At 58.3% G+C, this 54,884-nt stretch carries 60 protein-coding genes and 1 tRNA gene (2 of these 61 cut by a window edge); 39 read left to right on the top strand and 22 right to left on the bottom strand.

The window, feature by feature from the left end:
• From SLH49_RS08540 to SLH49_RS08530, 3 genes are all read right to left on the bottom strand, one after another.
• Positions 1-421, bottom strand: the 5' portion of a protein-coding gene (locus tag SLH49_RS08540) for an OmpA family protein (RefSeq protein ID WP_320268746.1). Its footprint begins 353 nt before the window's first position; only the first 421 of its 774 coding nucleotides appear in the window; the start codon lies at positions 419-421; its stop codon lies off the left edge, out of view.
• A gap of 518 nt (positions 422-939) precedes the next feature.
• Entirely contained in the window at positions 940-1,485 is a 546-nt protein-coding gene (locus SLH49_RS08535; RefSeq protein ID WP_320268745.1) for a hypothetical protein, read from the bottom strand.
• Positions 1,486-1,812: 327 nt separating this feature from the next.
• The gene (locus SLH49_RS08530; RefSeq protein WP_320268744.1) at positions 1,813-2,856 is read right to left on the bottom strand and encodes an aldo/keto reductase; all 1,044 of its coding nucleotides are present in this window, start codon (positions 2,854-2,856) and stop codon (positions 1,813-1,815) included.
• Positions 2,857-2,985: 129 nt separating this feature from the next.
• Here SLH49_RS08530 and SLH49_RS08525 point away from each other — a divergent pair, with 129 nt between their 5' ends.
• Positions 2,986-4,209 (top strand): MFS transporter, encoded by a 1,224-nt coding sequence (locus SLH49_RS08525; RefSeq protein WP_320268743.1) that lies wholly within the window; start codon positions 2,986-2,988, stop codon positions 4,207-4,209.
• Between the two features lie 57 nt (positions 4,210-4,266).
• On the opposite strand, the gene SLH49_RS08520 is transcribed toward SLH49_RS08525, so the two are convergent.
• Positions 4,267-4,959: an aspartate/glutamate racemase family protein gene (locus SLH49_RS08520; RefSeq protein WP_320268742.1), complete on the bottom strand. Its 693-nt coding sequence runs from the start codon at positions 4,957-4,959 to the stop codon at positions 4,267-4,269.
• 13 nt (positions 4,960-4,972) lie between these two features.
• Positions 4,973-5,440 carry a hypothetical protein gene (locus SLH49_RS08515; protein WP_320268741.1) on the bottom strand — a complete coding sequence of 156 codons (468 nt, stop codon included), beginning with the start codon at positions 5,438-5,440 and terminating at the stop codon, positions 4,973-4,975.
• A gap of 114 nt (positions 5,441-5,554) precedes the next feature.
• Between SLH49_RS08515 and metG the strand changes: the two genes are divergently transcribed.
• The 5 genes from metG to SLH49_RS08490 all read left to right on the top strand — a co-directional run bounded on the left by metG (position 5,555) and on the right by SLH49_RS08490 (position 10,026).
• Positions 5,555-7,267, top strand: coding sequence for a methionine--tRNA ligase (gene metG, locus SLH49_RS08510; RefSeq protein ID WP_320268740.1), 1,713 nt, complete (start codon positions 5,555-5,557; stop codon positions 7,265-7,267).
• 79 nt (positions 7,268-7,346) lie between these two features.
• Positions 7,347-7,508, top strand: coding sequence for a hypothetical protein (locus tag SLH49_RS08505; RefSeq protein ID WP_320268739.1), 162 nt, complete (start codon positions 7,347-7,349; stop codon positions 7,506-7,508).
• Positions 7,505-8,017, top strand: a complete 513-nt coding sequence (locus SLH49_RS08500) for a sigma-70 family RNA polymerase sigma factor (protein ID WP_320268738.1) — start codon at positions 7,505-7,507, stop codon at positions 8,015-8,017. The genes SLH49_RS08505 and SLH49_RS08500 overlap by 4 nt, the downstream gene beginning before the upstream one ends.
• A gap of 135 nt (positions 8,018-8,152) precedes the next feature.
• On the top strand, positions 8,153-9,352 hold the full coding sequence (locus tag SLH49_RS08495) for a DUF4240 domain-containing protein (RefSeq protein ID WP_320268737.1): 1,200 nt from the start codon (positions 8,153-8,155) through the stop codon (positions 9,350-9,352).
• Positions 9,353-9,417: 65 nt separating this feature from the next.
• The gene (locus SLH49_RS08490) at positions 9,418-10,026 is read left to right on the top strand and encodes a YdeI/OmpD-associated family protein (RefSeq protein ID WP_320268736.1); all 609 of its coding nucleotides are present in this window, start codon (positions 9,418-9,420) and stop codon (positions 10,024-10,026) included.
• Between the two features lie 13 nt (positions 10,027-10,039).
• On the opposite strand, the gene SLH49_RS08485 is transcribed toward SLH49_RS08490, so the two are convergent.
• From SLH49_RS08485 to SLH49_RS08475, 3 genes are all read right to left on the bottom strand, one after another.
• On the bottom strand, positions 10,040-11,176 hold the full coding sequence (locus SLH49_RS08485; RefSeq protein WP_320268735.1) for a TRAP transporter substrate-binding protein: 1,137 nt from the start codon (positions 11,174-11,176) through the stop codon (positions 10,040-10,042).
• Positions 11,177-11,184: 8 nt separating this feature from the next.
• Positions 11,185-12,219 (bottom strand): hypothetical protein, encoded by a 1,035-nt coding sequence (locus SLH49_RS08480; RefSeq protein WP_320268734.1) that lies wholly within the window; start codon positions 12,217-12,219, stop codon positions 11,185-11,187.
• 88 nt (positions 12,220-12,307) lie between these two features.
• The gene (locus SLH49_RS08475; RefSeq protein WP_320268733.1) at positions 12,308-13,864 is read right to left on the bottom strand and encodes a phosphate ABC transporter substrate-binding/OmpA family protein; all 1,557 of its coding nucleotides are present in this window, start codon (positions 13,862-13,864) and stop codon (positions 12,308-12,310) included.
• A 300-nt stretch (positions 13,865-14,164) separates the two neighbouring features.
• Between SLH49_RS08475 and SLH49_RS08470 the strand changes: the two genes are divergently transcribed.
• The gene (locus tag SLH49_RS08470) at positions 14,165-14,884 is read left to right on the top strand and encodes an acylneuraminate cytidylyltransferase family protein (RefSeq protein ID WP_320268732.1); all 720 of its coding nucleotides are present in this window, start codon (positions 14,165-14,167) and stop codon (positions 14,882-14,884) included.
• Between the two features lie 20 nt (positions 14,885-14,904).
• Here SLH49_RS08470 and SLH49_RS08465 read toward each other — a convergent pair whose 3' ends face one another.
• Positions 14,905-15,612: a fused DSP-PTPase phosphatase/NAD kinase-like protein gene (locus tag SLH49_RS08465; RefSeq protein WP_320268731.1), complete on the bottom strand. Its 708-nt coding sequence runs from the start codon at positions 15,610-15,612 to the stop codon at positions 14,905-14,907.
• Between the two features lie 130 nt (positions 15,613-15,742).
• On the opposite strand from SLH49_RS08465, the gene SLH49_RS08460 reads away from it, so the two are divergent.
• From SLH49_RS08460 to SLH49_RS08450, 3 genes are read left to right on the top strand one after another with little or no spacing between them, the layout of a single operon-like run.
• Positions 15,743-16,774: an N-acetylneuraminate synthase family protein gene (locus tag SLH49_RS08460; protein ID WP_320268730.1), complete on the top strand. Its 1,032-nt coding sequence runs from the start codon at positions 15,743-15,745 to the stop codon at positions 16,772-16,774.
• The gene (locus SLH49_RS08455) at positions 16,767-17,564 is read left to right on the top strand and encodes a glycosyltransferase family 25 protein (protein ID WP_320268729.1); all 798 of its coding nucleotides are present in this window, start codon (positions 16,767-16,769) and stop codon (positions 17,562-17,564) included. The genes SLH49_RS08460 and SLH49_RS08455 overlap by 8 nt, the downstream gene beginning before the upstream one ends.
• The gene (locus SLH49_RS08450) at positions 17,510-18,673 is read left to right on the top strand and encodes a hypothetical protein (RefSeq protein WP_320268728.1); all 1,164 of its coding nucleotides are present in this window, start codon (positions 17,510-17,512) and stop codon (positions 18,671-18,673) included. The genes SLH49_RS08455 and SLH49_RS08450 overlap by 55 nt, the downstream gene beginning before the upstream one ends.
• Here SLH49_RS08450 and SLH49_RS08445 read toward each other — a convergent pair.
• Together SLH49_RS08445 and SLH49_RS08440 are read right to left on the bottom strand one after the other, a co-directional pair.
• Complete coding sequence (locus tag SLH49_RS08445) at positions 18,663-19,841, bottom strand: glycosyltransferase (RefSeq protein WP_320268727.1); 1,179 nt, start codon at positions 19,839-19,841, stop codon at positions 18,663-18,665. The two genes, SLH49_RS08450 and SLH49_RS08445, sit on opposite strands and share 11 nt — an antisense overlap.
• Positions 19,838-20,491, bottom strand: coding sequence for an FkbM family methyltransferase (locus SLH49_RS08440; protein WP_320268726.1), 654 nt, complete (start codon positions 20,489-20,491; stop codon positions 19,838-19,840). Before SLH49_RS08440 ends, SLH49_RS08445 begins: the two co-directional genes overlap by 4 nt.
• Positions 20,492-20,640: 149 nt before the next feature.
• On the opposite strand from SLH49_RS08440, the gene SLH49_RS08435 reads away from it, so the two are divergent.
• Together SLH49_RS08435 and SLH49_RS08430 are read left to right on the top strand one after the other, a co-directional pair.
• The gene (locus SLH49_RS08435) at positions 20,641-21,876 is read left to right on the top strand and encodes a putative DNA modification/repair radical SAM protein (protein WP_320268725.1); all 1,236 of its coding nucleotides are present in this window, start codon (positions 20,641-20,643) and stop codon (positions 21,874-21,876) included.
• 2 nt (positions 21,877-21,878) lie between these two features.
• The gene (locus SLH49_RS08430) at positions 21,879-22,709 is read left to right on the top strand and encodes a TIGR03915 family putative DNA repair protein (protein ID WP_320268724.1); all 831 of its coding nucleotides are present in this window, start codon (positions 21,879-21,881) and stop codon (positions 22,707-22,709) included.
• Here the strand turns inward: SLH49_RS08430 and SLH49_RS08425 are convergent.
• On the bottom strand, positions 22,706-23,074 hold the full coding sequence (locus SLH49_RS08425) for a hypothetical protein (RefSeq protein ID WP_320268723.1): 369 nt from the start codon (positions 23,072-23,074) through the stop codon (positions 22,706-22,708). The two genes, SLH49_RS08430 and SLH49_RS08425, sit on opposite strands and share 4 nt — an antisense overlap.
• A gap of 230 nt (positions 23,075-23,304) precedes the next feature.
• Here SLH49_RS08425 and SLH49_RS08420 point away from each other — a divergent pair, with 230 nt between their 5' ends.
• The gene (locus SLH49_RS08420) at positions 23,305-23,598 is read left to right on the top strand and encodes a hypothetical protein (RefSeq protein WP_320268722.1); all 294 of its coding nucleotides are present in this window, start codon (positions 23,305-23,307) and stop codon (positions 23,596-23,598) included.
• Between the two features lie 18 nt (positions 23,599-23,616).
• Here SLH49_RS08420 and ychF read toward each other — a convergent pair whose 3' ends face one another.
• The gene (gene ychF / locus SLH49_RS08415; RefSeq protein WP_320268721.1) at positions 23,617-24,714 is read right to left on the bottom strand and encodes a redox-regulated ATPase YchF; all 1,098 of its coding nucleotides are present in this window, start codon (positions 24,712-24,714) and stop codon (positions 23,617-23,619) included.
• A 135-nt stretch (positions 24,715-24,849) separates the two neighbouring features.
• On the opposite strand from ychF, the gene trpA reads away from it, so the two are divergent.
• Positions 24,850-25,641, top strand: coding sequence for a tryptophan synthase subunit alpha (trpA, locus tag SLH49_RS08410; RefSeq protein ID WP_320268720.1), 792 nt, complete (start codon positions 24,850-24,852; stop codon positions 25,639-25,641).
• Between the two features lie 79 nt (positions 25,642-25,720).
• Positions 25,721-26,887 (top strand): alpha-hydroxy acid oxidase, encoded by a 1,167-nt coding sequence (locus SLH49_RS08405; RefSeq protein ID WP_320268719.1) that lies wholly within the window; start codon positions 25,721-25,723, stop codon positions 26,885-26,887.
• Between the two features lie 8 nt (positions 26,888-26,895).
• Here SLH49_RS08405 and SLH49_RS08400 read toward each other — a convergent pair whose 3' ends face one another.
• Complete coding sequence (locus SLH49_RS08400; protein ID WP_320268718.1) at positions 26,896-28,059, bottom strand: MFS transporter; 1,164 nt, start codon at positions 28,057-28,059, stop codon at positions 26,896-26,898.
• Between the two features lie 258 nt (positions 28,060-28,317).
• On the opposite strand from SLH49_RS08400, the gene SLH49_RS08395 reads away from it, so the two are divergent.
• A complete protein-coding gene (locus SLH49_RS08395; protein WP_320268717.1) occupies positions 28,318-30,168 on the top strand; it encodes an OmpA family protein in 1,851 nt (616 codons plus the stop codon).
• Between the two features lie 10 nt (positions 30,169-30,178).
• A complete protein-coding gene (locus SLH49_RS08390; protein ID WP_320237475.1) occupies positions 30,179-30,445 on the top strand; it encodes a hypothetical protein in 267 nt (88 codons plus the stop codon).
• Positions 30,446-30,583: 138 nt separating this feature from the next.
• Here SLH49_RS08390 and SLH49_RS08385 read toward each other — a convergent pair whose 3' ends face one another.
• The gene (locus SLH49_RS08385; RefSeq protein WP_320268716.1) at positions 30,584-31,120 is read right to left on the bottom strand and encodes a peroxiredoxin-like family protein; all 537 of its coding nucleotides are present in this window, start codon (positions 31,118-31,120) and stop codon (positions 30,584-30,586) included.
• Between the two features lie 87 nt (positions 31,121-31,207).
• Between SLH49_RS08385 and SLH49_RS08380 the strand changes: the two genes are divergently transcribed.
• The 7 genes from SLH49_RS08380 to SLH49_RS08350 all read left to right on the top strand — a co-directional run bounded on the left by SLH49_RS08380 (position 31,208) and on the right by SLH49_RS08350 (position 36,859).
• Complete coding sequence (locus SLH49_RS08380) at positions 31,208-31,999, top strand: AraC family transcriptional regulator (RefSeq protein WP_320268715.1); 792 nt, start codon at positions 31,208-31,210, stop codon at positions 31,997-31,999.
• A 146-nt stretch (positions 32,000-32,145) separates the two neighbouring features.
• The gene (locus tag SLH49_RS08375; RefSeq protein ID WP_320268714.1) at positions 32,146-32,805 is read left to right on the top strand and encodes a 50S ribosomal protein L25/general stress protein Ctc; all 660 of its coding nucleotides are present in this window, start codon (positions 32,146-32,148) and stop codon (positions 32,803-32,805) included.
• Positions 32,806-32,948: 143 nt separating this feature from the next.
• Positions 32,949-33,437, top strand: a complete 489-nt coding sequence (locus tag SLH49_RS08370; protein ID WP_320268713.1) for a hypothetical protein — start codon at positions 32,949-32,951, stop codon at positions 33,435-33,437.
• A gap of 43 nt (positions 33,438-33,480) precedes the next feature.
• Entirely contained in the window at positions 33,481-34,155 is a 675-nt protein-coding gene (gene pth, locus SLH49_RS08365) for an aminoacyl-tRNA hydrolase (protein ID WP_320269775.1), read from the top strand.
• Between the two features lie 11 nt (positions 34,156-34,166).
• Positions 34,167-35,195 carry a DUF2332 domain-containing protein gene (locus tag SLH49_RS08360; RefSeq protein WP_320269774.1) on the top strand — a complete coding sequence of 343 codons (1,029 nt, stop codon included), beginning with the start codon at positions 34,167-34,169 and terminating at the stop codon, positions 35,193-35,195.
• Between the two features lie 115 nt (positions 35,196-35,310).
• Positions 35,311-36,474 carry a serine hydrolase gene (locus SLH49_RS08355; RefSeq protein WP_320268712.1) on the top strand — a complete coding sequence of 388 codons (1,164 nt, stop codon included), beginning with the start codon at positions 35,311-35,313 and terminating at the stop codon, positions 36,472-36,474.
• Between the two features lies 1 nt (position 36,475).
• Complete coding sequence (locus SLH49_RS08350) at positions 36,476-36,859, top strand: DUF2237 domain-containing protein (RefSeq protein WP_320268711.1); 384 nt, start codon at positions 36,476-36,478, stop codon at positions 36,857-36,859.
• Between the two features lie 12 nt (positions 36,860-36,871).
• On the opposite strand, the gene SLH49_RS08345 is transcribed toward SLH49_RS08350, so the two are convergent.
• Positions 36,872-37,300 carry a DUF4399 domain-containing protein gene (locus tag SLH49_RS08345; protein ID WP_320268710.1) on the bottom strand — a complete coding sequence of 143 codons (429 nt, stop codon included), beginning with the start codon at positions 37,298-37,300 and terminating at the stop codon, positions 36,872-36,874.
• Positions 37,301-37,633: 333 nt separating this feature from the next.
• Here SLH49_RS08345 and ihfB point away from each other — a divergent pair, with 333 nt between their 5' ends.
• From ihfB to SLH49_RS08290, 11 genes are all read left to right on the top strand, one after another.
• On the top strand, positions 37,634-37,915 hold the full coding sequence (ihfB, locus tag SLH49_RS08340) for an integration host factor subunit beta (RefSeq protein WP_320237465.1): 282 nt from the start codon (positions 37,634-37,636) through the stop codon (positions 37,913-37,915).
• A gap of 42 nt (positions 37,916-37,957) precedes the next feature.
• The gene (locus SLH49_RS08335) at positions 37,958-38,314 is read left to right on the top strand and encodes a LapA family protein (protein WP_320268709.1); all 357 of its coding nucleotides are present in this window, start codon (positions 37,958-37,960) and stop codon (positions 38,312-38,314) included.
• Positions 38,314-38,961, top strand: coding sequence for a phosphoribosylanthranilate isomerase (locus SLH49_RS08330; RefSeq protein WP_320268708.1), 648 nt, complete (start codon positions 38,314-38,316; stop codon positions 38,959-38,961). Before SLH49_RS08335 ends, SLH49_RS08330 begins: the two co-directional genes overlap by 1 nt.
• Positions 38,962-38,996: 35 nt before the next feature.
• Positions 38,997-39,230 (top strand): N-(5'-phosphoribosyl)anthranilate isomerase, encoded by a 234-nt coding sequence (locus tag SLH49_RS08325; RefSeq protein WP_320268707.1) that lies wholly within the window; start codon positions 38,997-38,999, stop codon positions 39,228-39,230.
• A 145-nt stretch (positions 39,231-39,375) separates the two neighbouring features.
• Positions 39,376-40,602, top strand: a complete 1,227-nt coding sequence (trpB, locus tag SLH49_RS08320; RefSeq protein WP_320268706.1) for a tryptophan synthase subunit beta — start codon at positions 39,376-39,378, stop codon at positions 40,600-40,602.
• A gap of 159 nt (positions 40,603-40,761) precedes the next feature.
• Positions 40,762-41,235: a PepSY domain-containing protein gene (locus SLH49_RS08315; RefSeq protein ID WP_320268705.1), complete on the top strand. Its 474-nt coding sequence runs from the start codon at positions 40,762-40,764 to the stop codon at positions 41,233-41,235.
• A 21-nt stretch (positions 41,236-41,256) separates the two neighbouring features.
• Positions 41,257-41,727 carry a hypothetical protein gene (locus SLH49_RS08310; protein WP_320268704.1) on the top strand — a complete coding sequence of 157 codons (471 nt, stop codon included), beginning with the start codon at positions 41,257-41,259 and terminating at the stop codon, positions 41,725-41,727.
• A gap of 52 nt (positions 41,728-41,779) precedes the next feature.
• Positions 41,780-42,247, top strand: coding sequence for a helix-turn-helix transcriptional regulator (locus SLH49_RS08305; protein WP_320268703.1), 468 nt, complete (start codon positions 41,780-41,782; stop codon positions 42,245-42,247).
• Positions 42,248-42,561: 314 nt separating this feature from the next.
• Positions 42,562-42,633: transfer RNA gene (locus SLH49_RS08300), tRNA-Gln, on the top strand.
• A 122-nt stretch (positions 42,634-42,755) separates the two neighbouring features.
• Positions 42,756-43,025 carry a hypothetical protein gene (locus SLH49_RS08295; RefSeq protein ID WP_320268702.1) on the top strand — a complete coding sequence of 90 codons (270 nt, stop codon included), beginning with the start codon at positions 42,756-42,758 and terminating at the stop codon, positions 43,023-43,025.
• Positions 43,026-43,034: 9 nt separating this feature from the next.
• Positions 43,035-44,171: a slipin family protein gene (locus SLH49_RS08290; protein WP_320268701.1), complete on the top strand. Its 1,137-nt coding sequence runs from the start codon at positions 43,035-43,037 to the stop codon at positions 44,169-44,171.
• 46 nt (positions 44,172-44,217) lie between these two features.
• On the opposite strand, the gene SLH49_RS08285 is transcribed toward SLH49_RS08290, so the two are convergent.
• Both SLH49_RS08285 and SLH49_RS08280 read right to left on the bottom strand, forming a co-directional pair.
• Positions 44,218-45,015, bottom strand: coding sequence for a nucleotidyltransferase domain-containing protein (locus SLH49_RS08285; RefSeq protein WP_320268700.1), 798 nt, complete (start codon positions 45,013-45,015; stop codon positions 44,218-44,220).
• A 26-nt stretch (positions 45,016-45,041) separates the two neighbouring features.
• The gene (locus SLH49_RS08280) at positions 45,042-45,785 is read right to left on the bottom strand and encodes a leishmanolysin-related zinc metalloendopeptidase (RefSeq protein ID WP_320268699.1); all 744 of its coding nucleotides are present in this window, start codon (positions 45,783-45,785) and stop codon (positions 45,042-45,044) included.
• 236 nt (positions 45,786-46,021) lie between these two features.
• Between SLH49_RS08280 and SLH49_RS08275 the strand changes: the two genes are divergently transcribed.
• A complete protein-coding gene (locus tag SLH49_RS08275) occupies positions 46,022-47,236 on the top strand; it encodes a serine hydrolase domain-containing protein (protein WP_320268698.1) in 1,215 nt (404 codons plus the stop codon).
• Positions 47,237-47,324: 88 nt separating this feature from the next.
• On the top strand, positions 47,325-47,825 hold the full coding sequence (locus SLH49_RS08270) for a hypothetical protein (protein WP_320268697.1): 501 nt from the start codon (positions 47,325-47,327) through the stop codon (positions 47,823-47,825).
• Positions 47,826-47,913: 88 nt separating this feature from the next.
• Here SLH49_RS08270 and rpsA read toward each other — a convergent pair whose 3' ends face one another.
• Entirely contained in the window at positions 47,914-49,587 is a 1,674-nt protein-coding gene (gene rpsA, locus SLH49_RS08265; protein ID WP_320268696.1) for a 30S ribosomal protein S1, read from the bottom strand.
• A gap of 384 nt (positions 49,588-49,971) precedes the next feature.
• On the opposite strand from rpsA, the gene SLH49_RS08260 reads away from it, so the two are divergent.
• Complete coding sequence (locus tag SLH49_RS08260; protein WP_320268695.1) at positions 49,972-51,423, top strand: hypothetical protein; 1,452 nt, start codon at positions 49,972-49,974, stop codon at positions 51,421-51,423.
• Positions 51,424-51,683: 260 nt separating this feature from the next.
• On the opposite strand, the gene SLH49_RS08255 is transcribed toward SLH49_RS08260, so the two are convergent.
• From SLH49_RS08255 to cmk, 3 genes are all read right to left on the bottom strand, one after another.
• Positions 51,684-52,310, bottom strand: coding sequence for a chloramphenicol acetyltransferase (locus SLH49_RS08255; protein ID WP_320268694.1), 627 nt, complete (start codon positions 52,308-52,310; stop codon positions 51,684-51,686).
• Between the two features lie 12 nt (positions 52,311-52,322).
• Positions 52,323-52,841, bottom strand: coding sequence for a hypothetical protein (locus SLH49_RS08250; RefSeq protein ID WP_320268693.1), 519 nt, complete (start codon positions 52,839-52,841; stop codon positions 52,323-52,325).
• A gap of 81 nt (positions 52,842-52,922) precedes the next feature.
• Entirely contained in the window at positions 52,923-53,528 is a 606-nt protein-coding gene (gene cmk / locus SLH49_RS08245; protein WP_320268692.1) for a (d)CMP kinase, read from the bottom strand.
• A 66-nt stretch (positions 53,529-53,594) separates the two neighbouring features.
• Here cmk and bchE point away from each other — a divergent pair, with 66 nt between their 5' ends.
• Positions 53,595-54,884, top strand: the 5' portion of a protein-coding gene (bchE, locus tag SLH49_RS08240) for a magnesium-protoporphyrin IX monomethyl ester anaerobic oxidative cyclase (RefSeq protein WP_320268691.1). Its footprint extends 204 nt past the window's final position; the window shows 1,290 of its 1,494 coding nt (coding positions 1-1,290); it begins with the start codon at positions 53,595-53,597; its stop codon lies off the right edge, out of view.

Here is a 54,884-nt window from a genome sequence, read left to right as displayed (position 1 = left end):
TCATCGCATCCGCCTCGCCATCTTCGCCCTTGCGCACCGCCAGCGCGTCATGGGTTTCGGCCAGCGCGACGAGATCAACAGCAGGTGGAGCCACATCGAGCACGGGTGCGACAGTCTCTGGTGCCTGCGCGGCGACATCGATTGCGGGCGGTGTGATGTCATTCACCGCGGCTGCGGCCACCTCTTCAATGGCCTGAGTGGCGGGCAGCGTCAGCTCTTCTTGAGGCACTGCGATCTCGACCTCCGGCATGGCGGGAAAGATCGCAACGGGCTCAGTTGACGGCGTCGCGCCGGTCGCTTCGAGGATCGCCGTCTCGCGCTGCAGGGCTTCGGCGGCGTCGGTGGCGTCAAAAGGCAGCGCTGTTGCCGCGCCAGCCAGCGCGATGAGTGAAAGTGCGGTGAATGTGCGGGCGTTGTTCATGGGTCAGTTCCTGTGGATCAATGGAGCGGTGGTGATATCCAATTGATTAGGACAAATCCGCCTAGGGTAGAAATGAAGCCCTCTCATATCGCCGTTAGCGTCTGTTTCAGCGGCGAGCCCGCGCCAAATAAGGCAAGATCAGGGCATAATTTTCGCCAAAACCACGCCCAGCCCAGCCAATGAAATTCCTTTCGGCCGATTGACCCGAAATTGGAAACATCCAGCCAGTCGCCTTTGTGCGGTGCGGCACAGGCAGGTCGGTAATCCCGCACCCATTTCGGTTATTTGGCGCGCTACGCTCGGGAAAATCACACTGCTCTCTCGTAACCTGTGAGAATTGTTTCAATGCTGAAGCCAGGACAGATTTTGGTGAAGAGGTATCGCAGTGCTAGCCGCTTTTTGGGACACGCATGGGGAAGTAAGTCACAATTCCCCAGAGTTACATTGGTTTTATGCCAAACTGCGCGTGTCTGCTTCGAAAGCCATCACGTCTGCCCAGACCTCCATTGTGGGTTGCTTCAGCGTAAGGCCTCACATGCTTCGTCACGATGCAGCGTAAGGGTCAACGACCAACCCTGCGGGCGCGTGTTTACTTCGCCCACTGCGCGATGGTCTTTCAGATCCACGGGATCCCTCAGACACAACTCCAGCAATAAGCCCGCGCGCGAACCGGATTGACCAAGGGTCTGTGTCTTAATGAGCTGCAACCTGTTCGGATGTTCCACGCGCCACTTTTCAAACGCGGCCAGCGAAGTTGAAGGATCATCGACTTCACCGCCAACCGAACACACCAAACGGCCCAAGGGGAGCGATAGTGTAACGTCGGTTGCTTCACTACGCCAGAACACCCCGGGCATGTTTGCGATCAGTTCCTTTGTGATCACCGGAGATATGCCATCGACTTGTGGGACCATACCAAGATCGCGTGGTGAGATTTCCTGGATCAAGACCGAGGGGCAGATATCGACAAACGCTTGCGCGACGTCGGACACATCCGCGCGCGCGGCCACCGACAATAGTATCGAAGACGCCAGTGCCGCCAGAATGCTACGACAGATACTCATGGCTCATAGCCCTCACGATAATGTCTGACGTCGCTGGTGAAACGGGGCTGCCACTTGCTCTTGATCTATACACGAGAAGGACGCCTGCCATTGCGGCCAGAGGTTTTCAATCTTTTCGAAGTCTCTGGACGATGTGAGAAAGCGGCCTTTGGCAGGACTGCAGCGAAAGAACCCGGCACCTGAAACACCTCTGCACCATCCATGTCATATACCAAGCAGGGTCCGATGGGTCGACAGCGATGCGGTGACGTGCTGACGCAGGCAATGATCGTCGCCTGACACGGTCGGGCCATCCCTCGAAGCCGACCGCAAAACGAACGTGACCATTCAATAGGGCATCGGATGAGCCTGATGAAGCGCGTCAATGGCGCTCACGACCTCTTCCGGGAGCACCACATCTTTACCTGCGAGTATCTGGGTCAGTTGGGCAGAGGTTGTCGCGCCAAAGATCGCCGAGACCGGGAAGGGCCGCGTGCGCTGCCAAGCCAAGGCCATGTGCACCGGGTCGAGCCCGTGGGCGGCGGCGAGGTCAAGATAGGCTTGGGTGGCGTCAAAGACCCGTGGGGACCGCCGGCCACCTAGGTCATCATTGATGGACATTCGGCTGCCTTCGGGCACCTGGCCGTTCTGGTACTTGCCGGTCAACATCCCGCAAGCAAGGGGAGAGAACGACAGGAGCGTCACGTCCTCATTCACGGCCATCTCGGCCATATCGGTATCATATAGACGGCAGAGCAGCGAGTATTCGTTCTGCACCGAGGCCATGCGCGGCAGGCCCGCCGCCGCGGCCTGATCGATCCATTTGGTCATGCCCCAGGCGCTTTCGTTCGACATGCCAATCGCGCGGATCTTGCCTGCCTTGACCGCCTCGCCCAGCGCCTCTAGCACATCCATCATATGGTCCATCGTCTGCTGGCGGTTCTGGCCCGAAGGATCGTAATGCCAGTTCTGGCGGAACATGTAAGAGCCCCGGATTGGCCAGTGCATCTGGTAAAGGTCAATCACATCCGTCTGCAACCGCTTTAGCGACGTATCGACCGCCTCGCGGATCACGCCCCCATCATAGCCGCGCCCCTCGCGGACCCAGCCGGGGTTGTTGCCCGAAACCTTGGTGGCGATCACGATCTCATCTCGCCGCCCGGTCTTGGCAATCCAGTTGCCAATCACCTGTTCGGACAGGCCCACCGTCTCGGCCCGGATCGGGTTGACCGGGTACATCTCCGCCGTATCGAGGAAGTTGATCCCGGCATCGACGGCCATATCGATCTGATGATGCGCATCATCTTCGGGCGTCTGGTTGCCGAAGGTCATGGTGCCGAGGCACCACTCGCTAACCATGATATCGCTGCGACCGAGGGGGAGTTTTTGCATGTCGTTGCCTTTTATTCCGCTGTCTCGCGGGACCCTAATGTGCCCACGGTCGAGGGCAAGGGTGCAAAGGCGACATCGCTTGTCGATTGGCATCTAGCGACTCGGTGAAAAGGGGCGCATAGGCGGATCATGCGCGTTGTTTTGTCCTTTGCGGCCCTCTTTCTCTCGGTTGCCCTGCTGCAATTGTCATCGGGTGGCGTGGGGCCGCTGGATGCGCTTACGGGGCTTGATGCGGGTTTTACGCAGGCCGAGGTGGGTATTCTGGGCTCGGCCCATTTTCTGGGGTTCTTCATCGGCTGCTGGTGGGCGCCGCGCCTGATGGGCAGCGTGGGCCATAGCCGCGCCTTCGCCACCTGTACCGCGATGGGCGCAATTGGGCTGGCCGCACATGTGCTGGTCATCGATCCGTGGTTCTGGGCGCTTTTCCGCATCGGGTCGGGCATTTGCGTGGCAGGATGCTACACGGTGATCGAGGCCTGGCTGCAGGCCAAGGTCACCAATAAGACGCGCGGGCGGGCCATGGCGAGCTACCGCATTGCAGATACAAGCGCGTCCTTTGTGGCTCAGTTTATGATCGGGGCGCTGGCTAGTCTTGAGACCTATATCGCCTACAATATCCTGACGATCCTGTGCTGTGCATCGCTCTTGCCGCTGACACTGACGCGCGTGCCGCAACCGGCGACCCCCAAGGCCACGCGGTTGCGACCCAAGCTGGCCTGGACCTGCTCTCCCCTAGGGGTTGCGGCCGTGGTCGTGGCGGCGCTTTCCAGCGCATCGTTCCGCATGGTCGGGCCGATCTATGGACAAGAGGTCGGCCTGAGCGCCGGTCAGATCGGCACATTCCTGGCGGCCTTCGTGGCAGGGGGTGCCTTGGCGCAGTATCCTGTGGGCTGGCTTGCCGACAAGTTTGATCGGCGTTGGGTGATGATCTGGCTGTCAGTGGCGGCTATCGCCTCTTGCGGGGTGACGATCTGGTCGTCTGGGCAAGGCACCGGGCTAATTATGCTTGCCTCCGGACTCTTTGGCCTGACCACGTTCCCGATTTACTCAGTCGCAACCGCCCACGCCCATGACTTCGCCACGTCAGAGCAGCGGGTGGAGTTATCCGCCGCACTGATGTTCTTCTTTGCCCTAGGTGCCATCGCGGCACCACTCACCACATCCACCCTGATCGCTGCTTTCGGGCCAGCCGCGCTCTTCTACTTTGTTTCGGCGGGCCATGTCGTACTGGTTGCCTTCGGACTGGCACGCATGCGCAAGCGCGATGCACCGCAGGAACGGACACGCTACGTCTATGCCCCCCGCACCACGTTTGGGATTGGGCGTTTGCTGGGCCGCAGCCGCGAGCGATAAAACCCTTGCAGATTGGGACAGGCCCTACATTTCGGGTGACGGCAACGCCCCACCAGATTACGCTGCCATGGCCTGATCAAGCGCCGCAGCACAATGGATGCGCGTTGTGTCAAAAACGGGAATGGACACATTGCCTTCGTTGAGCAACAGCCCAACCTCGGTACAGCCGAGGATCAGGCTGTCGGCCCCCGCATCGGCCAGCCGCGCAGCAATCGCGATATAGGCGGCCTCACTCTCTTTCGTGGTGATATCCTTGCATAGCTCTTCATAGATAATGCGGTGGGTCTCGGCCCGGTCGACGTCATTGGGCAGAACCGGTGTGAGACCGGCCTGTTTCAGCCGATCGGTATAGAAATCCTGTTCCATCGTGAAGGCGGTGGCCATCAGGCCGGGGCGCCGCAATCCGGCGGCGGAAATCGCGCTGGCGGTCGCGTCGGCGATATGCAGAAGCGGGATCTCGATGCCCGCCATCATCTGATCAGCGAGTTTGTGCATCGTGTTGGTGGCCAGGATGATGAAATCAGCGCCACCCTGTGCGAGGTTCTTCGCCTCCTGATTAAGAATCTCTCCCGCCGCCTCCCAATCGCCGCGCATCTGCAGCACTTCGATCTCGGCAAAATCGAGCGAGCGGATCAGCAATTGCGGCGAATGCAGCCCGCCCAGCCGCGCGCGGGTCAGGCGGCAGAGTTCGGCATAGTAAAGCTGCGTCGACGCGGCGGACATGCCACCGAGTACACCGATGGTTTTCATCTGGCCGCCGTCGCTAGAACTTATAGATCACCGCGACCCGCGATGTTGTCACGGCAGCAGTGAACGTGTTGTCCATGAAATCGCGGATCAGCTCGCCGCGGATGGCGAGTGTGTCGCTGATGTCGCGCGCCGCCCCAAGCCCGAAGTTGTAGCCGCCTGCATTGTCATCATCGAAGTAGTATTCGGTGATCCCGCCGCTCACATGCAGGGCGTAGTCACGCCAGTCATAGCTGATGAGGCCACGCACCCGTGCGGTGTCATAGTCATTATCACCCGCGATCCGCGCGCCAAATTCGGCCTCGCCGCTGATCGCAAAAGGACCCGCATCCATCTCAAGCCCTGCGATGAGGGATGTGACCACCTGATCGTCACCCGAATGGGGGAAGTGATAGTCAAGGCCACCACCGACATAGAAATCCTGGGCATTTGCAGCAGTTGCAAGGCTCGCGCTCAACAAGGCGGGGATCAGCCGTTTCATCATCACTCTCCTGATTGGGTGGCTTGCTGCGGTATTTAGGCTCGCGGGCATCAAAACACCAGTGGTCACCGCCGCCCTGCCCCGTTAGATAGGCGGAAATCGTTCAGGACAGCACATATGGCCCGCCATCTGATCACCTCTGCCATTCCCTATATCAACGGGATCAAACATCTTGGAAACCTCATCGGCAGTCAGTTGCCCGCCGATCTTTATGCGCGGTATCTGCGGCAGCGCGGGCATGAGGTGTTGTTTCTCTGCGCCACCGACGAGCATGGTACTCCAGCAGAACTGGCAGCGGCCAAGGCGGGCAAGCCGGTGGCCGAATACTGTGCCGAGATGCATGGCATTCAGTCCGAGATCGCCGATGGGTTCCGGTTGTCTTTCGATCATTTCGGGCGGTCCTCATCGCCCCAAAACCACAATCTGACGCAAGCCTTTGCCGGGCGGCTGGCGGAGCTTGGGCTGATCAAGGAAGTGACCGAGGAACAGGTCTATTCGGTGGCGGACGGACGCTTTCTGCCCGACCGCTACATTGAGGGCACTTGCCCCAATTGCGGGTTCGACAGCGCGCGTGGGGACCAGTGTGACAATTGCGGCAAGCTTTTGGACCCGACCGATCTGATCAATCCGCATTCGACCATTTCGGGCGCGACAGATCTGGAAGTGCGCGAGACCAAGCATCTTTACCTCCGTCAATCCGAACTAAAGGAAACCCTCGCCAAATGGATCGACGGCAAGACAGACTGGCCAATCCTCACCACCTCCATAGCCAGAAAATGGCTGAACGACGGCGACGGTTTGCAGGACCGCGGCATCACCCGTGATCTGGATTGGGGGATCCCGGTCAAGAAGGGCGAAGAAGACTGGCCGGGCATGGAAGACAAGGTGTTCTATGTCTGGTTCGATGCGCCTATCGAATACATCGCCTGTGCGCAGGAATGGCAGGATGCGGGCAAGGGTGACGATTGGGAGCGCTGGTGGCGCACCGATAAGGGGGCTGATGACGTCACCTATACACAGTTTATGGGCAAGGATAACGTGCCCTTCCACACGCTCAGCTTCCCGGCGACCATTCTGGGGTCGCAGGAGCCGTGGAAGCTGGTCGATTACATCAAGTCGTTCAACTACCTCAACTACGATGGCGGCCAGTTCAGCACGTCGCGCGGGCGGGGCGTCTTCATGGATCAAGCGCTTGAGATTCTGCCCGCAGACTATTGGCGTTGGTGGCTTTTATCGCATGCGCCTGAGTCGTCAGATGCGGAATTTACCTGGGAAAACTTCCAGACGGATGTGAACAAGGACCTCGCCGATGTGCTTGGCAACTTTGTAAGCCGGATCACTAAGTTTTGCCGCTCGAAGTTCGGTGAGGCCGTGCCAGCGGGTGGCGCCCATGGCCCGGCTGAAGAGCAGCTGATCGCCGATCTGACCAAACGCATCCGCGCTTATGAAGGTCTCATGGATGCGATTGAGGTGCGCAAGGCGGCGGCAGAGCTGCGGGCCATCTGGGTGTTGGGTAACGAATATCTGCAGGCCAGCGCGCCCTGGACGACCTTCAAGACCGACCCGGACACGGCGGCGATGCAGGTGCGGCTGGGGTTGAACCTGATCCGCATCTACGCAGTCCTGTCAGCGCCGTTTATCCCTGATGCCTCGGCCGCAATGCTGGCTGCGATGCAGACGGAGGATGATCGCTGGCCCACCGACGTGGCGGCGGCACTCGCAGCATTGCCTGCGGCGCATGCCTTTAACGTCCCAGACAACCAGTTCGATAAGATCACCGATGAGCAACGATCCGCTTGGTCAGAGCGCTTTGCCGGGACGCGTGATTAACCGATTAACGCTTCATTAAGGATGCTGACGTCATATCGGGCGCAAGTGGGGTAAACAAAAAACCCGACAGGAGACCCAGATGGCCAGAAGGCACGATACAGGCACCCGCACGGATGACGCGACCGACGACGATATCCGGCGCTACTATCAGGCAATTGTCAAACAGGGCGTCACGGCCCGCTTTCACGCGCTCTTTGCCCGTTTGCGCGCCGAGGAAAAAGAACTGGAGCATGAGGGTTGAAGTCAGCCCTTCGGGCGTCTGACCCCCGCGAAGACATCATCACCCACTTGGGCGAAATGCGCGCTTTTGCACGCAGCCTGACGCGCAATGCCGTCTCGGCTGATGATTTGGTTCAGGACACGATTGAGAAAGCGTGGAGGGGCTTTCACACATTCAGACCCGGCACCAATCTGCGGGCATGGCTGTTCACCATTCTGCGCAACACGCATTACACCAACCTGCGCAAGACCAAAGGGGCAAAGATCGTGCCGGTTGAACCGTTGGCGGAAGAGCTGGTCGGCCATCCGGGCGGCGATACCTATATCGCCATGATCGATTTTGAGCGCGCGTTAGGCATGCTGCCAGTCGAACAGCGCGAAGCGCTTGTTCTGATAGGGGCGAGCGGTCTGTCATATGAGGATGCGGCGCAGACATGCGGTGTCTCCATCGGCACGATCAAAAGCCGAGTCAATCGCGGACGCACGCGTCTGGCAGCCTTGCTAGGACGGCAGGGAGATGACATGGGATAGTTGCAACGGTCATGACCCTGGGCAGCTCCGTTCAAGATACGCATCATGGCCATCACCGAACCTTTCTTGGGATAACGGATGATGCACTGTCGTGAATGACGTTGTCATGAACCGTACCAATGGCGGCTTTGGAGCATGCCCGACCCACAAGACATAGTTTTGACAGGTTTGGTCAGTATCAAAAATGGCGTTTCAACGGGACGTTTACGCATGCTCTCAACCGCAATTACTGATCTTCTCGATATCGAATACAAAGGCTTGTTTGAGGACCAGCAACATTGCTTTGTGCTGTTATCGCAAAAGAGAGATTCCGGCGATGCGGATACGCCGCCCGAGTTAACACAAGGACCGATTTTCGACCTAAGCCCGAATCTGTTTATTTGGGTGACGCAGCAACATCTCGCCAACAATAGCGCCCATCTGGTTGCAAGAGACATCATGTCCAACATCTGCACCGCTGGGTTGTCGGAAACCTACAGAAAGATAGTCGACATGCTGGCCGACGCTGGGCATGAAAAGAGTGCGGCGCAGATCTGGCGGGCCGGTGTGGCGACCGATATTGACGTGTTCCGCTATTTTCTCGGAGTGAAAAAGGCTGTGGACCGATATGATGGAATGTCTCAGGCGCAGCAGGAAAAGTGCTCCCCTCGGTCTGTGCCGGATTGGGGTCAACGCGATATGGTCAAAGATTTTGCCACGAAAAAGCAGATAGCCCAAGACGCGGTAGAGGCGTTCGAACACTGGGCGGCGCATTACGGCGTGGCCGATCAGCACAGCGCCCAAATCGCGCTGTGGAAAGAAGAATTACGAACCGAGAAAAAGCCTAAGCTGCCGCCACCCGACAAGACGCCGATGTCGGAAGACCTGTTTTGGGAGATCATGGCGCGCGCGCAATGCGACTCCGAGGTCGAGACGGCCCTGAAGATCGAGGATGAGTTCTTAGGCTACACCGGCAAAGCCATTCGCGATGCGGGCAAGATGATGCAGTCTTATCTTGTTGCGGCCTACCGAGCCGACATCTGGGGGCTCGCGTATTTGTTGGAGGACGGCTGCTCGGATGATGCGTTCGAAGATTTCCGAGGCTGGATGATCCTGCGAGGTCGGACGACTTTCGAGACGATCATGACTTCACCGGACATGTTTGATCCCCGCGACGCGGACGGCGCCAACTTCGCCGCAGGTGGCAGTTTGCAGTCCGCCTTCGAGAACGCGTATCTTTGCAGAGCCGGGAAGCCGCTGATCCTCCCGCGCACCAAGTATCCCAAGGTAGAGTTCGATGAAGATAGGATCGTCGACCTTCTCCCCAAGATGTCGGCCAGATTGGCAAGCGCCTAGGTTAGACTGGTAGCCCGGAGGCTTCGGGCTAAAGTACGGGCAGAATGACCTGATGGAGATTCCCTGTGGCCAGACGCCCGCATGTGGATGCACCCGAAGTTTCGGTTCAGAGCGTAGGCGCCCTGCGTGATTGGCTGGTCGCCAATCATCGGCGGGCGAAAGGTGTCTGGCTGGTGACAATGAAGAAGGGCGCGCCAGCGGGCTACATCCCGGTCGCTGAAATTGTTGATACGTGCCTGTGCTTTGGCTGGGTAGATAGCCTGCCGCGGGCCAAGGATGATCAGCGCACGATGCTCTATATCAGCCCGCGCAAGCGCGGATCCAATTGGAGCCGGGTCAACAGGGACAAAGCTGCACGCCTGACGGCGGAAGGTCTGATGCATCCGGCAGGGCTGGCTGCTGTCGAAGCGGCCAAAGCGGATGGATCGTGGAGCGCTTTGGATGATGTAGAGAGTCTGGTGATCCCGCCGGACTTAGCAGCAGCCTTTGCCACCCAAACCGGCGCGCGCGAGAATTGGGAGGCGTTTCCACGTTCGGTCAAGCGTGGCGCGCTTGAGATTCTTTTGAATGCGAAACGCCCGGCAACGCGTGCCGCAAAGATCGACCAGATCGTCAGCGACAGCGCGCAAAACCAAAGGCCCTTCCAATGGAAGGGCCTCGGCAAAAAGTTGTAATCAGGTCAATCCGTTACACTTCGGCGAACAGGTCCTGCGCCCCACGCTTGGCAAGATATTCGGACTGGCTGATCGGACCGGCAGAGCCGATCAGGGTGCGGTAGGCATCATAGCTTTCGAAAATGCGCCGCCCCATATCATCGTCTTCGGCGACGCTCGCAGCGACTTCGAACGAAACGCGGGCCAGTTCGTTCCAGACATCCTCTGGCAGACGTGTGGGCTGCACCCCGTTTTCCGCCAGCAACTGCACCAGCGCCAGACCATTGTTGCCGTAATAGTCGGCGGTATGGGCCGTGACCTCAGCATCACTGATCGTCTGGATGACTGCGCGATCAACATCCGACAGGCTGTTCCAGAAATCGAGGTTCATCCCCAATGAGGCTGTCGTGCCGGGCTCGTGAAAACCGGGATAGATGTAAGTTGACAAGAGCTTCTGGAAGCCGAATTGCAGATCGTTGTAGGGGCCGACCCATTCGGTTGCGTCGATGGTGCCCTCGAAAAGCGCCTCAACGATGCCACCGCCGGGCAGGACAACCGCGTTTGCGCCCATCCGTGCGATCACCTGACCGCCAAGGCCGGGCATCCGCATTGTCAGACCCTCAAAATCGGCAACGCTCTTGATTTCCTTGTTGAACCAGCCGCCCATCTGCACGCCCGTCCCACCGATTGGCATGGCCTTCACACCGTACACAGCGTTCAACTCATCCCACAGCTCTTGCCCGCCACCGTATTTCAGCCAAGCCGCCTGCTCCACGGCCGTTAGGCCAAGCGGCACGGTGGTGAAGAAATTGAAGCCACGATGCTTGGCCTGGAAGTAGTAATCAACCGAGTGATACATCTCGATCTCACCCGCGCTGGCAGCGTCATGCACAGCCAAAGGTGGGACCAGCGAGCCCGCCCAGTAGATCTCAACATTCAGACGGCCATTGCTAGCCGCGTTGATACCCTCGGCCACGCGCGCGGCACTGTCAGCCAGGCCACCCAGACCGGCGGGCCAGGATGTTGCCATGCGAATTGTGCGCGGCGCGCCTTGTGCGATGGCCGGTGTGGCCAAGGCTGCAGCACCGGTCAGCGCTGCACCACCGCCCAGAAGGGCGCGGCGACGCGACAGGGTTTTGGATTGCGGTTGCACCATCGGTGTCTCTTTCATCTCAGAAGTCATTGCGTCAACACCCCCTGGCGGCCAAGGAAGAATGCGGCCTCGCCAATCTCGCTCCAGCCAGCGACGTCGCCAATGAAGAAGAGATAGGCGTCGCCGATATCGGCACCCAGATCGCCGGTTTCGATGATGTCGAGCATCGTCGTGTTCGATGCCGAGATCTGCGCATCCCAGATATCCTGCGGCATGGCCTGCGCTGTGACCGCACCGCCTGCAGCCTGCAGGGCAAGCGCGCTGTCATGCATTGCTTTCGCACGGTTGTTTCCATGTTCTGCCATGATGCAGCGTTCGATCAGCATCTGGTTTTCGGGTGATAGACCGTTCCACGTGTCGAGGTTGAAACCGACAGACAGCGCGGAAGCCGGGCGTCCGGCATTGGGCGTGGTCATGTAAGGAAACGTGCCCAGTAAACCGGCCTCGGCCATTTGGGCCACGTTCAGACCTTCGAACGCGTCAAACGAAGCGAGATCGACACCGCTAGCGCGGATATCGGTCACGTCGGATGCGCCAAGCGCGCGCATCACATTCGCCCCCAACCCGACAGAGCCGACACGGCCAGAGGTCAGATCACCCAATCCCGAGATCGGAGCCTTGGACCAGATCGGCATCGGGCCATCATCGCCTGCCATGAAGCATTTGACGCCGTATTCCTCGCCTAGAATGTCCCACATGAAGCGGCCGTCGGCGACTTGTACCCAGGATTCAAGCTCGCTGGGGCTCATCCCGCCGGGCATGGACGAAAAGATACCAAAGGCGGCATTCGTTTCGATAAACGCCTCTTCAGCCGAGAAATACATGTCGGCATCACCCGCAGCGACTGCGGCAAGAAAGCCTGCCGCATCGGAAGACGGGCTGGACTGGACGGTGATTTGGACAGCGCCGCCAGAGGTCCGGGCCACGCGATCTGCGAGGGCCTGAGCCAATGCCGGGCGGTCGGTGATCAGCGACAGGGCCACAGCGCTTTGCGCGCGCGCCGGGGCCCCTGCCACCACCATGGCACCCAAACCGGTGCCAAGTAACGTTCTGCGTTTCATATCAAGTGTTCCTTCACTTGCTGCCCCGGGGTGGCGCATCCATCGCGCGGGGCTTTGTTCAATTTCGTGACGCTGGCTTAACGGCCGCTTAACGCAGCCAGATTTCAACGCGGCGGTTACTCTCACGTCCATCTGCTGTTTCGTTACAACCCACAGGTGCAAGCGGTCCATAGGAAGACACTGACATCCGACCGACGAGCACGTCACCGCCGATAGCGGCAGCAAGGGCATCGCGGACTGAAGTTGCACGCAGCAAAGCCAAACGTTCGTTGAGGTCGAAACGCCCAACATCATCCGTAAAGCCGATGATCAGGATGTCGCGATTGCGCGCCTCGGCGCTGTTCAGAAAGTCCACCATACGCTGAACGTCTTCGAGCGATTTGTTGTCAAGGCGCGCCGAACCGGATGTGAAACGGAAGGTCGTTGACAGACGGTCAGCCGTAGCCAGATCGCGCGAAAAGTTCTGCACGAGGCCGAGCGTCGCAGCGGTGCTTGCCGACAGGATCGCCGAAGTCATGCGTGTCCCTTGCAGGCTGATCGGCTCGCTGATCACGACTTGGTCGACATAGCCGGCATTGGCAATCAGTGGTTGTGCCTCAGGCGAGGTAAGGAATTCGACAAAGTCATTGCCGGTCGAGGATTGCACTGCATCGCCGGTATAGGCAAAGACACGGCGGCTGAGCGGGTATTCCTCTGCCTTGATGGCGAAATCGGTTGCGTAAGCCAAAGGACCGCAAGTCTGACGAATGGGGAGCACCTCGCCGACGGTTGCCTCGGACAGGCTGGTCACGGTGATCGCACCTTCATCGGCGGCCACGGCGGCGGCAGCAGCGCTTTCGCTTTCCGCACGCTCGGCCGAGCGGCGCAGACGCACCCGGTTGGGATCAAGCACCAGTTCAGTAAAGGCCTGATCGAGTGAGGATCCTTCAGCAGGCAGCAGCATCTGAATAGGCAGATCGTCACCACCAAGTTCGGACCAGTTGCGGATCCGGCCCGAGGCGATCAGCGCAAGCTCTTCAAGCGAGACGGAGCGGATCGGGTTATTCGGGTGCACAATCGGCACAATCGCATCAAGTGCGATAACACGCTCGCGGCTGAGATCACGCAGATCGGTGCCGCCAGAGGCAACCACGTTTTCCGCAATCGCTGCGGGAACGGCAACCTTGGTGATGGTCAGGTCAACCTGCTGGCCCACCAATTGTGAGAAAGCGGCATTCGTCGGCTCAAGGTTCACATCGACAGAGCCAGCGGTGCTGTTGGTCTGAAAGTTTTGCAGATCAATGCGTTCCACAACCCCGTTGCTGCCCGGCACCGAGAGGCCAGTCAGATCCCGCGAGGCAGCAAACCCATTGACCATCGCCTGCAAGAGACTGGCCGTCTTCGGCTCATTCACGGCAACAGCCATGTCGAGATTGGTGGTCAGAACGGGACAGGCCGCGCCGGTGCAATCGGTCGCAGAGCGCGACAGACGCAACTGGCCGATATCGGTGTCCAGCACGAAGATCTCGTCATCAAATGAAACAAGTTCACCTCTGATCGAGACTGCTCCGTCTTTGCTTGAGATCGTGACCTGATCTGCAAGGGCCGCCAATGGGGTGGTGGCAAGGCATGCAGCCAGAGTCATTCGTTGTCGAAGTGTCTTCATAAATCGTAACCCTATAAAAGTGTTGGCCCTCGCTTCCCTTCGAGTGCCAATCGATGGCGAGATGGCTATGTGTCCAATTTGGCGAAAAGATGATCCAATTGGGGTAAAGGGTCCAATTTGTTTCCGTATTGGTGGTTCTTGGTAAACTGCGCCAAAACAGCTTTCCGCGTCGGGGTCGGACACGACGCAGCGGAAGCTTTAAGACCATTTCATGGCAATTTGGCGCAATTCGATGCAAGACACTGCATTGACCGCTGCCACCACCTCCGCCACATCTGTCACCAAAATCAGGAGGCTGGAATGATCATCGGACATATCGGTGCACGGGCGGGCAGCAAAGGTGTGCCGAACAAGAACTTTCGGATACTGCATGGCAAACACCTGATCGACTGGTCGCTTGATCAGCTCTTCGCCTGTGACCGCGTCGATCATGTTGTCGTTTCGACCGATTCCGAAGAAATGTATGCCCATGCGATCCGGCGCGGCTGCCTGGATATCGGATTGCGCCCGGCGGCCTTGGCTACAGACACGGCGGCAAAATGGGATGTATGGCAACACGCCTTGGGTGAAGTGGAAAAGCAGACCGGCCTTGCGGATGCATTCCTTGATCTCGACTGCACATCGCCACTGCGACTGCCCCAGGATATCGAGGCGGGCCTTGATCTTTTTGCCGCCCAACAGCCGGATATGGTGATGTCGTGCTGCGAAAGTCGCAAGAACCCGTATTTCAACATGCTTGAGATGGATGGGGATGGGGGCCTGCAGGTCTCAAAACCCCTGCCGCAAAGCGTCGTCGCACGCCAGCAGGCCCCGATGGTCTATGACCACGTGGGCCTTGTCTATGTGGTCAAACCTGCATATCTGCGCCGCGCGTCGCGGCTGTTCGAAGGCCATGTGATCCCGCTGATCGTACCCAACGAACGCAGCCTGGATGTCGACAGCCCCTTTGACTGGGACGTGATTGAATACCTTCTAGGCAAGCAGATTGATGACGGCCTTCGCGGTGGCGATGCGCAATAGCTATCGCGAAATATCTTTGGCTAGCGCCAACCTTGCCAAAGCCTCAGCGCCGCACGTTTTCTGGCAAAGCTTTGGGTCAACTCGTCGGGGGCGTATTCTGTCCTGATCCAGTCATCAACGCGAATAGGGCTTGCAGCATTTCGTGTGGCATAGACGTCAAGGAAGTGGTCAAGGATACCAGTCTTTGTCCGTCGGATATGCAAATACCGAAAGCTGAGCTGTTTTTGCGCCTCCTCAAGCGGGACATCTTCCTTGAGCATCAGAAACAAGGCCGCAGCAAGTCCGGTCCGGTCCGCACCCGATTTGCAATGCATCAGGAACGGGCGTTCAATCCGGTCCAAGACATCAAGCAGATGGGTCAGTTCCCGGATTGTCGGGGCGCGGCGTGCGGCCATCTGGCTGTTGATCAGGGTCAGTCCCAGCTTCTCGCAACTCTCAACCTCAAAAAGGTAGTGCGGCTGCCGGGCCTTGCCGCGGAGATTCAGCACGGTTTTGATGCCCATATCGGCATATTTCACGAAACGAGTGTGATTTGGATGGTTTGACCGATAGGCTCCGGGCGCGAATTCTTCAAAATTGTGCCAGAAGGTGCGCAGAATCCCATGATCAAGCCAGTTCAGATGGAGCTGAGATCGGCGTCTTTCACGCGGATTAGTGATGTCGTGACCAAAAGACTGGCGGAACTTGCGTTCTTTGCGCTCAAGTCGGTCGAATATCTTGCGGATCATGACAGGCGCCAATCAGGTAACTTTTCCATCCACTTGGACCAAGCCAGACCGCATTGCAATGGCGCGCAATTGCCCTGCCCCCGCAAAGGCCCTACACAACGGACAGAATAGCGTCGCAAGGAGCCACCTCATGGAGATTGCTGGTCGTCAGATCGGACCCGCACATCCGCCGCTCGTAATCGCCGAGATCGGCATCAATCATGGCGGTGATCTGGATGTCGCAAAAGAGATGGTGCGCCTTGCCGCCGGCGCGGGTTGCGAGATGATCAAGCACCAGACGCATATCCTTGAAGATGAAATGACCGATGAGGCCAAATCGATCTTCCCTCCCAATGCCGATGTTTCGATCTGGGATGTGATGGCGGCCTGTGCCCTTTCATCGGAAGAAGAGGCAGAGCTTAAGCGCTATACCGAAAGCCTCGGCATGATCTGGATCTCGACGCCCTTCAGCCGGGCCGCGACCGATTTCTTGCAAAGCCTTGATGTACCCGCCTTCAAGATCGGATCGGGCGAAGCGGATAACCTGCCGCTTATCCGGCATATCGCGCGCATGGGCAAACCGGTGCTCATGTCGACAGGGATGCAGAGCATTGAGACGATCCGCGCCTCGGTTGATATCCTGGATCGCGCGGGCATCGACTATGCGCTCCTGGAATGCACGAACCTTTATCCCTCTCCGCCTGAAATTGTCTCGCTGCAGGGGGTAACGGATCTGCAAAAGGCATTTCCCAAGGCGGTGGTCGGCTTCTCGGATCATTCGATTGGGCCGGAAATGGCGCTCGCCTCGGTCGCCTTAGGGGCATGTATTCTGGAGCGCCACTACACAGACACCCGCTATCGCAAGGGGCCTGATATCATCAATTCGATGGACCCGGCAGAGTTGCGGCATCTGATCGACCGGTCGCGGGAAATCCACATCGCGCTCAATAACCCGAAAGAGCGGACAAGCGCCGAGGAAGACGTCTATCGCTTTGCGCGCGCCTCGGTCGTGGCGGATCGCGACCTGGCCGCAGGTCATGTGATCACAGAGGCCGATATCTGGGCGCGACGCCCCGGTTCGGGAGAAATTGCAGGATACGATTTCGACAAGGTCGTCGGTAAAACACTGACCCGTGCGGTGACACGCAACACGCAATTGCGTTGGGCCGATCTGAATGGCTAAGCCACTGACACGTGCCGATGTGGGCATCTGGCTGATCAACCTTGATCGGGACGCCGACCGACGTGCAAACATGGAACGCCAGCTTGACGCGATGGGCCTGACCTACATGCGTTTTCCGGCCATTTACGGCAAAGACCATGTAGATGCGTTGACCAAACGCGCCGATGCCGCGGCTTATGCACGCAACATGGGCAGCCCGATCCTGCCCGGAAAGATGGGATGCTATGCCAGCCATATCGCTGTTTGGGAGGCCTTCGTCGCCTCGGACCGTGAAGTCGCGCTGATCCTCGAAGATGACGTGATTTTTCATGATGATTTTCTAGACAGCCTCGATATCGCTTTGGCGGGCGCTGCCCATTGGGACACGCTGCGGTTCAATTGCGTCCGCGCCAAATTGCCGGTGAGCCAAGGGCGTTTGGGGCGCTACACACTAAATGCCTATATTGGCCCGTTCACCGGCAACGCGACCTATCTTCTAAAAAAGGATGTGGCGCAGCGGATCCTGCCAAATCTTTGGCCGCAGACGCGCGCCTTTGATCATGAGCTCAACCGGTTCTTCAAACATGACTTCCGGCAGTTTGGGTTAGAACCGTTTTCCAGCCATGTCGACGACGGCAATATCAGTTCGATCACAGGCGCGAACTTTGCGTTGGTTGGGAAGTTCAAGTGGTACCAACGCCTGCCCCATTACCGGTTAAAGGCCGCGAATTATTTTCGGCGCGCAGCATGGCTTGCGTGGAAAGGCCGGTTGCTGCCGCGCCAGACGGCTCTGCAGCGCAATCCCGAATGATCTCGCAAATTCACAGGCTGGGAACGGTCAAGGCCCCGGCACCCACCTTTGGTACTCGGGCAGCACCGCCAGGCTCCACAATCCATGATCCGGCATTCTGGGAGCGCTACGATACGGACACATTGATCTATGACAGCGTTTGGCGACCGGAACGGCGGCTTCTGTCGCTCTATCTGCCCAAGATGTTCAACTTTGAAACGGTCCTGCAGCGTTGCACATTTCGACTGGGCACAAAGAACATTGCCCCAAAACGCAGCAAGTATATCCGCTTTGACCGCCTGGATTTTAAGGCTGAACCAACAGGTCTGCCTTTTCAATTGGAGACGCCGGGTGGGGCGCTTGACCTGCCGGTGCACGATGCCGCAGCAGGTCGGTTTGCGGGAAAGAATGTGATTTACACGATGGTGCGGAATGATGACCTGATTTGGATTAGGGATTGGGTGCTGGCTCATCAGCGCAATCATGGTGCCGACGCCGTCCTGATCGCAAATAATGGCAGCACAGAATACGATTCCGCGACGCTGGCCCAAGCCATATCGGACGTGCCGGGCATTGTGGTGGCCGATGTGCTTGATGTCCCACTGCGCCATGGCCCCGCGCCAAAAAGCGTGAGCGGTGTTGGCTTTGCGAAGTTCCTGCAGACCGCCTGTCTAAACCTTGTGCGGGATCGGTTCTTCGAACAAGCGCGAGCAGTTCTGCTGTGCGATGTTGATGAATTGGTCACAGCGCCCGAAGGGCACAGCATCTTTGATGCCACTGCGCGCTCATTCACCAAGTACCGACCCATTGGGGGATCCTGGCGCTTTGCTGCAGAAAAAGACGGCCTTTTGCGCCATGCGGACCATGTTCTGGGCGACGAGACCAACCATCCATGCGCAGACAAGTACTGTATCGTCCCTGACAGTTTCTTTGGCCGGATGGGCTGGTCGGTACACAGTCTTGAAAACGTCAATCGCCGCATCTTCCGCCCGAGGGGATCATTCCGATTCTATCATTGTCGCGGGATCAGCACATCGTGGAAAGGCCCGCGCAAGGGCCACAGTGCGCGTGCGGGCCCACCGGACCTCGCAACGCAGGACTTCATGACAAAGACATTCGCTAAGGCGTAGTTGCAACGGCCCTACGTCTTTCGACAACAGCTGTGATCTCGCGCTCGACCTTTTTGATCAGTTTGCGATTATCATAGCTTTCCTGCGCCTTTACGCGGTTACGGGCGCCGATGACCGGGGTTTGATCCGGGCTTCCAAGCGCCTTGCGAATGCAGCTCAGGAAACCGTCGGCATCATGTTCATCGACCAGAAAGCCATTTTCGCCCTCGATCACCGCCTCGGGAATGCCTGCATGGCGGGTTGAGATGATCATCATACCTGCCGACATCGCCTCTTGAATGGCCGTGGGCAGGCCTTCGGTGTTTTTGTTCTTGGCGACCACCGAATGCTGTAAGAAAATCTCGGTTTCGGCGAGTTTTTCGCGCACGAAAGCATGAGGTTTGGCGCCGTGAAAGATGACACGGTCGGACATACCGTGGCTTTTCGCAAGCGCCTGACACTGTTCAAGCAACGGACCATCCCCAATCATCTCAAGCCGCGCTGTAGGGTTATCCTGGGCTGCCTTGCAGAAAGCTGTCACGGTGATATCGGGGCGTTTTTTTTCAACAAACCGTCCTACGGCAAGAAAGCTGGTGGGCCGTTTGTCACCAGGCAGGAACAGATCGGTATTCACACCACTTGGCACCACATGGCTGTTGGGGTGCTTAACGCCCCGCGCAGCAAGCTCATCAAACAGGAACTGTGCAACGGCAAAGACGCCATCAAGCTGGCCCATCATCCGGCCATAAGCGGCGGCCCGGAAGGGCACCTGCAGCTGCGATGATGCGTCGGCCCCGCGAAAATAGGAAAACATCGGGATCCCCATCGCATGCACCACAGGTGCCACCCGCATTGATGTGTTTCCAAACTCGCCCAGAACCACATCGATCTGGTTGTTGCGCAAGAATGCTTCGACTTTGTTGCGGCCCGCGCCATGCGGAACGCGGGCGGTGCGATAAGTGCGCAGATTGTGCACCTTCTGACGCAACTGTGTCAGTTTCTCGGACAAGGTCGGGTTGGTCGGTTTTGGCGGCATCCAGGCCATGTAAGGCTTGCCGAACGGGTCATCGTGAAATGGATTTTCGCACAAGATGGCCGACGCGCCTCCAAAGAGGTTCTGAATATGAAAGTTAATCTGTGTTTCCTGGGGTTGGTAGAAATGCCCGGTTGCAATGCATAACTTGATCATGGCCAGGTGAAGTCCAGTTTTTCGCTGAAACCTGCGGCTGCCGCCGCGGCTAGAGTTTTTTCCTTGGCCTCTGCCAAGCCTTCAATCCGGTCCGCGTGGCATTCCACATAGATCTTCTTAATCCGATCCAAATGTGATGAGGTCAGGATCGCATCGAGCACCAGATATTCTGCGCCTTCGATGTCCATCTTGATGACAATGCTGTCGCCCTTGATCATGTCGAGCACATCGACAATTCCCATCACCTCCACAACATGATGGTTCGCATAAGTGACATTAGACTTGCCGCTGATGATGGTTGAGCCTTCATAAAAGCGATCCGGCTTTCCTTCTTCAAAGTAAAGGTCCATCTGATCAGCTTTGTCTGACACGGCATTGTTGAAAAGGCGGATATTGCGGTAAGGCTTAGTGCGGGCCGTCAGTTCAGCAAAAACGGTATTGTTGGGCTCAAAGGCATAAACCTCTCTCGCGTAGTGCGAGAATTCGATGGAGGCGTTGCCGATATGAGCACCCAGATCGATGATGACGTCGTTTTTTGACAAAAGCCGCGCCATCCGGCGCATCGGGGCAGTGTATTCGTCAAGCGCCCAGTTAGGGATACGCCAGCCAAACCGCCGACATTGTTTACGCAATGTTGCCCTGAGACCCATTTGCCTGCCCTTACCTATTTAACACCTGTCCTTACGCCGCGGAGGGAAGCATGACAAGCAGCGGGCGGTGGCAACATGCCGCTGAGGATGTGCACAAGTGAAGGGCCTTCATGCTTGCGGGTGACCGCAAGAGAACATAACATGAACATATGGCCCGTCTCGATTTATCCCAAAAGCTCGCCATCCTCAGCGATGCGGCCCGCTATGACGCTTCTTGCGCGTCGAGCGGGACGGCGCGGCGTGACAGTCGCGATGGGAAAGGGCTAGGCTCCACCGAAGGGTCGGGCATTTGTCACGCCTATACGCCGGACGGGCGTTGCATCAGCCTTTTGAAGATCTTGATGACCAATTTTTGCATCTATGATTGCGCCTATTGCGTCAACCGGGTGTCGTCGAATGTACCGCGCGCGCGGTTCAGCGTTGATGAGGTCATCACGCTGACAATCGAATTCTACCGGCGCAATTATATCGAAGGGTTGTTTCTGTCCTCCGGCATCATCCGCTCGCCCGATGCGACCATGGCGGACATGCTGCGCATCGCCAAGCGGCTGCGCGAGGAAGAGCATTTTCGCGGTTATATCCACCTCAAAACGATCCCCGACGCGGCACCGGAACTGATCGCTGAGGCTGGGCTTTACGCAGACCGGCTGTCGATCAATGTCGAACTGCCCACCGATCAAAGCGTGCGGGCCTATGCGCCCGAAAAGAATCCCGCGACCATCCGCAAGGCGATGGGGGATGTGACATCACATCAGGCGGCCACGACTGAACGGAGTTACCGGGGCAAGCGTCCCAAACGCTTCGCCCCGGCCGGGCAATCGACGCAGATGATCGTTGGGGCCGATGGGGCGACGGATGCCACGATCCTGCAGCACTCGACACGGCTTTACGGCGATTATAAACTGCGGCGGGTCTATTATTCAGCCTTTTCGCCGATCCCGGATGCAACGATCAAATTACCGCTGATCAAGCCGCCGCTGGTACGTGAACACAGGCTCTATCAGGCGGATTGGCTGCTGCGGTTCTACGGGTTTGGCGTGGATGAGATTACCGCGGCGCGCCCGGATGGGAACCTTGATCTGGAAATGGACCCGAAACTCGCCTGGGCCTTGCAGAACCGCGCGCTCTTTCCGGTGGATGTGAATAAAGCCAGCAAAGAGATGCTGTTGCGCGTCCCCGGATTTGGCACGCGCAGCGTCGGGCGGATCCTCAGCACGCGGCGGCACCGCAGCTTGCGCTATACGGACCTTCTGCGCCTCGGCGCGTCACTCAAGAAGGCCCGCGCCTTTATCACAGCACGGGATTGGAGCCCCGGCGCCCTGACCGACAGCGCCCATTTACGCGCACAATTCGCCCCGCCGCCCAAACAACTGAGCCTGTTTTGACCATGTATACCGTCCCCCTGCCCCGCATCGGCACCGATATCGCCTGGCGCGATGCTGCCAAAAGGCTGATCGGCGCGGGCATCTCGCCCGACGATATCCTGTGGGATTATGGTGGCGAGATGGGCGCGCTTTTCGCGACGGCAACGCCGCTGCCGCCAGTGACGCGCCGGATCAAGGCACCGCAAAGCTTTGTCGCAATGGCCAATACGGTGATCTGGCACAAGGCCCCCCAGCGTTTTGGCCGCGCCTATGCGCTCCTTTGGCGGCTGCGGCATGAGCCGGGGTTGATGCAGGACCGCGCTGATCCAGGCCTGGCCAAGCTGCGCCAGATGGAAAAGGCGGTGCATCGCTGCCAGCACAAGATGAAGGCGTTCGTGCGGTTTCGCGATCTGCGTCAGGGCGGCGAACGGCGCAGCTTTGCCGCGTGGTTTGAGCCCACGCATCACACGGTCGAGCCAACAGCGCCGTTCTTCGCCCGACGCTTTGCCGATATGGATTGGATGATCGCCACGCCTGACGTCACCGCGCAATTTGTTGACGGGCATCTGTCATTCCATCCCGGCCAGCCCAAACCGGATTTGCCCGAAGATGGGGCCGAGGCGCTGTGGGGCACCTATTTCTGCAACATCTTCAATCCCGCCAGACTGAAGGTGCAGGCGATGACGTCCGAGATGCCCAAGAAATACTGGAAAAACATGCCAGAGGCCGCGCATATCCCTGGACTGATCGCGGGGGCGGAGGCGCAGGTGCAAAAGATGCGTGAGGCGGCCCCGACCCTGCCGCATGCGCGCGCCGCGAAGATCGCCAAGCGGCTGCGCAAGGATCAGGATTAGGCGTTTTTGCGGTTCAGCATGATGCAGCGATATTCAGCTTCGGCCTGCTGTGAAATCCGCGAGATTTCGGCGTTCAACTCGGCCCGTGCGCCTAATCCGCCGCCAAACCCGGCCTGTGGCGCAAAACGCGTTTTCGCGGACCTGATGGCCTCATCAACATAGCGATGGGCCTGCGCCGCACGGTTTTTCGTGCGCTGCTCGGTCTCGCTGGGCACGCAGGCATAAGTGTGGACCATCTCGCGATCCGCGCTCAGGAACTGATATTGCATGCGCCCGGGATAGGCTTGCGTGCTGAGGCCCGAAACATCGCAAGCCGCGAGGACAAGGGCCGCGGCGCAAAGCGCGGTTTTGTGCAGATATCGCATGAAATATCCTTCGATATGGCACCCCCACGCTCTGTCTTAGCTGGATAGCACGCCTCGGAATATCTTCATCGGCCCCAAGCCCCTTATTCGGGCTCAAGTGCTGCACTTTGGCCATAAATGCCGCAGGTCCGAAAAGATGCCGCAAGGGGAACAGAGTATTCACGTCTTTGGCATAGGCGTGTTGTCATAAATCTGTTACAGTTTTCTGAATGAGGAAAAGGCGTGCAGTCATGATAACAAGAATCGCCCTGATATCCGGGGTTTGCCTTGCGCTTGCAACAGCCGCGCAGGCGCGTCTGACCGAGGTCATCTGCGATGATACCTCGCGGCTACAACACCAGTTGGAACATGTGGTCGGTGCCACCCAACAGGCCCGTGGCATCCGCGGCCCCGAAGCCCTGATCGAAATCTGGATCGTCCCACGCAACGGTGATTGGACGATTGTACAGAACTACGCGAACGGCACATCCTGCATCGTCGCGATGGGCGAGCATTGGGAAGAAATGCTGCCGGAACCAGCTTAGGCCGCGTCTGCACTCACCCTACGTGTTAAAAAGAAAGTGCATCACATCGCCATCTTTGACGATATAGCCTTTACCCTCGGCGCGCATCTTGCCCGCTTCTTTCGCCGCCTGTTCGCCGCCTAACGTGACAAAATCGTCGTAGCCGATGGTCTCCGCCCGGATAAACCCGCGCTCGAAGTCGCCGTGGATCACACCGGCGGCTTGAGGGGCGGAGGTGCCTTCCTTGATCGTCCAGGCGCGCGCTTCTTTCGGGCCGACGGTAAAGTAGGTTTGCAGATGTAAGAGGTCGTAGCCCGCACGGATCAACCGGTCGAGCCCCGGCTCTTCCAGGCCCATTTCGCCCAGAAACATCTCGGCCTCGTCAGGATCAAGCTGGCTGATCTCTTCCTCGATCCGAGCCGAGATCACCACATGGCTGTTGCCTTGCGCCGCCGCCATTTCGGCGACTCGCCCGGATTGGCTATTACCGGTGCCCGCACTGTCTTCCTCAACATTGCAGACATAAAGCACAGGCTTGGTCGTCAAAAGCTGCAGCATGCGCCAGGCCTTCGCATCCTCGGCATCCACATCGACCGTCCGGGCGGGCTTGCCATTCTCCAGGGCCTCCTTGGCCATGTTCATCAGGCGCTCCTGCTGGATCGCATCCTTGTCGCCTCCACGCACCTTGCGGACGATGTTCTGCAGGCGCTTTTCGATGCTTTCCAGATCTGCCAACATCAGCTCCGTCTCGATCACATCGGCGTCTTCGACCGGGTCGACGCGGCCATCGACATGGGTGATGTCGTCATCCTCAAAGCAGCGCAGCACATGGGCGATGGCGTCGCATTCACGGATATTTGCGAGGAACTGATTGCCCAACCCCTCCCCTTTTGACGCCCCTTTGACGAGGCCCGCAATATCGACAAAGGTCATCCGCGTCGGGATAATCTGCTTTGAACTCGCAATCGCCGCGAGCTTGTCGAGCCGCGCATCGGGCACTGCGACGTCACCTACATTGGGCTCAATCGTGCAAAAAGGGAAATTCGCGGCCTGCGCGGCGGCCGTCTTGGTCAGCGCATTGAACAGGGTCGATTTGCCCACATTCGGTAGCCCGACGATACCCATTTTGAAACCCATGGCGACACTCCTGATTTGTCGGGCTGCTTCTAGGGGGCCGCCCGCGCGCATGCAAGCGGGGCGCTGGCGTTTGCCCCATTGATTTTCCCGCACACTTCGCGCACAGAGCGAAGAGTTTTGAACCGGGGACATGTGATGAGCAGGATCGACGCGAAATTTGCAGCGCTGAAGGCGGAAGGGCGCAAGGCTTTTGTGGCCTATGTGATGGCGGGCGATCCTGACTTTGAGACAGGGTTGGAGGTTGTTCAGGGCCTGCCGGGGGCGGGTGTGGATATTATCGAACTAGGCATGCCCTTCACCGATCCGATGGCGGATGGGCCGACAATCCAGTTGGCCGGTCAGCGGGCGCTTGAAGGCGGGCAAACACTGGAAAAGACGCTCGATTATGCGCGCCACCTGCGCAAAGTGGATCAGGAGACGCCCATCGTGATGATGGGCTATTACAACCCGATCTATTCGCGCGGTGTTGACCAGTTTCTGGCAGACGCAAAGGCAGCGGGCATCGACGGGCTGATCATCGTTGATCTGCCGCCCGAAGAAGATGACGAATTGTGTATTCCTGCGCAGAAGGCTGGGATCAACTTTATCCGCCTCGCCACGCCCACGACCGATGACAAGCGTCTGCCTGCGGTGCTGAAGAACACGTCCGGCTTTGTCTATTACGTCTCAATGACCGGGATCACGGGGACAGCGGCAGCACAGGCCGCCGATGTCGGCCCCGAAGTTGCACGGATCAAGGCCAGCACCGACCTGCCGGTGATCGTGGGCTTTGGCGTCAAAACGCCCGACGCGGCTGAGGCGATTGCCAAGGTGGCCGATGGTGCCGTCGTCGGCTCGGCTATCGTCGAAAAGATCGGCGCAGGTGAGCCTGTGGCGGATGTGCTGGCTTTTGTGAAATCCCTCGCCGACGGGGCCCATCGCGCCTGAGACGCATTTCTGCGCTAAGCCCATTGCCCCAAACACCCCAAATCGGTAACTATTCATTACCAATTTGAGGATTTTCGCCATGCCCATCATCACCACGATTGATGATCTGAAGCGGCTGCACAAACGCCGCACGCCCAAGATGTTCTACGATTACGCCGAAAGCGGCAGCTGGACGGAGCAGACATTCCGCGAAAACACCTCGGATTTTGATGAGATTCGGCTGCGGCAGCGCGTTGCCGTCGACATGACCAACCGCACCACAGCCAGCCAGATGGTGGGTGAAGATGTGTCGATGCCAGTCGCACTGGCCCCGGTGGGGCTCACCGGCATGCAAGCGGCGGATGGTGAGATCAAAGCCGCCCGCGCTGCCGAAAAATTTGGCGTACCATTCACCCTCTCCACCATGTCGATTTGCTCGATCGAGGATGTGGCGGCCCATACCGAGAAGCCATTCTGGTTTCAGGTCTACACGCTGAAGGACGACGAGTTCATGAAGCGGCTGATTGGCCGCGCCCAAGACGCGGGCTGTTCAGCACTGGTGATTACGCTTGATCTGCAGATCATGGGGCAACGCCATAAAGATCTGAAAAACGGTCTATCAGCCCCGCCGAAATTCACGCTCGCGAGCATGGTGGACCTCGCCACGAAGTGGCCCTGGGGCATCGAGATGCTGCAAACCAAGCGGCGCTTTTTCGGCAATATCGTGGGCCATGCGCAAGGTGTCTCGAACGCATCGTCGCTTGCGTCATGGACGGCCGAGGCGTTCGATCACGCGCTGGATTGGGTGCGAGTGGCGGAACTGATGAAGATGTGGGACGGCAAGGTGATCCTGAAAGGCATCCTTGATGCCGAGGATGCCCGAAAAGCCGCTGATCTTGGGGCGGATGCCATCATCGTCTCAAATCATGGTGGGCGGCAACTGGATGGGGCGCTGTCGTCGATCAAGGTTTTGCCGAGTATTATCGAAGCGGTCGGCGACCGGATCGAGGTGCATCTCGATAGTGGGATCAGGTCCGGGCAGGACGTGCTCAAGGCGCTCGCAATGGGGGCGAAGGGCACTTACATCGGGCGCGCCTTCGTGAATGGCCTGGGAGCGATGGGTGAAAAAGGAGTGACCACTGCGCTTGAAGTGATTCACAAAGAGCTTGATACGACCATGGCACTTTGCGGACGAAGGGATGTTAAAACGCTTGATCGTGACGTGCTTTTGGTCCCCGAAGGATTTGAGGGGCGTTGGATGCCATAGGTGCAGCTTTAGGCGCGCCGATGCTGCGGCGGAGCCTGAAAAGGCAGTTTTGCAGCAAGAAGGGCGAGCGGCACAGCGCAAAGCAACAGCACGGCGACCCCACCGAAAGCGACCCGCAGACCAAAGGCTTCTGACATCAGACCCATCAGCATGGGCGCAAAAAAGAACCCCGAAAAGCCGATCACAGCGGTCCGACTGATCGCCTCCGTCCGCAGATGTGGGACCACCAACTTGCCCACAAGGGCGAGGCCCATCGGCCCGATGACAGAGACGCCAAGGCCCAGGATGCCGAAGCCCAGATAGGCGAAAGCGGGCATTGGAGCGATGGCCGCGATCATGGCGCCTGCTGCCGAGACGACACCAGCGATCAGGATAATGGTCACCTCAGGCAGTCGCGCCGCGACGATCTGCCCTGAAAACCGACCGATTGCCATCGTGAGCCCCAGCATTGCCGGGCCCAGAGCTCCTTCTGCCGCGCCGCCGCCCAATGTGCGCTCAACATGCAAGGCCGACCACGCCTCGACCGTTGCTTCTGACATGAAGGCGACGAGCACAATTGCACCGCATATGGTGATCGGCCAGAGCGGATAGTGACCGCTGTCGTCAGATGCTTGCGCGGTTTGCGCGGGCGCCATGCGGATGAACGGCACAATGGCGAAACAGATTGCGGCAAGACCTGCAAAGACAAAGATGGGTAGCAACCCAGCCTCGCGCGTGAAGCCCGAGATCAGCGCGCTGACAGCGTAGGCCACCGAAAACATCCCGTGATTTGCGTTCATCAAGGGGCGCCCGTGGGCCGCTTCCAACTCGCTCACGCGCGCATTCATCACAACGTCCAGCAGGCCAGACGAGAGGCCGACAAACGCCATCGTAACGGCAAAAAGAAGCGGCACGCTCATCACAGGCGGCAACAGCCATGCACAACACAATGCCACAACCCCAAACTGCATCGCGCGCGCGCCCAGGAACCGATCAGCCAAAGGGGCAAGCCACATCGCCGAAACCAGCCCGGTGGCCGAACCGAGCAGCAATGTTCCAAACATGGCGTCGGAGGCGCCAAGCTGCGCCTTGATCACGGGCACATGGGCGGCAAAGCATCCCCAGAAAAGGCCAATCACCACAAAAGCGGCGGCCGGGCGGCGTGATATGGAAAGGGCTCTTAAGACTGACATGCGTTTCGTGCTGGACGAGAAAGTGCGGCGATGCAAGAGACGCACCGAGCACCAATTGCGCCCATCGCCACTTTCTGGGCATGCTTTTGTCACGAAGGCCTTTGAAGCCTGCAGGCAGCGCCCGAAAGTGCCGGGTCATTTCTTTACCTTTCCTGAAATTATTGTATCAAGCGCCTAAAATTCGACCAAATCTGTGCCTATCCCTGCCGGGTGGTCATCATCTGACTTCAGTTCTTATTGTGGTGAAGGGAAACTCTTATGAGATCTGTGCTCATCGTCGCGGTTGCATGTTTGACAGCGCTGACATTCTTTTTGGCCTCATGGCTGACACCGCAAAGTGCGGCGGGTCTGGCCACCGCCGAAATTGAAGAGGCACAGGCGGCCCTGCGGGCCGAACTGACCGATGCCAATGAACGCAGCGCTGCCGAAATCGCGACGCTCAGCGATGCATCCGCCGCGCTGGAAGAGCAGGTGACGATGCTGACCAGTACCGTGCAGAGCGTCACCGGAGAGCGCGACGCATTGTCTGCGGAACTTGAAACGTTGTCGGCGGAGTTCACCACGGTTTCGACCGAGCTGGGCACGGTGTCAGCAGAATTCGAGACGATGTCCGCAGAGTTGGAAACCGTCACTGCACAGCTGTCTGATGCCAGCACAGCAATTGCGACGCAGACAGATACAGAGGGTGACCTTGCAACACAGGTCACCGGGCTTGAGGCGGAACTGGCCGCGCGCGATGGTCGTTTGGCCGCCGCCCAAGGCACGATTGCCGCACTGATGGCAACTTTTGAGGCCAATACCGCAGAGATCGAGACCCTCGCCGCTCAGATCACCACCTTGGAAGAAGAGGCTGCAGCGACTGCAGCAGAGGTTGCCGCCCTGGAAACAAGTGCGACGGCAAATGTGGCCGAAGATGTTGATGGTCAGGTTGCCGCCTTGCAAGACGATATCGCCGCATTGCAGGCTGACACGACATCCTTGCAGGAAGAGGTTGCAGCCCGGGATACGGAGATCACCGACCTCAATGCAGCCCTCGCGGCGCTGACCGAAGAGCGTGACGCAGCGCTCGCCGCCGCGGACGCGCCAAGTGAAGAAACAACCGCCGCGTTGGAGACGCTGACCAACACGCTGGCCGAACGCGAGGCGCAGATCGCCACGCTGGAAACGGACCTTGCGACGGCTCAGGAAGCGGGTGAGGCGACAGCCGCTGAAATTGTTGAACTGACCGCCACGATCACGACGCGCGATGAGGCAATTGCAGCGCTTGAAGCCGCAAATGCAGAAGCAGTCGAAGCAGCAGAAGCGCAATCAGGCACTGCTGATGAACTCGCCGCGCTTACTGCAAGCGTAGCAGAGCGGGACGAAACGATCGCGTCGCTGGAAGCGAGCCTTGCTGCAGCAAATGAAGCGGCAGCGGCAGCAACAGAAGCTGCCGAGGCAGCTGCGGCTGTCGAAACGCCTGATGTCGCGGCACTAGACGCCGAGATCGCAGCCCTGAACGAACAGGTCGACGAACAGACCCGCATCATCCAGAATCTGCGCCTTGGTTTGGGTAACCCGGATATGCCGGCAGAGGAACTGGCACAGGTCTGCGATGCGCGGGCGGCCACGATCCTCGAAGCGTCACAGATCACCTTTGATACGGGCACCACTTCGATCAATAGCGATTCTGCCGAGACACTCGCCGAGCTGCGCGACATCGCCATCGGCTGCGCCAATGCGGACCTGATCATCGAGATTGGCGGCCACACCGACAGCCAGGGCGCCGAGGAAAGCAACCAGGCAATCAGTGAAGCACGCGCACAGGCCGTGTTGGACTTCATGGTCGATGGCGGTGTGTCACCAGACTACATGGTTGCTGTTGGCTATGGCGAGACCCAGCCGATTGCCGACAACGGCACATTCGAGGGGCGCGCCGCGAACCGCCGGATCACGTTTGAGTGGCAGGTACAGACCGCCGCTGCAGAGGACGCTGAAAACGCTGTGGAAGAGGGCGCTGACACGGCGGAAGAAGACACCGCAACAGATGATGCGCCCGAAGAGGGTGCTGAGGCGGTGGATGAAAGCGCCGCTGACGCAGAAGACGCAACCGAAACCACAGACGAGTAGGAAGAATTCGATGTCACCACTATTGCTTCAAATCTTTGCATTCATGCTTGTCACATTCGCTCTTGGCATGGGGCTCGGCTGGGCAATCTGGCGCTTTGACCGCTCATCCGATCAGGCGCTGGAGACCATGAAAACCGAGATCGATTTCTGGCGCAGCAACCTCGAACAGTGTCGGCACGAACGCGACAACGAACAAAAGGCAGTCGCGGTGCTGCACGAAGAAAAGAAAATGCTCAAACGCCGTATCGCCTCGCTGGAGGCGAAACCAAAGTCCTGAGCCTCAGATCGCGGTTAGAATAGGGCCGCACCTGAACACATGAATGCACCGCCTGATCCAAGAACCGGGTCAGGCGGTTTTGATTTGAGGCTGTCTTGAATCTCTCAGCGCGCCACTGCAGATCGGGCGCGGCCCGGTTTAGACGGTACCAGTATATTCTCCACGCGCCGGGTAGCTGTTCTTGATCGCAAAATCCAGCGCCCCCACAAGTTCCGAGAAATGGGGCCGGACGAAGGGCATGGTCTGGACGGAGCCGTAGTAGAGTGACTGTTCAGGCGTCACCATAAAGAGGCCGGGTTCAGAGAAAAGCGCCGGCTCCTCGATCCCGATCGACGTCTTGCCCCGTGACGTCGAAATGTAGAGGCCCCATTCACGCGCCTTTGCCAGCGATAGATCATATGCAAAGCGAAGCGTGTCGGCTCCGATCTTCGTGGCCATCTCGCGGGCGCGATCCTCGCCATCCGAACTGACGGCAATGGTCTTGACCCCGCGTTCGGCAAAGTCGGAGACCCGTTTCTGAAACTCGGTCAGGTAGGTGGCACAAATCGGACAATGCAGGCCGCGGTAAAAGCAGATGACTGTGCCGCGTTCGGATGCATCGTTCGATAGATCAAACGCGCCGTGATCCAGCGTGGGAAGTTGCAGGTCAGGGGTTTTCTGGCGGGGCATTAGCATGACAGGTCTTTCTGACTGGAAGGTTGCATGCCAACCCTATCAGACATAGGATCGACTAAATCCCAAAAAACAGACTAAAAGTCCCAAATGGAACGATATGACCGGCTGACCACCCTGATCGACAGGTTCAAGTTGACCGTTGCACCGGCAATGCAGCACGACGCTAACCTTGTGGTCTATACCGCAGTGATCGGAACGCCTGACCGGGCGCTTTTTCGCACGCGCGGTACAGGTTTCGAAGACGCCGACGAACAGGTTCTTTTCCGCGCGCATGTTGATTGGAGCGGTGCTGACAACCCGCTGCTGACAGCCCTCCCCGAAATCGTCGAAATCGACCTGTCCGGCGATGCCGACAACACCGGCCTCGTCCGGATGATGCAATCCGAAATCACCGCACAAAGATGCGGTGCGGATTCGGTGCTGAGCCGTCTTGGCGAAGTCTTGATCGTGCGGATGATGCGCGCGTTGATCGAGGAAGGCGCAACGCAGCCGGGTCTTCTGGCCGGTCTCTCTGATCCACGGCTGAGCCAGGCGATTGTTGCAATGCATGACCGTCCGGGAAAGGCATGGCGCAACGAAGACCTCGCGCATATCGCAGGTATGTCGCGCAGCCGCTTCGCCGAGAGGTTTCTTGCCGCCGTCGGCGAACCTCCGGCCGCCTATCTGCGTCGTTGGAGGCTGACGCTGGCGCTGCAGGACATTACGAAGGGCGACAGGGTAGACGTGGTCGCAAGGCGCTATGGTTTCGCGTCCTCCGAAGGCTTCACAAGGGCCTTCAAAAAGCATCACGGTAGGACACCAATATTGTTACGGCATGCCCGCCTGCATGAGGCCGGTGGTGCAGCCAAGGCGCCTGTGGACGCTGCCAACAGGTTGTGAGAACAAGACCTGACGTTATTGTTCACGCCTTCCCGTTCCAAACTGCCACAAAACGCTTTCCAAACACGCGAATCCCTCCTATACGGCAGCCTTCATCGGGCTCGGACACCCTTGGAGGCGGGCCCCTACATCGAAGGAAATATACTATGGCTGGACAGATCCCAGATCTTAACGCCACGGTACGTGCGGGGACAGGCAAGGGGGCCGCCCGCCAAGCTCGCCGTGATGGCGACGTACCTGGCATTGTTTATGGCGGTGGGGCAGACCCACAGGCGATCAACATCCCATTTAACTATCTGCTGACAATGCTGCGCAAAGGTCGCTTCATGTCGACGCTCTTCAACCTCAAGGTCGAGGGTCAGGAAGACGTGCGCGTGATCTGCCGTGGCGTGCAGCGCGATGTAGTCAAGGACCTGCCCACACATATCGACTTGATGCGTCTTAAGCGCACGAGCCGCGTGAAAATCTTTATCCCCGTTGAGTTCTTGCACGCAGATACCTGCCCTGGTGTCAAAAAGGGTGGCGTTCTGACCGTTGTGCGTAACGAGGTTGAGCTTGAAGTGCTTGCCGGCGACATCCCCGAGAGCATTCAGGTTGATCTGGCTGAAGCGCAGATGGGCGACACGATCTCGATCAGCTCGGTCACGTTGCCGGAAGGTGCAAAGCCGGTCATCACCGACCGAGACTTTGTGATCGCGAACATCTCTGCACCGCGTACAGTTCTGGCTGACGATGAAGAGGGTGGCGATGACGTTGCCGCTGACGAAGTGCCAGCCGGCGCTGATCAGGACAGGGCGGACGCGTAACGCGCCCGACACAACGACTTTTTCGAAGGGCACCATGTTGATGGTGCCCTTTTTGTTTGGCACCGCCTGGCGCCGGATCACACCAATTTGATCGAGCGCGCGCGTCCAATCATGACATGCTACTGCGACGTGCAGAGGTTTAGATGAAGAAGCAACGCAAACGCCCGCAGCGCAAGGCGAAACAGACGCAACATGCGCAGGCCGAAAAGAAACCCGCGACCAACCGGTGGGCACTTTTGCGCAATGGGATCCTGCTGGCCGCTCTTGTGGGTGTGGGCGGCGCATTTGCAGCCAATACCGTGATGGCCACAATGGCCGAGCATGATTTGGCACGTGTTGGTCAGGGCGTACCAATGGTCGTGCAGGTGCATGACCGGCAATGCACAAGCTGCCAGCAATTGCAGCGCGAGACCCGCGCCGCGCTCAAAGCCTTTGCCGAAGACGAGTTGCAATATGCTGTGGCCGACATCGCCAGCACGTCCGGCGCAGCATTCGCCAACCAATATGGTGCGCCACATGTGACATTGCTGTTCTTTGATGGTGCGGGCGGATATCAGGGACAATTGCGCGGCGTACGACCGCGCGATGAATTGCAGACTGCCTTTGCGCGGCTTGTCGCAGCAGACAGCTAAAGGGCGGCTGGTGCTGCAGCGCGGCATCAGCTACATTGCGCTCATGAAGTTGATTGTTGGTCTTGGTAATCCGGGCGCGAAATACGCGCAAAACCGGCATAATATCGGGTTTATGGCCGTGAACCGGGTTACATCCGATCACGGCTTTGGCGCGTGGCGGTCCAAGTTTCAGGGGCAGATTGCAGATGGCCGGTTTGGTTCGGAAAAAGTCACGCTCCTGAAGCCCGAGACCTTCATGAACCTCTCCGGGCAATCTGTGGGCGAAGCGATGCGCTACCTCAAGCTCGCCCCGGAAGACGTCATCGTCTTTCACGATGAGATTGATCTGGCCCCCGGCAAGGTCCGGCTGAAGACCGGCGGTGGGCATGCAGGTCACAACGGCTTGCGCTCAATCCACGGGCATATCGGGCCGGATTACGACAGGGTCCGTTTGGGCGTGGGGCATCCGGGGCATAAGGATGCGGTGCCGGGATATGTTTTGCGGGACTTTCCCAAGGCAGATGCGGAATGGCTGGACGATCTGATACGCGGGATCAGCGACGGGATCGGCGACCTTGTCGCCGGTGACGGGCCGAAATTTCTCAACGCCATTGCGCTGCGTGTGAACCCGCCCCGGTCATCCACCTCGGCACCAAAGCCAAAGCCTGGGCGCGAACCTGTGCCGGAGCCCGAAGATGACCGCTCCCCCTTGCAAAAACTGGTGGACCGGTTTCGCTAGCGCCTGAACACATATCATCTGCCTTTGCTTTTCAGGCCAAGGCCTGCAGCAATCTAGGTTCGCCCTTTATGGAGCGTTTGATGCGGGCCTGCGCCACGATGCCATGGCCCGCTGGCACTATTCGTGACCGGATATTTGGTTGGACGGGCAATATCACCGCCAGCGGACAATCGGTGCCATTGCGCCTGGCCGGTGCTTTGCATGCATTGCATCTGCATGGGCATGACGTGCTCGCCGCCGTCTACCCACCCCACGAGGTCAGCGACGGAGATCTGTGGCGTGCGGTTTGCATGACGCTTGTCGCCGATGCGGATCACATTGATCACTGGCTCAACAGCGCGCCACAGACAAATGAAGTGCGGCGGTCTGTGGCATTGATCGCGGTCGGGCATTGGCTGGCTGAGCGTTACGGCCTGCCGATGCGAACATCCGAATTGGGGGCGAGCGCGGGGCTCAACCTCAATTGGCATCGCTATGCGATGGTCGCCAGTGATGCGCATTTTGGGGCCGCCGATCCCGTTCTGACCCTGCGCCCGGACTGGGACGGCCCCCTGCCCCCAGCCTCTGCACCACGCGTCGTGGCGCAGGGCGGCGTTGATCTGAACCCGCTTGATCCGCATGTGCATGCGCTGCGCCTGCAATCCTATCTGTGGCCAGACCAACCGCACCGGCTGGAGTTGACGAAGGCGGCCATAGCCGCAGCTGATACACAAGTCGTGCAAGGTGATGCCGTTGACTGGCTGAAAGACCGCCTGCCACATGTGGCGGGTCAACTGCACCTGATCTACAGCACCGTCGCCTGGCAGTACTTTCCGGCGGAAAAACAAGAAGAAGGCACCGCGCTGATTGCCGAAGCCGGTGCAGCCGCGACTAAGAACACTCCCTTGGCCTGGTTCGGCATGGAAAACGATGGCAGCGGGCGCGGTGCGGCGCTGACCTTGCGGCTATGGCCGGGTGATCTGTTCTTTGATCTGGGCCGCGCGGATTTCCACGGGCGCTGGGTCAAATGGGCACCGGAGCAGCGCGATCAGCATAGTTAAAGCGCGAGTGGGACAAATCCGAGGCCCGACGCAGCGTCCAATTTCGCCGCGATGATCACAGTTGCCCTACCTGCGCTGATAACGGCATGGTGCGATCAAGACAAAGGGAGGCAGGATGCGCAAGGCAGCAAAATGGGCGGGTGGGTTCATTCTCATCCTTGCACTCGCATTGGGAGGCATGGCGATCTGGAAACGGGAAGAGGTCGTTCGACTGATGGGCGTGCTCGATCTCTTCTCCGAAGAGAAGATCGTCACGAACTTCTCGAACATGAACGCCATCTTTCTGAACCGGCCCTTTGCCATGACCCGGATCGCGCCGAGCCCTTTGCCGTCAGGAGCACCGGCGACTTTACCGGAGGCTGTGTCAGATTGGGTGGCAGAGCGCAGCGTGACGTCACTTATCGTACTAAAAGACGGTGCCATCGTGTTTGAGGAATACTATCAGGGTACCTCGCGTGAGGACGTGCGCATCAACTGGTCGGTCTCGAAGAGCTATCTCTCTGCGCTCATGGGGATCATCCTTGCCGAAGGTGCGATTGGCAGCGTTGACGATCTGGTGGTGACCTATGCGCCAGAGCTTGCTGCCTCGGCCTATGCAAATGCCAGTATCCGGGATGTTTTGCAGATGGAGTCGGGCGTGACCTTTAACGAGGATTACCTAGACTTCTTTTCCGACATCAATCGCATGGGACGGGTTCTGGCACTTGGTCGGTCGATGGATGCCTTTGCTGTCGCGCAAGACGAAAGCTTCGCGGCCCCGGGCGCGGAATGGCAATATGTCTCAATCGATACCCATGTGCTGGGGATGGTCATCCGCGGCGCGACGGGGCGTGACGTACACGATCTGATGGGTGAAAAGATACTCAGGCCAATGGCCCTGGAAGGGGCGCCTTATTATCTGGTCGATGGTTTTGGCACGGCGTTTGTTCTGGGCGGGCTCAACATGACGACGCGGGACAATGCCCGCTTTGGCCAGATGTTCGCCAATGGCGGGCGCTGGAATGGGCAACAGATCGTACCCGCCAACTGGGTAACGCAATCGACGATGCCGACAGCCAACACCGCCCCCGGCGCAATCGGCTACGGCTATCAATGGTGGATCCCAGATGGATCATTGCCGGGGCAGTATCTGGGTCGTGGCATTTACGGCCAATACCTTTATGTTGATCAGGTGAACAACGTGGTGATTGCCACACACGGGGCGGATCGTGCCTTTCGCGAGGTGGGCGTCCAAGCCCAGAACGAAGCCATGTTCCGCCTGATTGCAGAAAGCCTTTGATATGGAAAAAGACCCGTCCTTCAACGTTCTTGGCAGCACGCTCGCACCGTGTTCAACCGACCCGATGACGGGGTTCTTTCGGAACGGCGCCTGCGATACCTGTGCGGCGGATCAAGGCAGTCACACGGTTTGTGCCGTGATGACGGACGAGTTCCTGGCCTTCTCAAAATATGTCGGCAACGATCTGAGCACAGCGCGCCCGGAATATGGGTTCGCCGGGCTCAAACCCGGTGATCACTGGTGTTTGTGTGCAAGCCGCTTCCTGCAGGCGCATGAAGAAGGCTGCGCACCCCGCGTGAACCTGCATGCCACACATGTACGCGCCCTTGATATCGTGCCGATTGACGTGTTGCGTAGCCACGCCATGGCGGACGATTTGCCGTAATTGGGGCGTTCCTTAGTTCACAGTGATCGTAATCGGCTCGCTCAGCACCGGCGGATCATGTGGTACATGGGTCCAATCCCCCAAAAGAAGCTGCAGTGTATGTGTTCCGGCTGGCAGCTCTTTGGTGACCTGAGTTTGCCCGCCGCCGAAATGCACGATCTCGTCAGTGGCAGGCAGACCCGATTCCATATCGAGCGTCGCAGGATCAGTATTGATCAGCAGGTGATGATGGCCCGTATTATCCATCTCAACATTTGCCGGCGCGATGCCCATCCCTTCGAGCCCAAACACGATTGTAACCGGGTTGGTCACGCTCTCTCCGTCGCTGGGCGAAATGATATAGGCGCGGGCGCCATCCGGTGCCGGGCTGCGATGCCCATCTGCAAAAACCGGTGCAGCCGATAACAAGGCCGCAGTCGCAATCGCAATGATGCGGTTCATAGTTTCCTCCCCTTTTTCGTCATGTCCTCTGGCGGACAAGTAGGGCGATGACCCGCCGCAGCAACTCTGCACCCCGGATGCCGGGTACCGCTTCGGGCGTTTGAACAGGGATTTGCGAATCAGGTGGACGGACAATGCGGCACTTGGGCGTCGCATCCCAACCTTGGCGATAATCCAGTCGGATGCCCGCAATTAGTTCGCATCTGCACCGCATTTGGAGCGAAAAGAAGGGAATCCCGCTATTTCACCACGGCATCAAACTGCCTATAGTCTCTTGAAAAGCGGGCACAAACGCGCATTCGATGTTAAGTTACTGTTTGGGAGGCCAAATTTATGATCCGATCCGAGCTCATCCAGAAAATCGCCGACGAGAACCCTCATCTCTACCAACGAGACGTCGAAAAGATTGTAAACACGATTTTCGAAGAGATCACGGATGCGATGTCGCGCGGTGACCGCGTGGAACTGCGGGGCTTTGGTGCCTTTTCTGTGAAAAAACGTGATGAGCGCATCGGGCGCAACCCGCGCACAGGTGAATCCGTGCATGTCGAAGAGAAGCATGTGCCGTTCTTTAAGACCGGTAAGCTTTTGCGGGATCGGTTGAACGGCAATTAGAGCCGGTTCAATTCACGCGCGAAATGCGCTACATCGAATCGTATGAAAACCATTCGTTATGCTTTTTGGGCCCTCGTGGGCTTGTGTTTGATCCTGATCGGGCTCGCAAATCGTGACATTGTGACCGTCCGGGCCATGCCGGAAGCACTGGCAGAGTTGCTGGCCATCTCGCCTGATGTGCAATTGCCGCTCTTTGTGGTGATCTTTCTGGGCGTTGGTGCGGGCCTCATGATCGGGTTCTTTTGGGAATGGGTGCGTGAACATCGGATGCGCGCCGACGCCAGAGGGCAGCGGCGCGAGGTCGAGAACCTCAAGCGCGAGGTCCAGCAATTGCGGGGTGCTGCCGCCGGGGCCAAAAGCGACGACGACGTTTTGGCGCTTCTTGAAAAGACGGGCTGATGCCAACCGACATTCGGGTAAAGATTTGCGGTCTGCGTGATGCAGACGCCATCGCTGCGGCTACAGATGCTGGTGCCGCTTATGTGGGCTTCGTTTTCTTCCCGAAATCGCCGCGCCATGTCTCGCTTGAGCAGGCTTCGATGCTTGCAGCCGAAGTGCCGCTCGGCGTGGCCAAGGTCGCATTGGTCGTGAATGCGACGGATGCCGAACTGGATGCGATCTGTGGGCAGGTACCACTTGATATGTTGCAACTGCACGGCTCCGAAACGCCAGAGCGGGTGAGCGAGGTGCGTGCACGCTACGGCCTGCCGGTGATGAAGGCCGTGGGCGTGGCAGATGAAAGCGACCTAGCGCAGCTTGATGTTTACGGTCAGGTGGCCGATCAGCTTTTGGTTGATTCAAAGCCCCCCGAGGACGCTGACCGCCCTGGCGGCAATGGCGCGACTTTCGACTGGAACCTGATTGGTCATCGCCGCTGGCCGGTACCCTGGATGCTGGCGGGTGGTCTGACCGTAGACAATGTGGCAGATGCTTTGGTCGTCAGCGGCGCGCGTCAGCTGGATTTATCGTCAGCGGTGGAACGCACACCCGGTGTCAAAGATCCTGCAAAAATTCGGGAATTCATGGACGCGGTGCAGAAGGCTTAACCGGTCGTTTACCAGCGCAACTTAGCGTTAGATACATGAACCAGACGTTCCAACGCATGACCCCAGAGATATGGTTTCGGCACTTGTTTTCGGCGCAGGCAGCGTTGGATGGTGGTGTTGTCCGTCGCAAAACACGCGACATGGAGCGCATTGTGGGCCGGGATGTATTTGTCGCAGAATTGGAACGGCGCGGCTATTCGGCAGTCGAAAACGCCGATCAGGTCATTATTTTCTGCAACGCACAGCCCGTGCGCGTATTGGCCAGTTAGCCAATTCCTGGCACAGGAATTGGTGTCAAATCCTCGATGAGGATTTGTTTCCAGACTTTCTGCGAAAGTCTGCGACCGGATGGCGGCTTTACCTCCTATTCGCTTGGCGATAGTTCTGCCAAGCGCGAAACTTGCAGGTGTTCCTATGGCCAACGATCTTTTCAACAGCTTCATGACCGGCCCCGACGAAAAGGGCAGGTTCGGTGATTTCGGGGGCCGCTTCGTCTCTGAAACCTTGATGCCGCTGATCCTTGAGCTTGAAGAGCAATATGAGCACGCCAAGACCGATGACAGTTTCTGGACCGAGATGCATGATCTCTGGACGCATTATGTCGGGCGGCCCAGCCCGCTCTATCATGCTGAGCGCCTGACAGAGCATCTGGGCGGCGCCAAGATTTATCTCAAGCGGGATGAGTTGAACCATACCGGCGCGCACAAGATCAACAATGTGCTGGGCCAGATCATCCTTGCCCGGCGTATGGGCAAATCCCGCATCATCGCGGAGACCGGCGCCGGCCAACACGGCGTGGCGACGGCGACCGTCTGCGCCAAGTTTGGCCTCAAATGCGTGGTTTATATGGGCGCCCATGATGTGGAGCGGCAGGCCCCGAACGTGTTCCGCATGAAGCTGCTGGGGGCAGAGGTTGTCCCTGTCACCTCAGGCCGCGGCACGCTGAAAGACGCGATGAACGATGCGCTGCGCGATTGGGTGACCAATGTGCGCGACACGTTTTACTGCATCGGCACGGTCGCGGGGCCGCACCCCTATCCGGCCATGGTCCGCGATTTTCAGGCGATCATCGGCAAGGAAACCAAAGAGCAGATGCAGACCGCCGAAGGCCGCCTACCCGATACGATCATCGCAGCCATTGGTGGTGGGTCCAACGCGATGGGTCTGTTTTACCCCTTCCTTGACGACAAGGAAGTCCAGATCATCGGGGTTGAGGCGGGCGGCAAGGGCGTGAACGCCAAGATGGAACATTGCGCCTCGCTCACCGGTGGCAGGCCTGGCGTGTTGCACGGGAACCGCACCTATCTTTTGCAGGATGATGTTGGTCAGATCCTTGAAGGGTTTTCAATCTCCGCTGGGCTCGACTATCCCGGTATCGGCCCCGAACATGCCTGGCTGCACGATATTGGTCGGGCGGAATATGTGGCGATCACCGATAACGAAGCGCTGGAAGCGTTCCAGCTTTGCTGCGCGCTTGAGGGAATCATCCCCGCGCTTGAGCCCTCGCACGCGCTCGCACATGTGATGAAGATCGCCCCAGACCTGCCGCGTGACCACCTTTTGGTCATGAATATGTGTGGCCGGGGCGACAAGGACATCTTTACCGTGGCAAAGCATCTGGGCTTTGACATGAAATCTTAATAGTCGATGAACAAGGCCTAAACTTTGGTTTAGACCCGTCTTTCAAGGGTTTACCGAAACCCTATTAAACCCATGACCCATAGTGGCATCGGGTCTTTCTTGCGATCACGCTGGGGAACGGTCCGCATGGTGCAGGCCGGCAACCCAAAGGATCGCACGATGAAAAAGACACTTCTTTCCACCACCGCCATCTTTGCACTGACGGCAAGCGCGGGCTTTGCCCAATCCATTGCAGATCAGGTGATCAGCCAGCTTCAGGAACAAGGCTATGAACGCATTGAGGTCGTCAACGGCCCCAGCCAGGTCAAGGTCGAGGCGGTTCGCCGCGGACGCAAGCTCGAAGTCGTCTATGACGCGGCAACGGGTGCTATTCTCGACGAAGAAGTCGGACCTGTCGATGACGATGATGAGACAAGCCCGGGCATCGAAGTTTCTGACGATGATGAGGATTTCCTTGACGACGATGAAGATGAAGACGCTGACGAGGATGATGAGGACGAAGACGACGACGAGGATGATGACGACGATGACGACGACGATGATGACGACGATGATGACGACGACGAGGATGATGACGACGATGACGACGACGATGACGACGAAGATGACGACGATGAAGATGACGACGAGTAATCAACGTGCTATGGCGTGGTGATGATTAAGCGTGTTATCTTATGTATCGCACTGGTTGGGGCGCCGTTTGCAGCGGCGGCCCAATCCGTGCAGGAGCAAGTGATCACCCAATTGCGGGCGCAAGGGTTTACGAACATCACCGTCGAAATCACCCTTCTGCGTCGCTTGCGGTTCGAGGCCCAGCGCGGCGGCCAAACACGTGAACTTGTAATCACGCAAAGCGGTGAAGTTATGCGCGACCGCTGGTTGAGTGGAACCGTTATAATTCCCGGCGGTTCGACGGGCAACGATGACGAGGATGGAGGTTCCAGCACATCTGGCGACGGTTCTGGTAATGGTGGCGCCGGTTCAGATGATGGTGGCGGCAACGATGACGACGAGAATGACGACGAAGAGGATGATGACGACGACGATGACGACGATGATGATGACAACGACGACGACGACGATGACGATGACGATGACGATGACGATGACGATGACGATGAATAAAGTCGTCTGAATTCTAAGAAAGCGACTGTCCCCCGTGAAGCGCCATTGGCACATGCTTGTGATCGTCTGCATTCAGATGCTGTGCGCGTTCTTCTTTCTTTCGCAGATTCTCGGGTCAGTTCTTGGCCTCGCACCATTCAGCTGGCAGGTACATGAACTGATCGAGCTGGGCGCGGCATTGGGGTTGCTGTTAGGTGTGGGCCTTGGCTGGATTGTTCTGCGCCGCACAATGGCCCGCAACATCGTGGTTGAGGATCAATTGCGGGTGGCCTCTGGCGCATTCATGGACGTGATGGAAGAGAAATTCACGCTGTGGGAATTGACACCTGCCGAGCGTGACGTGGCTCTTTTCGCCATCAAGGGCATGTCAACGCAGGAGATTGCCGCGCTGCGAGAGGTCAGCGAGGGCACGATCAAGGCGCAGACCAATGCAATTTACCGCAAGGCAAATGTTTCAGGGCGCACGCAGCTTCTGAGCCTGTTTATCGACGATCTCATGGCGGATGCGGCATCAAGCTGACCTATGGTCACCCAAAATCACGCAATATTTGCCAAGATCCGACCTGTTTGAGAGATCGGTGGCATCGGCTGGTCAGCCAGTGCTTTTCATTTATTGCGCAAGTCGGTAATTTTGTTGCGCGCAGATCACAGCCCGAAAACCCCTTGTTTTTGTCCGGTTGAGCGAATCCGCCTCCAACACCTATTCAGCAAGTCCCGATCAGACGGATCGGACCCTAACGGCCAGAGGTGATCACTCTGCCGGTGCGGGCGGCACTGCCAGCCCCGTATGCCAGGGCCGGGAGGTTGGATTGGGGTTGGCTTAAGGTGCCAATGTTCAATGTAGCTCATCGGTAGAGCGGTAGATTTTGGTTCTATTGGGAGCGGGTTCGAATCCCGTCATTGAAACCCACGGTAAATGGGAAACCATTGAGGTTCGATTCCTCACAAACGACGTCTGCGAAACGTCCTTCATACGGGTGTCCGGGGTTGCCTCAGCAGGGGTGAACTGCCCGCTTGCGGCTGCCTTGGTGGCTGCAAAACGAACGGTCATCGCTGCTCTGCCCTTTCGGCGGCGGCTGGCGATGGCAGGCACGGCCTTTGGTCCGGCAGCGGGTGGTCTCAATCGCCCCGACCCGCGCCATCGGTCCTGCCTGCCCGCTCTCCTGTCTGCCCCCGATGGGGCATGGCGCGGGGCGGCCCCGGATATCTTTCACACCTGTCACCCATTCCGGGTGCAACCCAAACCAAACCCAAAAGGAGATCGCATTGCGACACCGATGTTAACCGCAAGAGAATGAAGGAGAAAAATGATGTTGCGGCTATTTGATACACTCACCGGCCACCGGCGGCTGGTCCTGACCGAAAACGACCGGGCTATCCTGACCCGCAAAGGGCGGATTGTCGCCTTGCTGGGCGCAGGCGAACACCGGATCAAGCGCGACGACGTGGTTGAGTTGTACAACTTGACCTCTGCCTCCTTCACAAGCGCGAACCTTGAGACGCTTTTGCGGGACGCGCCTGATCTTGTGGCCGAACATCTGGTCGAAGTGCGGACAGGTGCGACAGAGGTCGCATTGGTCATGCGCGACGAGAGGCTGTTGACAGCGATTGGTCCTGACGGACGGCGGCACCTTTGGGCGGATATGGGCCCCTTCGATGTCACGCGGCACGACGTCGCTGCGGATGTCCTGGTGCCCAAAGACGTCGCCAAGCGGCTGGCGCGGGCGCGGCTGACGACCTTAGTCACTGCGTTTGACATCCCCGAAGGGCATGTCGGCGTGATGACCCTTGATGGGACAGATCCCACTGTCCTCACAGCCGGTGCGCACACGTTCTGGAACGTCGGGCCCAAAGTCGCGGTCAAGGTCGTGGATACACGGCTGCGGTCGCACGATGTGACAGGCCACGAGATCCTGACGCGGGACCGGGTGACGCTGCGTGTGAACCTCGCCGCCGATTTCCGGGTCGTGGACCCCGTGAAAGCCGTCACCAAGGTCCGGGATTTTGAAGAAGCGCTGCACCGGGCGCTGGGTCTGGCCTTCCGGCGGACGCTGGGGGCGCTGACGCTGGACGCGCTTCTGGCCGACAAGGTCGCCGTTGACGAAGGTGCCGCAAACGCGGTGCGGGCGGAGATGGCAGCACTTGGTGTTGAGGTGGGTGCGATCGCTTTGAAAGACGTGATCCTGCCCGGCGAGATGCGGGACATCCTGACGGCGGTGGTCGCCGCCGAAAAGGAGGCCGAGGCCAACGTCATCCGGCGGCGGGAAGAAACGAACGCCACGCGGTCGCTTCTGAACACCGCCAAGGTGATGGCCGAGAACCCTGTAATGCTGCGGCTCAAAGAGCTCGAAGCATTGGAGGTCATCGCCGGCAAAGTCGAGCGGTTGACCGTGCATAACGGCACCGCGGGCCTCTTGGCCGACGTCGCCAAACTGCGCGATTAAGACGAACCCATCCGAAGGCAACTTCGGGTGGGTTCTTTGTTGCTGATCAGTAAGGCCGTTCGATCCCCAGCGTATCAGCCAGGCGCTCCCAGGTCACGGCCTCGAAGCGTTCGGGCCATTCCGCGCCAATGGCCTCAGCGCGTTTGCGTGCGCGGGGCAGAAAAGCAGCCGCATAGGCCAGATGCGCATCGATCATCGCCTGCCGTTCGGGCACGGGCGGCGGCATTGAGACCAGCAGCGCCTTTTGCTCATCGGTGATCAGCCGATTGAGATGCAAAATCCCACCCCGATGGGGCGCATCCGTCTCTGCAATCAGCAAATCCACCAGCTTATTGCGCAGATGGAAGATGCCCAGCACGCCGTTGATGTACTCCTCGCGACCGGCAGCCAGATGCAAAAGCCCCAGAATGCGAATGAACTCCTCAACCTGATAGATGAACCGTTTGGAATCCGCGATCGGGGATGCCTTGATCTCAGGCAGCGTTTCATAGATCCCGTCATGATCGAAAAGCACCTTGAGCGTGCTTTGGGTATGCCCGCGCATCTGCTCTGGTTTCAGGATGATCACATCCGTCCGAGTCCAATCCTCTGTGATCGCGTTGATGAGGACCGGCACGGTTGTGCGATCCCACCAAAGCACAATCTCGCCCGTCTGTGCGACCGCCTCGCGCCAGATCGCGGCGACGGCGTCGCTTGCGCCATCATCCGCGACCATCACGAAATCAATGTCGCTATAGGCGTCGGCCATGCCATTGCCGTAACTGCCGGAGAGAAAAAGCGCCTGAATGCCGGGGGCGTCCCGTACCGCCTTGGTGATGGTGGCAATTACATCGGTGTGGTCCATGACACGTCCTTGTTTTCCGAGGATGGTTAAGCGTCCTCTAGCACAATCGGCTCTGGTCGCCCCACCCGGCAGAGGTCACAAATCCGCACGGCCTCCGTCACGCCCATCAGGACGAGATCGCGAAAGCTCGGCAACACGTAAGGATCAGCGCGGCTGTAGTCGACGGCATAACCGATATCCTCAAACGCCGCGACAGAGAGACGGCTGAGCGGGCGTTCTTTTCCCGACAGAAATCCGGTCAGCAACTCATCGCCAAAAATCAACTCGCGCCAATGCCCTTCGCGAGTTCCCTCCCCGCCTGTGTTGGACAAAGGCACCGCATCACCGCCCTCAGGATCAAGTGCCGCATATTCGCGGATCGATGCGGGGCCTGTAAAACGCGGGTCCATCGACCCCCGGCCCCGGATCAGGCGCTTGCGCGCCCAGAGCGTGCCAAAGCCCAGCACATGCGCCATCTCGTGCAGGATCACATCCTCAAACCGCCCTTCACTCTCTAGCTTTGCGACATCCGCGCTGTCGAATTGCATCACACCTGTCACCGGCAGCCCCGTGTCACCACGCAAGGCCGTGGGGCCGGCTTGGCCCAGAATGCCGCTTTCACCATCGATGTCTTCGATCGTGGCATCGATGCGCACACCGGTCAGCACCTCACCATCGACTTCGGTTGGCGAGAACGCGGTATCAATAACCGTATCCCACCGCCGCGCCGCCCGGTCGAAGACCCCACGGCGCGCGGCGGACATCCCTTCCGCGAAATTCAAGGTGATCATGATCGCCTTCCTCCTTGTGGGTTGTGTGGGGTAACAAATCAAAGCCTGCGCCGGGATGAAAGCAGAGGTTGTAAGATCGGCGCCCGATGGCTGACCTTAAGGGCGCCGACTGACCAAATGCTGCTAATGCGGGCAGCGACGCGCGTTCTTTTGCCCATCGGTCCTGCCCCGTGAACTTGCCAGTCGCTTGTTGCTGGCGCAGAAGGCCCATGGGTCAGGGTGTCGAGGGGATCAACATGAAACGGCTTCTGAAATGGATCGGCGGCATCATCGCAATCGTCGCCGTCGTGATTGGCGCGGCAATTGCCCTCTATCTCTATACGCCCGCCAGCTATGAAAACAGGCTGTCCGCAGTGCAGCGCGCAGCAGAGCGTGGCGTGGCAGCAGGCCATTGGCCGGGCGTGATGTGGGCCATTGTGCAGAATGGTGAGGTGATCACGACCGGGGCCGCTGGTTTTGCTGATATCGAAGCGGGCATTGCAATGACCCCCGAAACCATCATGCCCATTGGCTCGATCACCAAGGTGCTGGCCGGATTGGCGGCCTCAATCGCAGCCACGGAGGGGCTTCTTGATTTGGATGCGCCAATCACTGACGTGCTGCAGGTACCCTTTGACCCGAAAGACGGCGCGGCGCGCAGTTTTGCGCATCTAGCGACCCATACATCCGGCATCATCGACATCGATGCGGTTTATGAGGAGCACGGGTATCACTATGGATCTGCGACCCATCCCGTGCCGCTCACAGATTTTCTGTCGCAGACCTTGGGTGCGGATGGCGATCTTTATGAGCCCGCGCTGTTTGGCGATTGGATGCCCGGAACGCGCTATGTCTATTCCAATATCGGTGCTGGACTGGCCGGGCAGGTTATTGCGGATGCAGTTGGTCGGCCCTACGCAGATTTCACGACAGAGCGAATCGTTGCACCATTGGGCCTGTCCGGGTTTTGGGGGCATATCGGGCCAGCGCCAGGCACCGATCCCGCGCAAGCAGTTCTTTACGACCGTGATGAAACCGGTGCCTTTGAGGCTTTGCCGCCATATGGGCTGGCGACTTGGCCCGACGGGCAGTTCAATGCCTCAGCAACCGATCTGGCGCGCCTGATGGCCGTGATGATGGGGGATGGATTGTTGGATGGGCAGCAGGTTCTGCCTGCCGCCGCCGTTCAGATGCAAAAGACCCCGCGCGTGGCGGACATTCCCGGTAAGGACACGCCGGGCGATTTTGTCGGCCTGTTCTGGGAGCGTGAGACGCTCACGGTCGGGCCAATCGCGCTGACTTTGGAAGGGCATTCAGGCGGTGATCCGGGCGTGATCACCTTCATGTACCGCACGCCCGGCCACCCAACCGGGTTCGTGCTGATGTTCAACGGAGAGCCGGAAGGCACGATGGGCCTTCTTGCAATCGTCCGCCTTGTGCGGCTTCTGGCGGGGATGCCTTTGCCGCAATGACCCCTTGCGTTTGGGCGAATAGCTTTCGCTTATGCGCGCTACATGTGATCGTTGAGCATGTCTTCGCAACGCAACAGAGGTGAACACCATGGCACGTCGCACAAAGGAAGAGGTGATTGCCGAGTTCACGCGGCTTTATCAGTGCTTTGAAGATATGATCGATCAAATCAACGCGCATGGCCCAGTCGATGTCTACTTTGACAAAAGCATGTTGATCCCCTTGTCGGCTTATCTTGAGGGTATCGAGAATGAGGAGTTCACAGCAAGCGAAGCACTGGCCGGTGCAAAAGAGGGCGTGAACGGCAATGGCCTTTTCCTTTTGGAATACATTGAACGGGACCCGGACGCCGTCGCTGCGATGCTCAAAGGGTATCACGAAAAGACAGGACGGGACTACTGGACGGATGCCGGCGATCCCAAGAAAGCGGTTAAAGCGATTTTGAAGCGGGGCTACGCAGAGACCGAAGACGAGTACTACCTGATCAAGGAAGTCGTCTGCGATGTCGACAACAGCCTGATTGCAAATCGCGACCGGCCAAAGGCCGAGCGTATCATGGACGACTTTGAGAAACGCAGCATCGCACAATAGCACCTGTGCATGCCGCACAACTCGCAAATGAAAAAGCCCCGCCGCAATGACTTGCGACGGGGCCAATCTTGAGACGACTTAAAGCGACTTATTCGTCGCCCTTCAGCGCTGCACCCAGGATATCACCCAAGGACGCGCCGGAGTCGGAAGAACCGTACTGTTCAACCGCCTCTTTCTCTTCCGCAATCTCACGCGCTTTGATCGACAGACCCAGCTTGCGGGTCTTGCTGTCGATGTTGGTCACGCGTACATCGACCTTGTCGCCGACGCCGAAACGCTCTGGGCGCTGCTCGGCACGGTCACGGGACAGATCAGAGCGACGGATGAATGATTTTGCACCTTCGTAGTCGACTTCGATCCCGCCGTCCTCAATCTTGGTCACCTCGACAGTGATGATCGAACCACGCTTCACGCCGCCAACGGCTTCGGCAAACGGATCGCCGTCCAGTGCCTTGATCGAAAGCGAAATACGCTCTTTCTCAACATCCACTTCAGCAACCTTGGCCTTGACCACGTCACCTTTGCGGAAGTCGCCAATCACGTCTTCGCCACGGCCTTCCCATGTCAGGTCAGACAAGTGGACCATACCGTCGATGTCGCCTTCAAGGCCGATGAACAGACCGAATTCGGTGATGTTCTTGACCTCGCCTTCAACTTCGGTCCCTTCAGGGAACTGCTCGGCAAAGACTTCCCATGGGTTGCGCTGTGTCTGCTTGAGGCCAAGGGAAACCCGACGCTTCGCTGAGTCGATCTCCAGCACCATCACTTCGACTTCCTGAGAGGTCGAGACGATCTTACCCGGATGCACGTTCTTCTTGGTCCATGACATCTCAGAGACGTGGACCAGACCTTCCACACCGGCTTCCAGCTCAACAAATGCACCGTAATCGGTGATGTTGGTCACGCGGCCCTGATGCACAGACCCAAGGCTGAACTTGGCCTCAACCGCATCCCAAGGATCTTCCTGCAGCTGCTTCATGCCGAGGCTGATGCGGTGAGTTTCCTTGTTGATCTTGATGACCTGCACCTTGATCGTCTCACCAATGGTCAGGATCTCGGAGGGGTGGTTGACCCGGCGCCATGCCATATCGGTGACGTGCAGCAGCCCGTCAACACCGCCCAGATCAACAAACGCACCGTATTCGGTGATGTTCTTGACCACGCCGTCCACTTCCTGGCCTTCGGTCAGGTTGCCGATGACTTCTGCGCGCTGTTCGGCACGGGATTCTTCAAGGATCGCGCGGCGCGAGACAACGATGTTGCCACGGCGACGGTCCATCTTCAGGATCTGGAACGGCTGCTTGAGACCCATCAATGGGCCTGCGTCACGCACCGGGCGGACGTCCACTTGCGAGCCGGGCAGGAACGCCACAGCACCGCCAAGGTCCACAGTGAAACCACCCTTCACACGGCCAAAGATCGCGCCATCGACACGCTCTTCATCCGCATAGGCTTTTTCCAGACGATCCCAGGCTTCCTCGCGGCGGGCCATTTCGCGGCTGATCACAGCCTCGCCCTTGGCGTTTTCAACCTGACGCAGGAACACTTCGACAGTGTCACCAACAGCCAGTTCAGGGTCTTCCCCGGGATTTGCGAATTCTTTGAGTTCGACGCGGCCTTCCATCTTGTAGCCCACGTCGATAATGGCCTGGCCCGCTTCGATTGCGATCACCTTGCCTTTGACAACTGACCCTTCCGAGGGCGTGTCCATTTCGAAGCTTTCGTTCAAGAGCGCTTCAAACTCTTCCATTGTGTTTGCCATGTGGCGTTGTTTTCCTAACGTTTGGTTTTATACGGGCCGCGCGGTTGTCTCCGCCGGTCTTTGGGTTGCGGTTTGGTCTGGCACCGATACGAACGAAAAACATCAGGGTCGGCATTTACCGACCCTGCTCAAGTCTCACGCTCGCGCCTGTTTCGACGCTTCAACAGGGCGGCGTATAGGGGGGATTCCCCTGTAATGCAAGGGGGTTCACTACATGTTGGGAATGACCCAAGGGATCATTTCTGGTGCAAACGGGCAGAGCCCAAAGCGCTCACTATCCATCAGGTGGACCGGACATCATGCGCCGCCACAGCGGGCTGTCTATTAAAAGTCAGCGCTGAAGCCCTGATTGCATTTCTTCTGCGCTGCCGCGAAAGTCTGCCTATGAAAAAACCTAACAAAAGTGGCCTTGTGCAAAAAGCCAAGCAAGAACTGCTTAAGCGAATGCTCTCGAGTTCTTCTGACCGCCTTTCTCCCAACGGGACACCTGCTAATCCTGTAGATTTCGCGTTGTGGTCGATTGGGCGTCATGCGGAAGCAAAGGCCACAAGGATGATCATCTCAGGGAAAACGAAAAAGCTGCTGCCTGAAATTGGTCAACTAGATGGCCATCTGCGCGAGTTGGAGATATCGCATACGGACATCTCGGATTTGTCTCCGCTGGGTGAATTACCCAGCCTCGAAAGATTAAAAATAAATGCAACCGAAGTCGCGGATTGGTCGGCGCTTTCTTCGTTAAAAAGTCTGCGTAGATTAGAGCTAAGCTTCTGTGGGCACATGCTTGTTGACGTGCCCAACTTGCCGGAGCTTACCGAAACAAAGATTCTCAATACTCATGGAAAGATTACTCTTGGTAGCTTACCGAAGCTGGAGAAGGCCGAGTTTCAGGTGCTGGAAGACCTTGCCGAAGTCACGAAGCAATCTGAATTGGCGGAACTATCATTTCAGAAGATCGGCAATCGAACCGTCGACGCTTTCGCAAGCTTGACAAACCTTCGACGACTTAGTGGCAGGTTGCATGGCGTCGTCGATTTGCGGCCATTGGCTTCCCAGAATAGTCTGATAAGCCTAAGTTTGACTGCGCCGGAGGTCTCAGACATAGCGCCGATTTCAGAGCTACGGCGCTTAGAAACGCTAGAACTCAACAGCCTCAAAGTGTCAGATGCCCGTTCAATTTCGGGTTTGTCCAAATTGTGTTCACTCGTGCTGAGGTTCGCGGCTCCTTTGGCGGATCTTTCTTTTCTTTCAGATATGAAAGAGCTTTCACGCTTGGTCCTTTGCCCCGCCGCCAACTCTGATTTGCATCCTGTGACCGAGTTGCCAAACTTAGAAGAGTTTGTTCTTGCAGGGATTTCGCCGCATACTGACCTGTCGCCACTGACAGATTGCGGAGCGCTACGTCGCTTGAGCGTCTCAACTAACGACAAAGTTGATGGTGCGTTGTCTGTCCCTATGCCAGCACCTCCACGCCTCGAAACACTGTCACTGTATGGCCGTGCTATTGACAGCTTAAGTGGGCTGGAAAAGTGTCGAGAACTTCAATCTCTATATTGCGTTCGAACGACTATTGGTAGTCTTGAGCCACTAAAGGGCATGACCCACCTTAAACAAGTGCACGTGCCAGGTAGCAACGTTTCCGATCTGACCGTTTTGGCTACCTTGCCGTATTTCGTCACTGAAAATCCAGACATCAAGCTTGCAATTCAAGATACTCCGGCAGTTGAACAGTATCCCGAATTAGCAAAGACACTTGGAGGTGGTCCGCTTCATCAACACGAGTACGGTCAGCATGAAACTGCGATAAAAGCTGTGCGCGCTGTGACCCGTGGCTCCTAGCCTCGAAAAGCCGGACATTGGCGCGACCGCAGCGAGAGTCAACTTCGTCCGGCACAGCTACTATTCACATCTCCTTAACAAATCTTAACGCCCGCCCCGTTAACGCACCGCATTGAACGGCCTCCATGTAAATCTGTACGTACAGGTTCTGTACGGAAAACATACAGGTTCTGTATCCGTCAAAAACGCTTGTTTCCTTAGGGCAAAGGCCCGTTAACACATCCGCACGTCACATCTGCCATTTTTGACCGTACGCCGCGTTAGAGTTTCTCCAGCGCGCCCTGCACAGCCGCGAAATAGGCGCCGACCTGTGCGCCATCCACAAGCGCGTGGTGCACCTCCAACGTCATCGCCATATCCCAGCGCCCGCCCTGATCCACGAACTTGCCCCACGAGATACGCGGGATGCAATCCTCCGGTCCGGGCAAGGCGTTGTTGATCGATGTGTAATCAAGCCACGGCATGCAGGACAGATACGCCAGATCGTCCCGCTCGCCCGTGTTTGCTTTCAGGCTACCTTGCGTTGCCACCTGGTCGATCAGCGCCTTGGCCTGCGCATCAAACGCAGTAAAATCAGGTAGATAGGGCACATAAGCATAACCAAACGACCCTGCCTTGGTCGGCACTGTCATCGACAGCGTCACCATATCATGCCGCACCACCTGATACCCGCGAAACCGCATGCAAAGCTCCGGCACCGCATGCAGCCCGGCGCCAATCGCATAGAGGCAACCGCGATAGGGCGAGACACCGTCCGCCTTGCGCGCCAGCAGGTGGCTGACATCCAGCCGCGATGTCACGGCATAATGGGGCCGCTGATAGCTGCGAAAGAAATGAAACTGTGCGGCACGGGACCAGGTGGCAAGATCGACGATGTGTTCAGTCATGCCACCTTGGTGTCAGATATCCTGCCCACGCTCCAGCAGCTTTTCGATCAATTGGCGCTGCAGATTACCGCTGTCGCCCGCACCAAACTGCCCCGCACCACTGCTGTAAAGCGTGCCGTAAGTCTTGGCGACATTCACTGTCTGCGCAAGGCCAGAGATCAGCTGATCACGCTCCAACTCCTTGAAAGGATGCAGATAAATCCCCCAGAGCCGCCCATTGGCCACGGCATAGCGAGCATCAAGCGCACTGTCGAAATTGGCCTGCATCACACGCTGCAGCTCTTCCTGTGTCATCCCCTCGGCCGAGCGGATCGGCACCATCGCCCGCATCCGGTTGGCCCCCACGTCAAAGATGATCAGCACCGGGATATCGTCGATCTGAAACTCAAAACCATTGCCGGATGTCCGCGCCTCCGGATCAAGCGCCAGCACAATTTCGGCCATACGCGGCACGGTCATATGCGGCTCTGCCTCCTGGGCGGCGGCACTCAGGGGCATCAGAAAGGCGACAAGGGCAAGAATACGGATCATGGGCAAACTCCTTTGCCCGTTAGCTAAGCACAAGGGATGGCGATTCCCTAAGCAACCATTGGTGAAATTCTGTAATACGCGCTAACGGGCGTCTTCGATGACCGCGACGGCAGCAGCAACAGCCGCGTCGATAGTCAGGTCGGACGTATCAATCAGCACCGCATCCTCGGCGGGTATCAGCGGCGCCGCAGCGCGGGTCCGGTCACGCTCATCCCGGGCTTTGACATCCGCCAGCACCGTCTCGTAGGTCACATCCATGCCCTTGTTGATAAGCTCATCAAACCGCCGCTGCGCGCGGCAGTCAGGGCTTGCGGTGACAAAGAGCTTCACGTGTGCCTGGGGGCAGATCACGGTCCCAATATCCCGCCCATCAAGCACTGCTCCGCCCGGACGCGCGGCAAAGCTGCGCTGGAAGGCAACAAGGGCGTCGCGCACGGCCTGATTGGTCGCCACCTGGCTGGCGGCCTGCGCAACCTCGGGCGTGCGCAGGGCGTCAGCGTCCAAATCGACAGGGTCGAGTGCGCGCGCGGCAACAACCGGATCGGCACCGCCCAGTACCTTGGCGCCCACCGCACGGTACAAAAGGCCGGTATCGAGATGAGCAAAGCCGAAATGCGCGGCCACGGCCTTGGAAATCGTGCCCTTTCCCGCCGCAGCCGGCCCGTCAATCGCCACTGTGAATGTCAACGTTTGCTCCTCAAAAACTGCTGATCCCGCAGTTAGCGATGGGGTTATCAACGACAGGATTTTCCCATGCGCATCACCCTGCTCCATCCCCCGCATACATCCATCGGCAGCCGCGTTCCACGCGAAAATCTGCCACCCTACGGCCTGCTTTGCGTTGGGGGACCGCTGATTGATGCGGGTCATGCGGTGCAACTGATCAATGCCGATCTTGGCCCGATGCGCCCCGCACAGATCGTGCGCGAGGTGCGCGAGAGCCGCCCGGATGTGGTGATGATCGGGCATTCGGGTTCAACCTCCGCGCACCCGACCGTCATGACGCTGGCCCGGCAGATCAAACAGACCCTCCCCGATGTGATGATCATCTATGGCGGTGTCTATCCCACCTATCACTGGAAAGAGGTGCTGGCAGAATGCCCTGCCATTGATGTCATCGTGCGGGGTGAAGGTGAGGCGACAACGCCAAAACTAATCGCAGCTCTCGGCGGTGATCTGTCGCGCATCAACGGCATCGCCTATCGCCGCGATGGCCAACCGCATGCCACCGCCCCTGCCCCAATGATCACAGACCTCGACGCATATCGGATTGGGTGGGAGCTGATCGATTTCAAACAGCACAGCTATTGGGGTGGCAAGCGGGCCGTGATCATGCAGTTCTCGCGCGGCTGCCCGCACCTCTGCACCTATTGCGGCCAGCGCGGGTTTTGGACCCGCTGGCGGCATCGCGACCCCGTGCGCTTCGCGGCCGAGATAGCGCGGCTTTATCGAGAACACGGGGTTGAGATGATCAACCTTGCCGATGAGAACCCGACGACGTCGCCAAAGGCCTGGCGCGCGTTTCTGGAGGCAATGATTACCGAAGATGTGCCTGTTCAGATCATCGGCAGCACGCGCGCGGATGATATCGTGCGCGATGCGGACATCCTGCATCTTTACAAGGCCGCCGGATGCCTGCGCTTTCTGATGGGATTAGAGGGAACCGACGAAGCGACACTGACCAAAGTCAAAAAGGGCGGCACGCGAGCGAAGGACAGGCTTGCCATCGACTTGCTGCGCGCCCACGGGATCATCGGGCTTTGTACCTTTGCGGTGGGGTTTGAGGAGGAAACCGACCGCGATTACTGGCGTATCCTGCGGCATCTTTTGTCTTACGATCCTGATCAGGTGATGTCGGTCTATGCAACCCCGCACCGCTGGACGCCGTTTTTTCAAACGGTGAAAAACCGGCGCATTATTGAAACAGACCAGCGAAACTGGGACTACAAACATCAGGTGATGGAGGTGCCACAGGTTCCAGCCTGGCGCGTCTTTCTTTGGGTGAAATGCATCGAGATTTGCCTGCAAGCCCGGCCCAAGGCG

The organism is Cognatiyoonia sp. IB215446 (assembly GCF_033963825.1).
Taxonomy (GTDB): Bacteria; Pseudomonadota; Alphaproteobacteria; order Rhodobacterales; family Rhodobacteraceae; genus Yoonia.
This window is presented reverse-complemented; position numbering and strand designations above follow the sequence as displayed.

Bases quoted from the DNA above. Each gene is read 5' to 3' on its own strand.
- metG (WP_320268740.1), top strand. From the start codon at position 5,555: ATGGCCCGCCATCTGATCACCTCTGCCATTCCCTATATCAACGGGATC.
- pth (WP_320269775.1), top strand. From the start codon at position 33,481: ATGAAGTTGATTGTTGGTCTTGGTAATCCGGGCGCGAAATACGCGCAA.
- SLH49_RS08525 (WP_320268743.1), top strand. From the start codon at position 2,986: ATGCGCGTTGTTTTGTCCTTTGCGGCCCTCTTTCTCTCGGTTGCCCTG.
- SLH49_RS08390 (WP_320237475.1), top strand. From the start codon at position 30,179: ATGTCACCACTATTGCTTCAAATCTTTGCATTCATGCTTGTCACATTC.
- SLH49_RS08315 (WP_320268705.1), top strand. From the start codon at position 40,762: ATGAAAAAGACACTTCTTTCCACCACCGCCATCTTTGCACTGACGGCA.
- SLH49_RS08430 (WP_320268724.1), top strand. From the start codon at position 21,879: ATGTATACCGTCCCCCTGCCCCGCATCGGCACCGATATCGCCTGGCGC.
- SLH49_RS08280 (WP_320268699.1), bottom strand. From the start codon at position 45,785: ATGATCACCTTGAATTTCGCGGAAGGGATGTCCGCCGCGCGCCGTGGG.
- SLH49_RS08425 (WP_320268723.1), bottom strand. From the start codon at position 23,074: ATGCGATATCTGCACAAAACCGCGCTTTGCGCCGCGGCCCTTGTCCTC.
- SLH49_RS08420 (WP_320268722.1), top strand. From the start codon at position 23,305: ATGATAACAAGAATCGCCCTGATATCCGGGGTTTGCCTTGCGCTTGCA.
- SLH49_RS08380 (WP_320268715.1), top strand. From the start codon at position 31,208: ATGGAACGATATGACCGGCTGACCACCCTGATCGACAGGTTCAAGTTG.
- SLH49_RS08310 (WP_320268704.1), top strand. From the start codon at position 41,257: ATGATTAAGCGTGTTATCTTATGTATCGCACTGGTTGGGGCGCCGTTT.
- SLH49_RS08435 (WP_320268725.1), top strand. From the start codon at position 20,641: ATGGCCCGTCTCGATTTATCCCAAAAGCTCGCCATCCTCAGCGATGCG.
- SLH49_RS08350 (WP_320268711.1), top strand. From the start codon at position 36,476: ATGGAAAAAGACCCGTCCTTCAACGTTCTTGGCAGCACGCTCGCACCG.
- trpB (WP_320268706.1), top strand. From the start codon at position 39,376: ATGGCCAACGATCTTTTCAACAGCTTCATGACCGGCCCCGACGAAAAG.
- SLH49_RS08275 (WP_320268698.1), top strand. From the start codon at position 46,022: ATGAAACGGCTTCTGAAATGGATCGGCGGCATCATCGCAATCGTCGCC.
- SLH49_RS08405 (WP_320268719.1), top strand. From the start codon at position 25,721: ATGCCCATCATCACCACGATTGATGATCTGAAGCGGCTGCACAAACGC.
- SLH49_RS08355 (WP_320268712.1), top strand. From the start codon at position 35,311: ATGCGCAAGGCAGCAAAATGGGCGGGTGGGTTCATTCTCATCCTTGCA.
- SLH49_RS08535 (WP_320268745.1), bottom strand. From the start codon at position 1,485: ATGAGTATCTGTCGTAGCATTCTGGCGGCACTGGCGTCTTCGATACTA.
- ihfB (WP_320237465.1), top strand. From the start codon at position 37,634: ATGATCCGATCCGAGCTCATCCAGAAAATCGCCGACGAGAACCCTCAT.
- SLH49_RS08485 (WP_320268735.1), bottom strand. From the start codon at position 11,176: ATGAAAGAGACACCGATGGTGCAACCGCAATCCAAAACCCTGTCGCGT.
- SLH49_RS08330 (WP_320268708.1), top strand. From the start codon at position 38,314: ATGCCAACCGACATTCGGGTAAAGATTTGCGGTCTGCGTGATGCAGAC.
- SLH49_RS08515 (WP_320268741.1), bottom strand. From the start codon at position 5,440: ATGATGAAACGGCTGATCCCCGCCTTGTTGAGCGCGAGCCTTGCAACT.
- SLH49_RS08530 (WP_320268744.1), bottom strand. From the start codon at position 2,856: ATGCAAAAACTCCCCCTCGGTCGCAGCGATATCATGGTTAGCGAGTGG.
- SLH49_RS08455 (WP_320268729.1), top strand. From the start codon at position 16,767: ATGGCTAAGCCACTGACACGTGCCGATGTGGGCATCTGGCTGATCAAC.
- SLH49_RS08290 (WP_320268701.1), top strand. From the start codon at position 43,035: ATGATGTTGCGGCTATTTGATACACTCACCGGCCACCGGCGGCTGGTC.
- SLH49_RS08440 (WP_320268726.1), bottom strand. From the start codon at position 20,491: ATGGGTCTCAGGGCAACATTGCGTAAACAATGTCGGCGGTTTGGCTGG.
- SLH49_RS08250 (WP_320268693.1), bottom strand. From the start codon at position 52,841: ATGATCCGTATTCTTGCCCTTGTCGCCTTTCTGATGCCCCTGAGTGCC.
- SLH49_RS08255 (WP_320268694.1), bottom strand. From the start codon at position 52,310: ATGACTGAACACATCGTCGATCTTGCCACCTGGTCCCGTGCCGCACAG.
- SLH49_RS08285 (WP_320268700.1), bottom strand. From the start codon at position 45,015: ATGGACCACACCGATGTAATTGCCACCATCACCAAGGCGGTACGGGAC.
- SLH49_RS08370 (WP_320268713.1), top strand. From the start codon at position 32,949: ATGAAGAAGCAACGCAAACGCCCGCAGCGCAAGGCGAAACAGACGCAA.
- SLH49_RS08505 (WP_320268739.1), top strand. From the start codon at position 7,347: ATGGCCAGAAGGCACGATACAGGCACCCGCACGGATGACGCGACCGAC.
- SLH49_RS08465 (WP_320268731.1), bottom strand. From the start codon at position 15,612: ATGATCCGCAAGATATTCGACCGACTTGAGCGCAAAGAACGCAAGTTC.
- SLH49_RS08400 (WP_320268718.1), bottom strand. From the start codon at position 28,059: ATGTCAGTCTTAAGAGCCCTTTCCATATCACGCCGCCCGGCCGCCGCT.
- SLH49_RS08520 (WP_320268742.1), bottom strand. From the start codon at position 4,959: ATGAAAACCATCGGTGTACTCGGTGGCATGTCCGCCGCGTCGACGCAG.
- rpsA (WP_320268696.1), bottom strand. From the start codon at position 49,587: ATGGCAAACACAATGGAAGAGTTTGAAGCGCTCTTGAACGAAAGCTTC.
- trpA (WP_320268720.1), top strand. From the start codon at position 24,850: ATGAGCAGGATCGACGCGAAATTTGCAGCGCTGAAGGCGGAAGGGCGC.
- SLH49_RS08270 (WP_320268697.1), top strand. From the start codon at position 47,325: ATGGCACGTCGCACAAAGGAAGAGGTGATTGCCGAGTTCACGCGGCTT.
- SLH49_RS08260 (WP_320268695.1), top strand. From the start codon at position 49,972: ATGAAAAAACCTAACAAAAGTGGCCTTGTGCAAAAAGCCAAGCAAGAA.
- SLH49_RS08345 (WP_320268710.1), bottom strand. From the start codon at position 37,300: ATGAACCGCATCATTGCGATTGCGACTGCGGCCTTGTTATCGGCTGCA.
- SLH49_RS08305 (WP_320268703.1), top strand. From the start codon at position 41,780: ATGCTTGTGATCGTCTGCATTCAGATGCTGTGCGCGTTCTTCTTTCTT.
- SLH49_RS08445 (WP_320268727.1), bottom strand. From the start codon at position 19,841: ATGATCAAGTTATGCATTGCAACCGGGCATTTCTACCAACCCCAGGAA.
- SLH49_RS08495 (WP_320268737.1), top strand. From the start codon at position 8,153: ATGCCCGACCCACAAGACATAGTTTTGACAGGTTTGGTCAGTATCAAA.
- SLH49_RS08385 (WP_320268716.1), bottom strand. From the start codon at position 31,120: ATGCTAATGCCCCGCCAGAAAACCCCTGACCTGCAACTTCCCACGCTG.
- SLH49_RS08325 (WP_320268707.1), top strand. From the start codon at position 38,997: ATGAACCAGACGTTCCAACGCATGACCCCAGAGATATGGTTTCGGCAC.
- SLH49_RS08480 (WP_320268734.1), bottom strand. From the start codon at position 12,219: ATGAAACGCAGAACGTTACTTGGCACCGGTTTGGGTGCCATGGTGGTG.
- SLH49_RS08470 (WP_320268732.1), top strand. From the start codon at position 14,165: ATGATCATCGGACATATCGGTGCACGGGCGGGCAGCAAAGGTGTGCCG.
- ychF (WP_320268721.1), bottom strand. From the start codon at position 24,714: ATGGGTTTCAAAATGGGTATCGTCGGGCTACCGAATGTGGGCAAATCG.
- SLH49_RS08460 (WP_320268730.1), top strand. From the start codon at position 15,743: ATGGAGATTGCTGGTCGTCAGATCGGACCCGCACATCCGCCGCTCGTA.
- SLH49_RS08335 (WP_320268709.1), top strand. From the start codon at position 37,958: ATGAAAACCATTCGTTATGCTTTTTGGGCCCTCGTGGGCTTGTGTTTG.
- SLH49_RS08395 (WP_320268717.1), top strand. From the start codon at position 28,318: ATGAGATCTGTGCTCATCGTCGCGGTTGCATGTTTGACAGCGCTGACA.
- SLH49_RS08375 (WP_320268714.1), top strand. From the start codon at position 32,146: ATGGCTGGACAGATCCCAGATCTTAACGCCACGGTACGTGCGGGGACA.
- SLH49_RS08475 (WP_320268733.1), bottom strand. From the start codon at position 13,864: ATGAAGACACTTCGACAACGAATGACTCTGGCTGCATGCCTTGCCACC.